Here is a 57,671-nt window from a genome sequence, read left to right on the forward strand (position 1 = left end):
ACCCGAGCTACTGGTTATTTATATGGGTGGGTGGACCAAAAAAGCACTGAATTCTGACGAACCCGTAAGCATAGTTGACGGAAGCGAAGCAGGCTTATTAGCTGTTATTGAGTATTATCAAAAAAATGAGAATATCATTGATAAAAACAGGAAAGTAAAGAAGCTTATTAGACTAAAAAAGAAAGATAAGCTGCGTCAATTTGTTTTAGATAATGCTTAGTCTTTTTCAGGTTGTTAGAAATGAATGATAGACCTCAAATTAACCTGTCATTATCACCATTTGATAAGTGGATTGAAGTTTTAGGTTGGTTAGCATTACTGGTAATTTGGGTTTTTTCTATTTACCAGTATTTCTCTTTACCTGACGAAATTCCTATTCATTTCAGTTTTAGCGGAGAGCCAGATAATTTTGGATCGAAAGGATTTATATTGTCTTTGCCGGTAATTGCTTCAATTCTTTTCCTCGGTCTCACAGCTCTCAATAATTATCCGCATCTGTTCAATTACCCATCTGAGATTACAGAAGAAAATGCTGAGATTCAGTACACATTAGCAACCCGGCTCATAAGAATGCTCAAGTTTTCAATTGTGGTTATTTTTTTAATTCTGGCAGTTAAAGTAAGGGCATCAGTTGATGGTTTTACATTGTTAGGACCATTTTTAATGCCGGTTATTTTGGGGTTGATTTTTATTCCCATTGGCTACTTCCTGGTGAAGCTGTTGAAGAGTCAATGATTATTGGTCAGAGCCTGAATCTAGCTGAATTGGGGTAAAGAGGCAGGTGAGGATCTGACCAAAAAATTTAACCGAATAGAGTTTCCAAATAATTCCCAGCAACATAAGCGAGAACCGCTGCACTAGCACCCAGCAGTAGTGTTTCAAAAATACTGCGCAAGCGATTAGTTTCGTTGACATAACTCTTTAACCACCCGATAGCAATAAAGGCAACTCCAGTTAAAACAGATGAGATTAAAAACAAATCACTTTCAACCGGATTTATATAATCTAATAGGTAAACTGCGAGCGGAATAAACCCTACAATATTGAAGGAAACAAATGTCATGACAGCCATAGCTATTGCTGATTTTGACGGTTTTATCAACTCCAGCTCTTCTTTCATCATAATATCGACCCAGCGGTCTTTATCTGCCGTGATGTGATCCACGATTTGCTTGAGTAAGTCACCTTTGAAGCCCTTTTCTCGGTAAATTTCTTCTACTTCTTCACGTTCTTTGTGAGGTATATGGTCTACTTCCCAATACTCGATTTGTTTGTGCTTTTCGTAAGTTTCTTTTTCAGATTTATTGCTGAGGTAACTACCAACTGACATTGAAAAACCATCAGCAATGAGGTTGGCAAACCCTAAAATGATTACTACTGAGCTATCGAGTCCGGCACCTGAAGCACCGGCTACCACAGCAAATGTTGTTACAGAGCCGTCAATACCACCGTACACAAACTCGCCCAGGTAATCCTGAAACCTGGTGAGTAGTCCGCTCTGTCCGTGAAGAGATTGTTCAGAATGTTGCATCAAATCGTAAGGTTAGTTCTTTTTCGAAATGTTATTACTACTCAACATAGAGTCCAGTTTTTCGCCTCCCTTTATACCAAAGTCCAGCGTTCTGATAGGGAATGGGATCGTAATATCGTTTTCGTTGTATGTCTTTTTAAGATTCTTAATGCCATCACTAATGGCTCTGAAGTAATCGGGTTGTCTACCGTAATTGACCCAATAACGGACCACAAAATTAATTGAACTATCACCAAAAGCGGTGTAGAAAAATTCAACTTTCTTATCTTCTTTCAAATACGGAATAGCTTCAATTGCTTTGGTACTTAGGTCTTCAACCTTTTCCAGATCGTCACCATATGAAATCCCAACTTCCAAATCGATCCTGCGCTCGCCATTAATCGTAAACTGTGTGTAAGGGTTCTGAAAGATGAGTCTATTCGGTAAAACAATATCTTGCCCCTGTGGAGAAGTGACAGTAGTAGAGCGCAAACCTATGCGTTTTACTGTTCCGAAATAACTATTGGTTTCAACGATATCACCAATATTGATTGGGCTTTTTACGGCCATTGCAACACCTGATATGAAATTTGCTGCTGCATCCTGAAAGGCGAAACCGAGAGCCAATCCAATAACTCCAACGCCTGCTAAAACAGAAGTAACCGTTTTGTCGAGTTTTAAAACACTCAAAGCTACCATAATACCCGTCAACATTATTGCAAAACCGGTTAAAGACAGGATTAGCCTGATAACTGAGTCGTTGCTCATCGAACGATGTAGCACTTTACCCAACACCATCCTAATCAACTTCGACAAAAAGTAGAAAATGAGGAGAACCAATATAGCAATGATAAAATTGGGTAGCATTGTAATTGCAGTCTCCAGCCAGTTTTCAACTTTATTGATAACAATGGAAGAAGCGTTGGTTATTTTGTCAAACATATTTTTCAATTTATCACTTTTGAATGCTTAAAAGTAAAAATACCTCTTTAACTTTAGGCGCAAATGGAAAAGAAACGTAACGATTTAGCCAAAATCAGAACCAATTTAGCCAATTCGCGCACTTTGTTGAGCTACGTGCGAACAGGTTTAGCAATGTTTGGTGTGGCAGCTTTCTTATTCAAGTTCTATGTCAATGATATTGTTCAAATATTATCAGGAGTAGTTGCTATCGTTGCGATAGCAATCTTTATTTTGGGTTGGATGCAGTACAAAAAAGCTCAGAAAAAAATTGATTATTGACCATGGAGCTAATTCTACTCGCCATTATAATCCTGGCAGCTCTCATTCTGTTTGTCACCAATTTAGTATCGGTTGATCTCACAGCCATTATCGTCATGGTCGCCCTCATGCTCACGGGCATACTGACTCCAGAGCAGGCACTGTCAGGATTTAGCAATACAGCTACAATTACCATTTTGGCGTTGCTCATTATCTCAGAGAGTTTGAAGAATACCGGGGCGGTTGAGGAACTGGGTAATAAAATGCTCATGATTACGGGTCAGAACCGAATCCTCACACCCATCGTCATCATGCTCATTGCAGCGGTAACCTCTGCATTTATCAACAACACAGCAGTTGTGGCTGTCTTCATTCCTATCGTGTACCGCATTTCTCAATCGACCGGAATAAAAGTCTCAGCATTATTGATTCCACTTTCTTTTGCTTCAATGGTGGGAGGAACGTCAACCATGATAGGAACATCCACGAACCTTCTCATCAATTCGCTCGCCAAAGAAAACGGATTAGCCGGTTTTCAGCTCTTTGATCCTGCGTTATTAGGCGTTATTTTACTGGCGGTTGCAATTGTTTACCTGTTGTTTGCCAGTATGAAAATGCTCAACAAAGGAAAGAGTAAAGATCCGTATGATAATCAGGTTGATGATAAACGCTACGTCACTGAAATTGAAATTTATGAAGAATCTGAACTGGTTGGCCAATCACTCGATGAAATCGGGTTGTTTTCACCGTCTGATGTAGAGTTGCTGCGTATCAATAGAACAGGTGGCGTTCTGATAAAACCTGATTTCGATACCAAACTCAAAGCGGGGGATGTATTGATCTTGCGGACAAATGTTAGTCAGATCGCTAAGCTCAATGCCGATGAAAAAGTGCAAATAAGGACGAATAAATACTCGCGCAGACTCAACCAGGAAGATGAAGAAACCGAGTTGTTTGAAGTGTTAGTATCGGCAAACTCTGAGTTGATCGATGAACGAATCTCTGATGTGGAATTCTTCCGCTATGACGCATCTCCAATTGCTGTAAAATCCAAAAAGCGGTTGACACCAACACGATTGTCTGAACACAAAATCGACTACGGAGATATATTGCTCATGACAGGTAAAAGTCACGAGCAGGATGAGAAGAAACGCAACGCGTGGATCACCCTTCAACGATTTTCACGCAATGAGCTAATCAGTCAACTCCCGCGCAGAGATAAAATGCTCATGAGCTCACTGATCACTGTTGGAGCCGTTTTACTGGCGGTTCTGAATATCTTGCCCATTATCATCAGTGCCTGGCTGGGAGTAGCGTTGCTTATTTTGACAAGATGTATCACGCTCGAAAAGGCTTACACAAATGTGGAGTGGAAAGTGATTTTCCTCCTGGCCGGAATCATTCCGCTGGGTATTGCTATTCAGGAAACCGGAGCCGATCAATTAATAGCGAGCGGAATCATAGATTTGGTTGGAAATGCTTCACCTCAAATGGTGATTTCTGTCGTTTTCATCGCTACTGTCTTGTTAACCGGAATTATCTCCAATCAGGCTACAGCAGTATTACTTGTGCCTATTGCTTTGCAATTATCCGGTGAGTTGAATATACCGCCACAGGCTTTATTGATGACCATTCTGTTTGGGGCCAGTACCAGTTTTTACACGCCCGTAGGCTACCAAACCAATGCCATGATTCTGGGTCCGGGGAACTACTCGTTTAAGGATTTCTTATTCGTAGGTGGAATCTTGTGCCTGCTCTTTTGGGGACTCGTCACCTGGCTGATTCCTGCTTTTTATTTGTAGTTCATTGATTCCACCTTAAAAACTACCTTTGCACGCAATCAAAAATTGCAGGATGTACAAGGCGCTGATCAGACCCATTTTCTTTCTCTTTCCGCCCGAAAAGGCTCATCACCTCACGACTTCGCTGTTTACGGCTCTGACCAAAATTCCCGGTATCAAACAGCTCATTCGGAGTATGTTTACCATTCAGGATAAAAGACTTGAGCGCGATATTCTTGGGCTCAAATTTCCCAATCCTGTTGGACTGGCAGCCGGTTTTGACAAAGAGGCAAAGCTCTATAACTCTTTCAAGCACATCGGTTTTGGTTTTATTGAAGTTGGGACTATAACTCCTAAAGGTCAGCCCGGGAATCCTAAACCGCGCATGTTTCGACTCCCACAGGATGGCGGACTCATCAACCGAATGGGGTTCAACAACGAGGGCGTTGCGGAGGCTGTGAAAAATCTCAAAAAGCGAAAAGGCGATTTGATAATTGGCGGAAACATCGGCAAGAACAAGGTCACGCCTAATGAAAATGCGAAGGACGATTATCTCAAGTGTTTTGAGGCGCTGTACCCACATGTGGATTATTTTGTGGTGAATGTGAGTTCTCCCAACACGCCCAATTTGCGCGCTTTACAAGACAAAGAGCCGTTGATGGATTTGCTGAAAACCATCAGGCAGGCCAACGACCACAAGCAGGTTGCGAAGCCGGTATTTTTGAAAATCGCACCGGATCTGACCGAGAGTCAACTTTTGGATATCGTGGAAATCGCGGAGAGTGGAGTAGTGGACGGACTAATTGCTACAAATACAACGATTGAACGCAAAAATTTACGGTCAGAGCCAAACCGAGTAGCTGAAGCTGGTGGATTGAGCGGAAAACCTGTACGCGAACGATCTACCGAGGTTATCCGCTTTTTGCGATCGAAACTGCCCAAGCCGTTTCCGATTATTGGAGTTGGCGGTATTACAGATGAGGAATCGGCATGGGAAAAAATTGAAGCCGGTGCTGATTTGATTCAGGTTTATACCGGGCTGATCTACGAAGGACCGGCTCTGATCAAAAGGATCAATAAGTACATCCTCAAAAGGCAGGGGTAGCGGCATTTTTATAAATTCGCTCTCGAAACCGAAACGAACCTTTATGAAAATAATTGAATGTCCGCGCGATGCCATGCAAGGCATTGAGACTTTCATTGAAACAGATACAAAAATCGCTTACCTCGATCAATTGCTCAAAGTTGGTTTTGATACAATTGACATCGGCAGTTTTGTTTCTCCCAAAGCAATACCGCAACTGCGCGATACCAAAGAGGTATTGAGCAAGCTCAACTTTACCGATTCTCCATCAAAATTACTCACGATTGTGGGGAATGAGCGTGGAGCTAATGATGCTGTTGAGTTTGATGAGGTTACTTATTTGGGGTTTCCCTTCTCGATATCTGAAACTTTTCAAAAACGCAATATCAACAGTACGGTTGAAGAATCATTTGACCGTGCAAAGCGCATCCAGGAAATAGCTTCGCGCAACAATAAGCAGTTGGTTGTTTATATTTCAATGGCATTCGGAAACCCGTATGACGATCCGTGGGATAAAGACGTTGTCCTTGAATGGTGCCAGCGCATTGTGGAGGAGCTGGGTGTGGATGTTATTTCATTGTCAGACACGATTGGTGTGGCTCAACCTCAAACACTGGATTACCTTTTCTCGCATTTGATTCCGCAAGTTTCAGAGGCAGAAATAGGCGCTCATTTGCATACCACTCCAGATACGTGGAAAGAAAAAATAGAATCGGCTTACAATGCAGGCTGCAGGAGGTTTGACGGAGCTATTCGCGGTTTTGGTGGTTGCCCCATGGCAACTGATAAACTAACAGGTAATATGCCCACTGAAAACCTCATTTGGTTCATGCAGGAACACCTGATCGATCACGGATTGGATTTGGAAGAATTCGGCAAAGCTGAAAACATGGCGACTGGGGTTTTTCCTGGTTGATTGTCAGTATAAAGAAGTTGTAAATGATTATATTACTTTTCATTTCAAAACAAAACCAAAGGATTTAGCAATTGAAAGAGGGGACATAATTCTTGAAAGTTACGGAGGCTTTATCTAACTGGTTTACATTGTAACCATACTTCTGATCTTATCTTGAGGAAAAAAACTGAAATTTAAAATTGCTGTTCAAAAGTGGTTTATAGCTGTTGATAGGTGTATTTCCATGGATTGATAAGATTATGACTTTAAAACTTTACTGGTAAAAGCCTTCTGCATCAATAATAAAATAAGTGTTTGACAGGTAAATATTAACAACATTAGTAAAAACCGACATTAAAAAGTGGTATAATCCGCCATTAGAAAGCGAAAAACCCGACAGATAATTTTATGAGTTTTGACAGGAAATCAAACCTCATACAATACTATGTCGATTAAAAACCTTTTGCTTCCCCTGTTTATTTTTTTGGCCAGTCACATTTATAGCCAGAATATTTCAGGTCTACAGTATTCACTATCCAACCATCATCCAGATGTCATTTCCGATTCTGGCAGCTATAGTTGGACAGATTCCGCTTATGTACTACTTCACTTCGAAGCTTTCGTAGTTGATACCACCAATCATTTTTTAGTAAAAGATAAACCAGCAACAAATACAAGCTGGTTAAACAGTTATTACTTCCAATATGGCGACCCTGTTCCGGGAGGAATTTTGAGTTATCGTCAAAACGGGCCAAAAGTGAGTTTAGGCATAGGAGCCCGTTCATTGAGTACCGATATTACAAGTGCAATTTATTTGTTAGCAGCGGATAGCAGTATTCTTGATAGCCTCAGCATAACAATATCAACACCTTAACCCTCATTGTAATGAAATTAAAAGCAGCCCTTCTCCTGTTTATAGGATTGACTAGTTATACCATTACAAAAAGCCAGAGTTACTCTGTGAACTGGTACTCCAATACAGGAGGCTATTACGATTCAGGAGAACAACGCGTATACCGGACCACCGAAGAAGATCCACACATCAGCTACGGTCGTAACCTATTCGATGTAAGCCAGACAGGAGAGTTAGAATACTGCATTTCAGGTAGAGGCGCCTTTACCCTTGGATTGACCCCCAGGACCAACATCTGCTATAACTCAAGCTGCTTGCAATACGCCATTTACTATAACCCTAATACCAGCTTATTAGAAGTTAAAGAAAATGGCAGTAATGTCTTTAGCAGTAGCACACTTGAACTAGAATGCCTGAAATTTGATAATACAAATGACACCCTTACAATACTGGCAGACGACTCCGTATTACATGAGACCCCCATAACTACCACCGACCTGTTTCCCACCGTTATGCTCGAAGAAGTCGAGAACTACCTGACCAGTGTCTCCACCAGCTACCCATCCGAATCCCCCGTTTACCCCGTTATTTTCGACACCGTAGCGGGTATGCACTACGAAATCAACCACAGTAAATTCATCGTCTTCGATATGGATAGTAGCGGCTATGCCAGAAGCCGTGATAAGTGGGAAACTCAAGAGACCTTCAACTTTCAACACCTCGATAGCACCCTAGAATACAGCTATCACATACTCGAACTATCCAAAGCTAACCAGGACACCCTGAAAACCCACGAGATACATCTGAATATAGATAAAGTATATCAATATATTGATGATGATTTAAGCGACAGTGCCAACCTTTCAGTAGGAGAAGAATACAACATCATCACCAATACCGAAGGCAATAAAATAGAAATCTACAGAGATGGAAGCCTACTGTTCAGCGCAAACAGCGATAACAGCGGTGTCGAGAAAGAATTCAGATTATTATACCACGTATACGATAAAGGCAACACCCTGGAAACCGCCTCCATCAACACTAGTATAACCCCCTCCTATGAGCCAGACTTTTCCAGTACCAGCAACTGCACATTCGATAAATGGAGAAACCAGCTATGCGTAAACACAAACTATACAAACAACCAAACAGGCGCTTACTCCTCCCATTCTCTTCCCCAGGGAGAAGACGGCTTTGTGACCTATACAATAGAAAACACCCAAAGCGCAGTTGCCTTTGGATTATCGACTACAGATGAGAGCCAGGCCCCCGGAACAATCGAATACAGCTTTTATCTTGACCAGGGCACCGGAGAAGTACAAGAGTCAGGAAGTAAACTCGTAGAATTCTCCTATACTACAGGCGATCAACTCGAGCTAATAATCAATAGTACAGGCGATCTTTATTTTTATAAAAACGGTTACCAATTAAGAAGAGTAACACCAGAGGGAGGAATCAATAACCCCCTATACCTCGATGTAAGCCTGAACAACGCCCAATCCTGTTTAACCGGACTAAAATGTTCCTTCGCTCCCGAAGTGAGCATCGAAACACGATATTATTCACCCTGGGCTCATGACAAGCAAGCCCACCTGAAAATCGGATTAAAACACCACACAGCAGAAGATCTGGTAATGACCTGGCGCGACTCACTGTTCATCAATCAACAAGAATACGATTCCCTGTATTACTATTATGAATCCTACCTGACCGATATAGAAGATGACACCTCCGCCAACCCCTATGAAAACCTCAGTTACGGAGAATACCTGGCGCTTCACAAAAACGAAATCAAACGTCCCCTACCAGGAGTTAGAACCATTACCATAAAAGACACCAACCTGAATACACTTAGCGAATTTGATGTCCCCATCACCACCAAAGCCGTAGCCGATAGCCTTTCAGGAGGCACCTTCAGCAACAACACCTTTGAAAAGACAGCCAGTTCCGGATGGACAGACGGAGTCATGAGCCTTGGCAACCTCGTATTTTCAGAAGACTCAACCGCACTTAAAGGCGGATTATCCTTCAAGATCGATACTGGCACCACCGAAGGAGTAGTCGGGCTGAGCGATCCAAGTGCCAGTATAGAAAGCTCCACCAATGGCATCGAGTTCGGAGTACATTTTGCTGATGGATCCATACAAGTCATCAAAAACGAAGCAATCCAGGAAGCCAGCTATTCTTATAACAGCAACGAACCCATAGCCATCTACCGCGATGGAGGCAAACTGCGACTCTACAAATCAGGCGAAGAGTTAGACAACATGAATGAAGCCTCCTCCTCAGCAACCTACCGGATCGATCTAAAACTAAAAGATCCCGAAGACAAAATCATAGATATCGATCCCGTAACACCATATTGGCCCGTAATATCCAAAGATCCCAACAATGAATACTGCGGCACCTATGGCGAGATGATTGATTTGTCCATAACCGATTCAGAAGGAGGAGGAAGCACAATTGATCCACCGATACAATACAGTTCTATTTCGTATCAATGGTGGGACAATGATAATGCTACTTATATTGCAGGGCAAACCCAACCCACAATAAGCGGATTATCACCAGGTAGCTATAATTTAGACATATGCTTCAATTTCGCCTCAGGAGGCGGTTCTTGCATCCCCGGAATCCCATATTACGTGGGCTATAAAGCCGAATGGTATGACCTGATCAATGCTCAGGTATTAAGTCCGTACACTAACTCCATTCAAAATAACAGTTCGGGAAACTCATCAGCCAAAACCACCAACATGCTCCCCGCAAACCTTAATGGTTGGTACGCCTTTAAAATAACGACAGACGACTGGTCAACAACAAAAAGCCAAGAAAATAACGTTTGGCGATATCACCCCTATCTGAGAGGAGGGAGGCATTTTGATAAAAAGCTATCCTTACCAGTGTGTTATCCTTACCCGTTACCAACATTGCTACCATTCCACTATAAATTAGGGTTAAAAGATGGCAGTAATAATAATAGAGCCTATGTATTTGTGCAACCGTTATTGACCGGAGAAGCACTTGTTCAATTACATAATAACCAGTCAAGCTCTATGGATCAAATACTGGTTGAAGGCGAGCAATGGATTCGTGTTAAAGTAGATAATACAGCAAACACGCTAGATTACGAGATAAACGGAGAAGACTTAACTCCCAATATTAACCTAACATCCTTTATCTTTTCAGATCCTTCATCGCTTTACTTTGAAATGTCTGGCAACATGGGAAGTCGGAAAACAGGTCCAAAGAGAGTCATTACTTCTTTTTCCTGTCCAAATCCCGTTTACCAAAAACTCACCAGAGAACTCGATGGACAATACTACCATACAATGGCCAAAAACCTGTTTTTCTACACCGACAGGCATTACAATGACGGCCAGCTCAACTACAACCTTTACAAAGATGAAAACGGGCAGCAGACCATTGTACCCGTTACTCCAACAGTAGAAAACCTGGGCGATAACCGTTACCAGTTAATTGCAAAGAACATAGACGAAGGTTACTACTGGTTAGAAGTAACCAATGAAAAAGGCGAAAAGAAATACCTGAGATTTTACAATAAATACTAATCCATATGCTTCAAAGAATCAGACGCTCATACGTGATCAAGACCATCTCAATACTAATGGTCATCATATTTGTTGACAGCATTGTTCACCCCACCATTTTGTTGGGTCAAAGCAGCAATCCCGATTATTACTCCAATCCTGCCGGAGCTTCACAAATGGTAGACCTGTCTACCGGGAACTTTCATTACAGCATCCCACTGCTGGAAGTAGAAGGCTATCCCATAACACTGAACTACAATGCCGGAGTCACCATGGAGCAGGAAGCCTCGTGGGTAGGATTGGGCTGGACCCTGAACCCCGGAGCCATCAACCGACAAATGAGAGGGATTCCCGATGATTTTAAAAAAGAAAAAGTAACAAAGGAATATTATTCAGCACCATCAAAAAACCAAGGAGGAGGATTGACCTTTGGGGTTGAGTTATTGGGAATGGATATGGATAACCTGGTTTCTGGTCTAGGTCTTAATGTAAATGCTGATGGAAGATTGAATTCTTACACTGGTTTAGGATTGTCTGTTGGTTTTGGTCCATCAGTATCTCTAGGTATGAATTCAATTGCTTCATCTGGACTTGGAGCTAACCTGTCAGGAGGACTTAACTTTTCATTAGGTAATCATTCAGGGTTATCTTCTTCATCAAATCTTGCTTTTGGTTTAAAAGTAGGTTCGGCTGAAAATGATAGTGAAACCAATACTTCTTATGGTAAACTTGGATTTGGTAGAGGGTATAGTTATAACTCTGTAAGTAATCAAAGATTAACCCACACATCAATGTCTTTGGATTTTGGGAAGGATAATGTTCCAACTTCATATGATAAAAATGAGAATATTGATGAGACAGGATCAATGAGTATATTCGGACTGAGTTCAACGATCTCTAAACCATTGATTAATACATTTTCACTACCTCCGAAAATTTCTTTTTCAACCTATACTAAATCTTTTGATATTCAGATAAAAGGAGGCGGAGAAACACCTATAGTTCCTACTTTAATATATGGAGGTGTTCGCTATAATGAAATGGAACAAACTCTTGTAAGGACAAAGAATGAGCTGGATGCTTACGGATACCTGTATATGCAAGATCGAGAAAAGAACAAGTTGGATAAGATGAAAACCATCACAGATTTTAATCGCTATGGAGAAGGCAGAATTCATAGAGAAATGAAAAGTTTACCATTTTCTTATCTAACTCATGATTTATTTACCTTATCTGGTGCAACAGTTGGTGGTTCTTTCAGGGCTAAGCGATCTGACTACGGAACTGTAGGGGACAATACTGTATCAACTAATGGGATGGGTAATGATTTTGGAGCTGAAGTAGGAGTAGTAGGTGTAGCTGAAGTAGGAACAAATTATTCAGGTTCTATGAAGTCTGGGTATTACGGAGAATGGCATAATGAAGTAACAGAAAGCTTAAATTACAGAGCCAATAAGTCTGGAGATCCTCTATATCAGCCATACTATTTTAAAATGCTGGGTGAGTTGACACCGAGCGATGAAAGTTTTGCTGAAAAAACAGGTGGGGATAAACCGGTTCTAGTACCTATTTCAAGGAAAGGAGATAACGCTTTTATGAGTCAAAAACTCGATATCGAGGTAGAAAAAAAATTATTAGGACGTGATGTTAGTATAACCAACTTTTTTGATAATTATCGCGATGATCGAGAGCATCGAAACCATCAAATTTCAATGCTGAATGCACAGGATGCTAAACATAGTAGTGTATTTCCAGAAATTAGAAATTACAATTCATTTGACTATACGGGAGGATCATATCCAAATACTGCAATAGACAGGGTAAGTCATGCTGAAGGCAAAAAGCATCATATTTCTGCCTTTAATGTTACTAATACCCAGGGAGAAAAGTACCATTATGGGGTCCCCGTTTATACCCGAAAGGTTGTGAGTAAATCATTTAATGTATCAGGGAATATAAAAGATCTAACAGAAAACAGGGTGAAATACTCCGGATCTGATGATACATACAATAATTCAAATGGGATTGATAATTATTACAACTCCCGAACAACACCGGCATACGCTTCAAGCTTTTTGTTGTCAGGATATTTCTCTTCAGATTATCAGGATGTCACTCAAAATGGCCCTACACCAGATGATTTGGGTAAATATATAAAATTCAATTACACACGGACCAGTACAGATTTTATTTCCAGAACTCCACATATAAGAGGGAATAGTGATAATAATGATGCAGGTTACGATCCGGGATTTTTAATGAATCCGAATGATGACAAAGGAGCATACTCTTATGAAGAAAAAGAGCTGTGGTATATGCATAGCATGGAGTCAAAGAATTATGTCGTGGAGTTTAAATTAAACGATGAAGACAGAGAAGATGGTTATGGTGTAGTGAATGAAGATGGTCAACTTGAATCAAGCCCTTCAAAAAGATATCTCAAAGAAATAAACTTGTATTCAAGACAGGATAAATTAAATAATGGGAGTACTGCAAAACCACTGAAAACAATTGTTTTCAAGTACAACTATGATCTCTGTCCCAATTATGTTGGTTCAAACGGAAAGTTGACATTAGAAAAGCTTTTTATTTATGATCATACGAGCAAAAAAGGAAAAGAACATCCTTACGAGTTTTACTACGACAACAATGAAAACTATAGTCCGCAGAATCAGGATAGATGGGGATACTTTAAAGAGCAACCAGCACTTACCAGTGATGATATAAACAGCAGTCAACAAAGAAATGATCCCTTATCAAATGCTGAATATCCTTACACTCCTCAAAATAAATCTGAAGCTGATAGGGGAGCTAAAGCCTGGAATCTAAGTCGTATTAAAACACCACAGGGAAGTGAAATAGAAGTGGAGTATGAAAGTGATTCTTATGGATACGTGCAGGATGTTGAGGCTATGAAAATGTACAAAGTTAATGGATTGGTTTATGCTGGAAATCAACTTCGTTCTAAACTTTACGAAGATATTAATACACCTTCTTACGCTGTTGAAGTAGACATAAGCTCTGATCCTGTTTCTTCATCTGTTTCGGATCCTGAGCAATATTTTATCGATCGTTTTTTGAAGTCTGAAAAACACGGTACAACCCGTACAAAATATTTATCCTATAATTTTTTAGTTAAAGCCGGAAATGGAGGTGATCAATGGGAGAGAGTGATGGGGTATATGCCCATAATAACAGATAAAGTGAAGCTGACTGATTTAAATGGAAATGGCGAATATGAAACTGTCCTACTCGGAATAAAGAATCAAAAGACCAATGAAGGTGATTATGGTCCTTTTGGCAAATTAATCAAAAAGGATAAAAGCTTTAAAGCAAACCCTATAAGTGAAATGGCCTGGCAAAATAATAATGACTATTTATCAGGGGAAATAATTCCAGGGAATAAGCCGATTGCGTCTGGTTTTGAGGCTATAGTAATGGCGCTTGAAGGCATGAGGGTTCAGTACCAGATTGCTCAAAATGGGTTTTACAGGTTCTCTGCAGATAAAGGAATGGCAAGATATATTAAGCCTGAAAAGAGCTTTGTGAGGATGCATGTTCCAGATAAAGTTAAGTATGGCGGAGGTCATCGTGTAAAGAGTATTACAGTAACCGATAATTGGGATGAGTTTTCAGATACTTACGGAACTGAATACACTTATACAACCACAGATAATATTGGCGATACAATTTCATCAGGTGTAGCTTCTAATGAACCTTTCAAAGGATTAGATGAAAATGCAATTAAATATGCAAATGATCCCATTAGTGTGTTAGGTCTTAGTAACTATGGAGCAGGTCATAAACTGATGAATGAAATGCCGTTTGCCGGACCTATTTTGCCACCGCCTGGTATTGTGTATTCAAAAGTTACATCACGATCTATTGATAAAGCAGGTGTAACGATTAATCGCACCGGTTATCAGGAGGACTGTTTTTATACCGCCAAAGACTTCCCTTTTAAGTTAAAGAAAACTGCAATTGATGTAGAATCTCCTGATCCTTCCAGATTGTTTTTACTCTTTTATAAATCATCAAAGTCAATTTTAGGTGCAACTCAGGGGTTTAGTGTTGAATTAAACGACATGCATGGAAAGACAAAATCTCATGTTCTATTTGATGAGAATGGGAAAAAAGTTGAAGAAACCTATTATCACTATAAGGGCAAAGGAAATGAAATTATCAACAAGGTTAATGGAATTGATAATGAAGGAACGTTACATACCGACTACGAACTAGGGGTTGAAAGAGATTTTGTTATTGACTCAAAACGCTTTTATTCAGCTATGCAAATTCAGAATATGGAAGTTGGAGTAAATTTTCCTGCTATGCCTCTTCCTCCTGGGTTTTATGTAGCTCCTGCTATTCCTCTGCTAACAGTTAGTCAAGATATACAGGAAATGATGTCTATTACGACTAATAAAATAACCCAGAAGTACGGTGTTTTAGATAGAATAGTAAGACGTTCCCAGGGAGCTAAAGTCGAGACTAAAAACCTTTTGAGAGACTATTCTACAGGCCGTGTGCTTGTGAGCAGTGAGACAAACCATCTAGATAATTCAAGTCCAATTTATACATATAGATTTCCTGCAAAGTGGAAATACGAGGCTTTGAGTGAGTCTTACGAAAATGAGAGTTTGGTTTTAAATCAGTTGAGCGGAATATTAGACAGTAACTCAGAAATTGAATCTGCTTATACTGATATGTTTCACGATGGAGATGTTCTATTGAGAAAAGAAGTTGAAAGCGATGGCACTTTAACTTTTGAAAAAGTTTGGGTAATAGAGGAACGTGATGTAAACGGCTCTTATACCGGTATTAAACAACTTATTGATGATAATGGACTCATAGTAGATGAAGTTGGCACTGCAGCTTATAGCTATCGTGTTATTGAATCAGGTAGAAAGAACAATTTATCGAGTGATGTTCAGGTAATCAGAAAAGTAGAAAGCACTACTGCTGATCCTTCAGCGATTTATTCCAGCAGTACTGCTAATGATGTCTTAAATGTGTCAGCTGTATCGCTTAATGACAGGGGGAAGTATCCTATGAGCATTTTGCATGCTGAATGTTATCAGTGTTCACCTGGTGTAGATCCTTTTGAGCAGCAGGTAGTAAATTTCACAACTGATTTGAATCCTTTTCTTTATGGGTTTATCAATAACTGGCATGTCGACAGCAATTATGTTGCGGATGTTTCCAAAGACTATGGTTCTTCTACAGGACAAAATCTAGCAGACCCTGATTTGAAGAATGATGGTACCTTTACAATTGACCCAATTTATCGTTTTAGTGGTAGTTCAGTACAAGTGAATGTGAGTGACGACTGGAAGTCAACCTTAAAAAACATGAATTACACTTCAATTTCGGGAACAGTTGAGAATAAGAATATTCTCGATAACTTTTCGAGTACTCTGTTTGATAAGTATTCTCAAAAACCAGTTGCATCAGTTATGAATGGAGAGCTGGAAGAAATATTATTTGAGGATTTTGAAGACTTTGAAACTAACGATTATGATTTACCTGTATCCTATGAAAATTCACATAGAACTATCCCTGTTTTTTGGGATTTGATATTCGTTTCTGATGAGGATGGTCACACTGGTGAGCTTTCTATGGATGTAAAATCTCAGGGTGATTACACGATGTTCATACCGATTGTTGAAAGAGAAAATCAAGATTTCAACAAGTACAGAAAGGATGTAAATATTCCATATAGACCAGATTGCTATGATGCTTATCCCGGAATGTCATTTGTTCCAAAATTAGGTACGCAAAAATTCACTCTTTCATTTTGGATCAAAAAGAAAAACAATGATAATGAGGATTTCGAGTATCCTACTGAACTAGTTCGTTTTGATACCCTGTGTACTGAAAGACAAAATTTACGGATAAGTAGTGATTTTATCAATGAAACGAATGTTATAGATGGCTGGAAACAAGTTAACTATACTTTTTCTATGCTTTCATCTGATAAAGCAGAGGATGCTTTATTGAAAATTTCAATTGACAATTCAGGTTCATCGACTGATGAATACCTTATTGATGATATTCGAATACATCCTTACGAGGCGAATATGAATGCACGTGTATATGACAGGTATCTCAACAGGCCTGTTGCAGAACTTGATGAGAATAATTTTGCCATTTTCTACAACTATAATTCGAAAGGGCAGGTCTCGGTAATAAAACGGGAAACTGAAAATGGAATCCAAACTGTTTCAGAAAGAAATAGTTCACTTGAACGCTAACCTGATCGAATAATGAAGTTTTCACCTAACTCATACACTATGTTGAACGACAAGCTTTTTTACAAGTCCAGAATATTGTTGATCTGTGTATTTACACTGTTATCTGTAAGCAAATCATTTGCGGGTATTGAAGAGGCTAATAGCCGTATATACCCCGATTCAATGCAGGTTTTTTCTACCCACGTTGAGGATAGCAAGCTGATGTACTTTAAATCTACTACAAACTGGGAAGACACTTTTTATGACAAAGAAGTAATCGGTAGAGTTGAGTTGGGAATTGATCATAGTTTATTGCGTGCCCATCATTCTTATGCAGAAACATTTGCAGAGTTAGAAGTGAAATATGAAACATGGGATGGAACTTCATTTGTTTCTCATACTATTACATCCCAGGAGTTGTTTGTCTCTTACGATCCTGTAGCTGGCACGAGTTATGATGATCGTGACGTACTGATCATTCCGGGAGCTTATTCAATTGATGTTACTTTAACAGATAGTACAAACATTGAAGATTATATTTACCTGGATGCCAGTGTGGAAGCTGAAAGATATGAGGCGTATGACATTGATTTTATTCCAGCTTCTTCTAATATGAATCACAACAAACTGGGTGATAAACTCTATTTATCATGGCCTTTTATAAAGGGAGCTGAAGCTTATGATGTAGAATGGGCTTATGTCGATACAGTAAACAATACTGCTATTATTCAGCATGACTATGATTTTGAAGAATACTCAACGAGAATAAGAGTTGAACAGAACCGCGCTCAAATACCACTTATTTACGACCCTGGGTATCTTTTAATGCGTTACAGGCCCGTTTATTACGATTCAAACTCTTTGAAAATAAACGTTGAAGGTAAATGGACCACTGATGTTGTTTCAGGATCTGACAATGCATCAGGAGGTCTCAATGATTTTATCACTAATATGGGGCCTAATGCTTATTATATCATTGAGGACTGGTTTGAGGCTTCAAAAAACTGGAGCGCTAATATCGTTTATGCTGATGATGGTTATCAGGGCCAGCAAATCAGCTACATGGATGGATTGTCAAGGGAGAGGCAATCTTTGAGTTCACTCAATACAGAGAACAAAGTGATGGCTAGCTCCCAGCTTTTTGATGCTGCGGGGAGACCGGCTATTCAGATATTACCTGCTCCTGTTGATCAACAAAAATTCAGCTTTATCGAAGACCTTAATATATCAACAACTGGTCAGCATTACAATTATGAGGATTTTGATAAAGATAATTTTTACGATACAGCTCAATGCCAGTACGGATATAATCTCATGAGTAGTTCGCTCAGTAATGGTGCTGCAAATTATTATTCTACTGATAATCCAGATAAAGAAGGAATGCAGGCTTTTGTGCCTGATGCACAGGGTGCACCATTCCTGATCAAACGGTACATGCCTGACAGAACGGGAAGATTGAGTGAATATGGAGGTGGTTTTGGCGAAGAGTTTCAACCCCTTGAAATGGGAGCTGTTGAGATAAAATACGGAATGGTTACCAATAGTGATCTCGGCTTGTACTTTAACAGTAATGATCACGGTGATCAACAGTACTACAGGAGTAACCATGTTTTCGATCAAAATAATCAGCGCTCTTACCTGATGAAAGATTACAAAGGAAGAGTTATTGCCAGTATGCCCGGTGGAGAGGTTCCCGAATCTTTATTACCGGTTGACGGATCGGTTGCACCAGCTTCACTGGAAGCTGATCTCATAAGCCTGAATCAGGAACAGGATGGGGCTTTAGTTGTGCAGTTTCAAAAGTATTTGCCGGGTAATGAGAATTTTATCCTGAGGTACGATGCAGATGTTCCCCAATTCAGGGGCTGTGATCAAAATGTATGTTTTGATTGTGTTTATGAGGTTGATGTAAAAGTTACCTATGAAGATTCATGTGTATCGGGTATTGAGCACACTAAGCTCCACGACAATGCAACTATTGGCCAGTTTTCACCGGTTGATAACTGCTCAAATGATACGCTGTATGAATTTGGGGTTACCGGAGCAAGTCCACCGGATACAACTTTTTCGCTCCCTTACGGGGCAATGGTTACCATTACAAAAACCCTCAGACCAAGTGAAAAAGCGCTCGAACAATATGTTGATTACTACATGCAAAACAGCTTGTGTGTTCCGCAGTTTGAGGATCATTTTATCGATGTGCTGGGAGATGTGGCGAGCGAGGCAGATACCTGCTACACAGATCCTTGCTATGTTGAATGTTATGAAGAATACGGCTCAAAAGAAGAGTATGTAAACCAGGCAATTAGTGATGCTGCTTCTATTGAGGTGATAATTACTTATGATACTGTATATGAACAAGGAGGAACTTCTGGTGAATATGAAGTTTTTGCAGATACAACTTACAACATCACCTACCCTTCAACATTTGATACAGCATCTGTTAGAAGTGAATATGATGCGCTTATACAGGAGTGTGCCGATTTCTGTCTTAATGGAATAGAGTTGCAGGACTCGCGTTGTGAAGCTGTTAAAGATGATCTGATCAGGAGCTTTAGACCGGGAGGAACTTATGCAATGTTTTCGTTTGACAGTGTCAACAATGTAATTGTGGCACAGGGAGACTCATCAATTCTTAGTTCCATAAATAATTTTGGAGTAACATACAGAAACAGGGAAATAAAATATGAGAAAAGTGACGGCACACTTTATTTGCCAGGTGATCTTTCTCCACATGAAATGTCTGTTGGAGATTTTGTGACATCTTTTCAGCCTCAGTGGGCTGAAGCGATCTTCGAGTTTGTGCGAAGTGAGAATGAACTCCCAAATGAAGCAGAATGTATCCTCACAGCTTGTGAAAACTATGCTGATGTTTTTGAATACGATCGATACCTGCGTTCTATTCATACCTACGAGCAAGCAACATTAGCCCGTTACGCTCCTTCAACTGATGGCAGTTTTCTCAATCCGGCTGATGTCTCTTTTCCTTTCGATGAGTTTGTAAGACCTACAAACCATGCTTCTCACATGGTTCATGATCCTTTACTACAGGAATCTTATGGTTCTGATTTACAAGGCTTTGTTGAAGAGTGGAGATCTGGTGAAGGAACGCTTTATGAATTTGCTGCCGAATACGGTGATCCCAATTATCAAATTGGGGATAATATGGGAGATGATACCTGTGTAATGGATCAGGAATGGATGATCTTTAAGGCGCGCTATTTGGCTTTCAGGGATAGCCTGATTGATGCTGAAATACTGGGTAGTTGCCAAACAATGACTAATATTCCTGCTTATTACGGTGGTATTTATATCTATCAGACCCTGGATAATCCGCAGCTGGCTGACGATTTAAGTGATATTGACACTGATCCTGACAGTGCCTGGGACGACATGAAATCCAGTTGTGAGTCAAATTGCAGTGCTCTTGCCGATGAATGGGTAAATAAAATAGAACAGTGTACCCAAAACCAAACAGTTATTGACAATATGCGTGCTGACCTCATCGCGCTTTGCAGTGCAGGATGTTCTCCTGAAAACGCTTTCGGTACCAAGTCCCTGCCCAACTCACCTCATGATGTAGAGGTCGATGGTAGTGTCGTGTACACTGTGCCTACAAGTATTCAAATAAATACCGGGATAAGTACTCCTACAGTGTCTTCTTTCAAAGAGATTTTCGAAGAATACGCAGATGACTACAGCTCGCTCGAATCAGGTACGGCTGTGTGTAATCCTTATATGTTTACTTCTGTGGATAAGTTTCGTGAAGAGATACCGTTCTCAAAACTCGATACATGTGCCTGTAACACTGTCCTCGATATTGAAAGTGATTTTAATCATTTGAACAATGTGGATTCATTACCGGATGGTGTCACGACCGGGCGCCAGTATTTTGCTCATGTTACAGGCGTGAGCTTACCAAGCTATAACCCCATTGTGTGCAATTGCCAGGCTGCCGAAGCAGACGCTGATCCCGCAGGCTACCTCGCAAACCTTGAAATTCCGTTTACCAGCCAGTTTGTTTGTAAAGACAATTGTGTTACGTGTGACGAGATAACCACCCATTACAGTACATTCCTCACGGAAGTTGGCTTTTCACAACCTATCCCGGATACGGCTCTGACCGATGTTTATGCTGTATTTGGCAGTTACCTTGAAGATGAAACAAGCATGAATGTTGATCCCGGTGAGGCTACAGCTTTCATGCAACAATGCGAGCAATTTCAAAACGATTCAAAGTTAGGCACGAACGGGCTTAGTCCCCAGGCTGGTGATATGCTGACTCTAATTGAAGCGTTATACGACAAGCAGGGATTGAATGATAATTCAGGGACACCACTTTCAATACCGCTCTACTGGGATTTTTACTGGAGTACTCTGTACCCGTATGGTTTTGATACATTGTTTAATGTGGATGCTTCGATCAGCGGGAGCAATGTTTCTTCGCTTTTGATTGAACTGGACGGTACAACACAGTACCCTTATGATAAAGAAATAAGTTTCAGTTCCATGTCACCTGCTGACGTTACACTCGATAGTATCCTGTTATTCCAGAATATTTATGCTGATATCAGTAGCCTGAGCATTGGAAATGTCAATGACTTTGTCATTACGGGGATTACCGTTGGGGGACGTGCGTTTGAGTGGAAGGGAACCTGCTCATACGACTTGCTCAAGAAAATTGTGAGTGATGGTAGTGGAGGCTATGACCTCAAAATATGCAGTGACAGGTATAATTTTGAACCGCAAGATCCGTGTACAAAAAACATTTTATCAGTAGCTTTTGAAACAGCGGTGAATACCTATACCCAGGACCTGGATTCCATTGAAACAGCTTTCAGGAATAGCTACCGCGACAGTTGTGCTGCTGTTAATGAAAACTTTGTACTGAAATACGGGACAACGGAACATTCACCCACGCTTTATTACTACGGCCTTGACGGCAACCTGGTACAAACCGTTCCGCCAGAAGGTGTGGACAAAGGAATAACCAGCAACAACCACACCCAGCGCAGCGTGTACCAGTACAACAGCATCAATAAACTCGTGTCTTCACAGAGTCCTGATGGCGGTACCTCGCATTTTTATTACAACGATAAGTTGCAACTGGTACTGAGCCAAAACGAAAAACAAGCCAATACCCAAAACCCATCAGGTAGTGGAATAGCTTACAGTTATACTACTTATGATGACTACGGACGAGTAAAGGAAGTAGGGCAGTTGTATGCCACACTTTCACAGGGAACTGTTTTTGAGGATCTCTCAGAGAGCGATCAAAAAGCTTTCTTGTCAGACCCCGGGTTCCCGGAAAATATCACCACCCAAAACGGTATCGATTGGACAGTATACGGTAAAGTAGAAGTAACCCGCACCTATTATAGCGAGCCTTTACAGGGATTGACAACTGATATTTTTGATGGTCAGAACCGTTTCCTCAGGGGGCGTATCAGCACCATAACGTACGAAGAAGATTTCAACGAATACCCGTATATCTATGATTATGCCCTTCATTTCCGTTACGACATGCACGGCAATGTAAAAGAACTGGTTACTGAAGACACCTACCTGGAGGAAATGGACCAGGATTTCAAACGCCTCACTTACGAGTACAACCTGCTCAGCGGCAACGTGAAAAAAGTAACCTATCAAAAAGGTCAGCCAGATCAATGGTTTCACAAATACGAGTACGATGCTGATAACCGCCTTGAGCGCGTTTACACCAGTACCGATAATGAATACTGGGAAGAAGATGCCCACTACGAATACTACGAACACGGTCCGCTCGGGCGCCAGGAACTGGGTGAGCTCAAAGTACAGGGACTCGATTACGTGTACAACCTGCAGGGCTGGCTCAAGAGCCTCAACAGCAATACGCTCGACAAAACCCGCGACCCCGGTAAAGACGGAGAAGAAGGAAGTGACTACATGAGTTCACAGCCCGATATTCATGCCCGCTTTGCCCGCGATGTATTCGGTTTCTCACTCGGTTATTACGATGACGACTATGCAGCCATTGATGCCTCTAAAGACAACTTCATAGCTGATGAAAGCAGCCAGAGCAGCAACCTGTACAACCTGTATAATGGCAACATTTCCCATGCTGTTACGGCATTGCTCGATCAAAACCACGAGCCGCTCGATGTTCACCTGAAGCGTTACCGTTACGACCAGTTAAACCGCCTCAAATCACAAACGGTTTACACCTCAGCTAACGTGATAGCCAATAACAACTGGACCAGCGCCTCCACGAACGGAGATTACGATGTCAGCCTAACCTATGATGAAAACGGCAACATCATGACCCTCGACCGCCACGGTTATGGTAGCAACCAGGATATGGATGATTTGGTTTATAGCTACAACAGTGGAACCAACCAACTGGATCACGTGACAGAAAATGCATCCAGCACACCTTTTGATGATTACGAAGGTTCCTCCAGCGGTAACTACCAGTACAACGAAATAGGCCAGCTCATCAGCGATGATGAGGCTGAAATAGCTGATATCGAGTGGAACGTGTACGGAAAAGTAAAATCGATTACCCGCACAAGCGGCAGTACACAACCCGATTTAGCTTTCCGTTACGATCCTTTTGGTAACCGCATCATGAAAGTTGAAAAGACAAAAGACGGCAGCGGAAACCTCGAAGATGAAACAGAATGGATTTATACTCATTACCGCACAGATGCCAGTGGAAACACCATGGCCGTGTACGAAACCAAAACACAAAATACCGATTATTTGAGTCATTCCGTAAAAGAACGCTATCTTTATGGTTCCAACCGACTGGGAGTAGAGAAAGAAGAACAGCGGATGCGGTATAGCGATATAGGAACATACAACGGACTGGGAGATTACAGCCTTGACAACATCAGGCACTACAGCACCGGTAGTGAATACCTGGTTACCTTCTCAGGCGGTACTATCACCACTTCACCCAACGTAGAGTTCCATTTCAGTATCAAAAATGGTTCTGATTATACAACCGTAGGCTGCAATACAACCGGCAGTATAGCGTCACTGACGAGTTGCGTGGCCGGTCAAATACTCAACCCGCTAGATACCATCAGGATAAGCGATACCTCCTTTGTGGTAACCGCCACCGAATTCTTCATGCCCACAGATGCTCAAATAAGCTATGACAAAGTCAACGATTTAAAGATTACCATAGAAGAAGTAGACTCACCACTGCGCAAGCAATACGCCTATCACCGTTACGGGAAGAGTCGCTACGAGCTCAGCAATCATTTGGGCAATGTGCAAAGTGTGATCAACAACCGCTACCTGTTTGATGATGATAAAACTTATTACCAGGACTTTTCAACAGACATTTGGAGTTATCCTAACTCATGGCAGGCAAATGGAGTGAGTGTGAATACCAGTTATGGTTACATGGGAGTAAACGGAACAGGAAGTGTAGAACGCCCACTGAGCGTAACAGCTGGCACAGGATATGAATTGAGGTTTGATCTCATCAATGCTGCAGATTCCATTACCGTAAAAGTTACTGAGGGAGGACAGGAAATAGCGAGTAAAACATTTTTCAATGGCTCGTCACAACGCATGAGCTTTACACCAACAGGTAGTGGAGTAACATTAGAATGGCACACAAATATAAATCAAAGCTTCAGGCTGGATGACATCATTGTTGCTGAAAGGCTTGAAAGCCTGGTAGCCGATATCATCAGCTACAAAGATTATTACCCTGGCGGGATGATCATGCCAGGGCGTAACACGAATCCTTCAATCTTTGGATATGGATATAATGGTATGAGAGAAGTTGATGAAATATCAGGAACAGGTAATCATTATACAACCTTTTATAGAGAATATGATCCAAGAATTAATCAATGGTGGTCAGTTGACCCAGAAGCAATATCAATGCCTTGGCAAAGTCCTTATGTACCAATGAGTAGAAACCCTATATCTCGTATTGATCCTTTAGGTGATAGGGATGATTGGGTAGAGAAGACAGATGAAAATGGGAATACGAAAATAGTATGGGATGATAAGGTTACTAGTGCTGATGATAAAGATTTAAAAGAAGGTGATAAGTATTTAGGTAAAGAAGGTTATGCAATAGATGAAAAGACAGGAGAAGCGGTTCATTACATGAAAGATGGTACAAAAGAAGTCTTTACACAACAACTCCCTGAAGCAACAGTAAAACCAGATATAGTATATGCAACTAAGAATCCTTCTATGAGTTCTAATAACAGAACAGGTTATATATATAATAGTGCAGACTTGAGGATAAGAAGAATAGCTCTTTCTAGCTCAAACCCAATTGCTAGAGCTATTTTATCACAAGAAAGAAGAGGTAACTATCAAATATTAAATGCTGATGATTATTGGAAAGAATATGGACATACTTTGGGCAACATGTTATTGATGGATAAATATATTGGGATGGCAGATATGTTAACAGGTGGAGGAATAAATCAAATACGTTCTCCAAAATCTTTTAATATTCCATCTCAGATTTCTTCACCTAAACCAAAATTATCTACTCCGAAAAACTTTTCGGAATATTTGAAGACTCAGAAAGGAAAAGACGTAGGTAAATATCATGGTAGGGGAAATTGGATGAAGCAAAAAGCAAAAGAATATAAGCAACTCAAGAATAGCCAATAGATATAACAATAAAAAAGAAGAATTATGAGATTAAATTCAGATTTTGTAAAATGGGGTATTATTTCTATAGTAATAATGCTATTTTCTGTGCCATCATTTTCACAAGACAATGAAGATAGTTTAAAATCGGATTATGAAGAAATAAATCCTTATGGAAAAAAAGTAAGTGGATTTACTATTGTTGATAGTTGGCCAATGTATCCAGGTGGGATTAATGGTTTAAATCAATATATTTCTATCAATTTAAAATATCCCTTAGAAGCAAAAAATCAAGGTTTAGAGGGGAAGGTTCTTGTCAGCTTTATTGTTAATACAGAAGGAGAAGTTACTCAAGTAAAGATAAAAAAAAGCGATCATCCTGTTTTTAACGAAGAAGCAAAAAGGGTTATTGAAAATATGGGAAAGTGGAAACCTGCAATTCAAAAGGGTAAACCTGTTAAAGTAAAATATGAACAAGAAGTGAGATTTATATTATAATAATTAATCATCATATCTAGGTTTTGCATATGTTCGTTTAATAAATAAATTTTCCATTGGTTTTTTTTTGTTAAACTTTATTAATAAACTATCACCGACAGAGTATTTAGAGGTGTAGCTGCGTTCCATTTGATCAGATTCAAAATCACCTTCATAATAAATGCCGTTTACTTCAAACTTATAAAATACATGAGGTTTGTAAAATCCTCTACCCCAATGCTCCTTTTTAATATCTATGACAATTGCTAATGTATATTCAGGATTTTTAATTTTATGTTTTTTTTCACTACATCCTATTATGATGAAGCTTAATAACAATACTGCAGTAATGATATTTTTCTTTTTCATCTTTACCTTAAATTTTGTTTCAATTTTTCAATAAGAGATTAACCATTTAAAATGAGGATCAATCTTAATGATTTCTTTTTATTAATAAAAGGGTAATGTCTCAAACATGTTGGTAGTCTTATTTTTATCCTTTAAATTTCAGGTTATCAAGTAGTAAAAGAACATGTTTGAAATAAATTCAAATATATCTATACCTCACTCAGCAACTTTTAACCGCTAAAACCACCTTAAAATGGCTTCTTCCTGTACCTCGTGTATCAAATGTGTTGGTGATGAACTAAAGCTTTGTTAATCACAATAAATACGGAGAGTTTTGTCGGTTCTGACCGTTAATTTTTTTATCTTTATGGTTCCAACCGACTTGGAGTAGAGAAAGAAGAACAGCGGATGCGGTATAGTGATATAGGAACATACAACGGACTGGGAGATTACAGCCTTGACAACATCAGGCACTACAGCACCGGTAGTGAATACCTGGTTACCTTCTCAGGCGGTACCATCACCACTTCACCCAACGTAGAGTTCCATTTCAGTATCAAAAATGGTTCTGATTATACAACCGTAGGCTGCAATACAACCGGCAGTATAGCGTCACTGGCGAGTTGCGTGGCCGGTCAAATACTCAACCCGCTTGATACCATCAGGATAAGCGATACCTCTTTTGTGGTAACCGCCACCGAATTCTTCATGCCCACAGATGCTCAAATAAGCTATGACAAAGTCAACGACCTAAAAATCACCATAGAAGAAGTAGACTCACCACTGCGCAAGCAATACGCTTATCACCGTTACGGGAAGAGTCGTTACGAGCTCAGCAACCATTTGGGCAACGTGCAAAGTGTTGTGAGCAACCGTAAAGTATCTACTCAGGACAACAGATTGTGCTTAAATGGCCTCAACGAGTCAGCCTCTTCAACGTATTTTGCAGCCGGGTTGAGCAATGAATTAACCATGGCAGGTTGGATAAAAACCACAGACGATTCCCCCGGTACATCCTATGCGATAACCTATTATGACGTCAATACATACGAGAAAGGCATGGTACTGGGAATTTACCACGGCAATGCCCGTGCAGCAGGCCGAAACGGAACAGGAAGCTTGTACGGCCTGGTAGGTACTACAGACATAACCGATAACCAGTGGCACCACCTTGCCGTAACCACAGATGGCACCAACTGGAGCCTGTATGTAGATGGTGTAAAAGAAGATTCACTGGTAAGCCCGTCAGGTAACTTTACCAGCAGTAGTATGTACGAGCCATTCACAATAGGGAAAACCCAATATGATGGAGGCTACTTCAACGGATGTGTTAAAGAAGTGAGCTTTTGGAATGCAGTACGACCAGATACAACAATAGCCAATGACTATTCAAGGAATAGAGAGTTCAGCGGATCAGAGAAAAACCTGATAGGATACTGGAAAGTAAATGAAACTACCGGTACCACGATAACGGACTACTCATCGGGGAATCATGATTTAACCGTTTCCACCTCTACAGGCTGGTCAACCACTACACAGGAATACTTAGCAGCTGATATTATCAGTTTCACCGACTATTACCCTTACGGAAGCCGAACACCGGGTAGAAACTGGAATTCAAATGTTTACCGCTACGGGTTCAATGGTATGGAAGGCGACCCCGAAATGAAAGGCACCGGAAACCATTACACGACTTTCTTCAGGCAGTATGATCCAAGACTTGGTAGGTGGTTCTCTACTGATCCTGTTATGCAAGCATGGATGTCTCCATACATGGCAATGGATGGTAATCCTATTTTGTATGCTGACCCAAGAGGTGATGAAATCAGATGGGGAAGTGTTAAGAGATGGGCAAGAACTCATATTAAAGCACTTTTTAATAAGGATTACAGGAAAAAATTAAAAGCTTTTAAAGCACATTGGAATGAAAAATATAAGAATACAAAAAAAGATAAATTTATTTTAGATTTTGACCCAAATCTTGGAGAAGGAGCTATTGATTTTAAAATGGCACAACTAGAAACATGGGAGATCACAAGAGTAAAGTTAAAGATAAACATAGGTTTTATATCAAAAGAAACTTTAAACACGAACCCCCTCTTCATAGAGTGCCAATAAAAAAACCAGACCACATAGAAAATGAATTCAAACTAGAAATAGCTAGAGATCCAATACCTATCCCTGATGATGAGATGGATCATCATCACCACCATCGTCATGTAACTATTAGTATATCAGCGTCCTATAAATCTAGCTCAAGTGATTATAAACGTCCAGAAAGAGCAAACGATGAAATTAAAGATGCTGCTGATAGAATTATAAGTAATTCTTTAAGTTCTGTTTTTATTACAATCTCAACTAATATGTCTGAAGATCAGCTTGGTACTCCGATAGGGAGAAATGTGACGCTAAATAATCTTCTTTGGAATAGGGGTCGAAGGCTTAGACAGCAACTTATAAATGAAGGAGTGCCTCCTAGTTCCTTTGATGAGAGTAACTGGTTAAGATTTGAATTTGATTCTTCACCAGGTTTGAATATAAGTGGTGAGTAAAAAAATATGGTATTATGAGAAAAGTATTTGTATTATTTATTGTTATAGTTATAGTATCTTCTTGTAATCTAAAAAGTAAGAGCTACTATATAATAGAATATAATGATAAAATTGATTCTTTTTACACAAAAATAAATGATATACCTCTTTGTGAAATTGCGCCTACTCTAACAGAAAAATATGAAGGAATAGAAAGCTTGACCAAAAAAGATTTAAAAAGGATTAGAAGAAGTTTAAAAAGATGTGATTGTAAAACAGGTTTCATATATGGATTATATGACAGTTATAGTGAAAAGAGGATCATAGCAGGTTGTGACTCTATAAATCCAACAAGGTATGGTATAAGATTAGAAAATTTTAAATTAATTGAATAAGTTGGTAATTTATCAAACATGTTGGTAGCCTCATTTTACTTTTTTAAAGTGCAGATTACCAAGTAGTAAAAGGACGTGTTTGAAATAAATTCGGTAATGTATCAAACATGTTGGTGGCCTTGTTTTATTCCTTTAAGGTGCAGATTATCAAGTAGTAAAAGAACGTGTTTGAAATAAATTCAAATATATCTATACCTCACTCAGCAACTTTTAACCGCTAAAATCACCTTAAAATGGCTTTACCCTGTACCTCATGTATCAAATGTGTTGGTGGAGAACTAAAGCTTTGAAAATCAAAATAAATACGGAGAATTTTGTCGGTTCTGACCGTTAATTTTTATACCTTTTTGGAGACCAACGCCTCGGAATGGAAAAACAGCCGGACTCCGTAAATATCGCAACAGTGTACAACTACAATGGGCTCGAAGACTACGAGTTGAACCATTTGACCCGTTATGCCAAAGGCTCTGAGTTTATGATCTCCCTCTCGGGCAGTACCCTCTCATCCACACCCGGTATCAAATTCCACTATACCGATATCGACAGCGTTGAGCACATCACACAAGCCTGCACCACAACAGGAACGATACCGAGTGTAGCGGCAGACCTGTTCAACCTGATCAACATAGAACCCGAACTCGATGTAGAATGGGTGAGTGGTAGCAGTACTTCCTTTATCGTATCAGGCAATAAAGGCAATGCCATTTTGCCGATTGCCGCCAAGGTTAGCTACAACAAATTTGAAGACCTCACCATCACCATTACCGCACTGGAAGAGACCGAGCAGATCAGCCAACACTTCCATCACTACGGCAACAGCCAGTACGAGTTGCCCAACCACTTAGGCAACGTACAAAGTGTCGTGAGCAATCGCTACCTGTTTGCCAACGAAACCATCCACGAAGAAGACTTCTCGACCGACTTCTGGGGCGGAATGACCATCTGGGGATCGAGCGGCCTCAGCGTCAACACCAACAATGGTGATTTAACCGCATCAGGAAGCAACGGGTATGTAACCCTGTCATTAAACACGACCCCTTCAATAGGCCACGAGTTGCGCTTTGACCTGGCCGATGCCAGCAGCTCCATTACTGTACGCATACGGAATACGACAACCAACAATATTATCAGTTCAGAGACCTTCACCAATGGCACCGATCACAAGTACCAGTTCACCCCTAACGGAGATATCCAGATAGAGTGGTACACCTCACCGAACCAAACCTTCAGTATTGACAATGTTGAAGTGATCGAGAGAGGGGATGAGATACTGGCTGATGTGAGGACTTATCAAGATTTTTACCCTTTTGGAATGTTGAGCAGAAAATACAATTCTCCTGATTACTCCAGAGGGTTTAATGGACAAATCAAAACCGATGAAATAGCAGGTGAAGGAAATCATAATACGGCAAGGTATTGGGAATACGATACGAGGTTAGGGAGAAGGTGGAATATTGATCCTAAACCTAATCCTTCTATTGGTGGGTATGCAACATTTGCAAATAATCCTATTTTATTCAGTGATCCATTAGGAGATACATTAAGATTTGGATGGTTTGCGAGAACTTTTCGAAAAGGAAAAATTGAGGAGTATATGAAAAAGTTAAATGCAGATGTAAGAAAACATACAAACCTAAACCTGATAGAAAAAAACGGGTATATAACCTACAGTAGACGTGAAGGCAATACTCCCACATCATCTTCAAAGCCTGTTGCTTCAGCTTTAGCAAAAGGTTTAATGATGAAAGCAATTAATTCTAGAGACAATATAAAGGTTAAATTTTCTAGTAATGGGAATCGTTTCATGAAATCAAGCAATTATGCGGATAAGTCAGGTCATAGAAATGGGACTTTGTTCATTGATATGGATCAAACTTTAGAGTTACAAAGAAATTTTATTTCAAATTCAGTTACATCTGAAACTATTGGTTTTGCTTTTACTATGTACCATGAGCTTGATCATATTTATTCAGATTCTTGGGATCCAGGCTCTACTTCGTTGAGCTATGATCCAAATATTCATCTAGGAGGTACATTTGATCCTATGGGAATTGCTAGAAATAGTTTAGATTTAGCATTTGCAAATGCTTCACGACCAGGCTTGACTGTTTCCAATATTAATTCGATTAGGCAAGAATTAACAAATAGCTTAGGCCAGAATTATGGACAAAGAAGGATTTATTCTCATATTGGTTTAGAGAGAAGAACATACATATTTTTTAATAATGCTAAGACTTTTGGAGGTGGACATGGAGGCACAACCTTTATCGATTAATTTGAGAAGTATGAAAAATGAACTTATTGTAATCTTTTTGTTTATTATATCGATTCCTAGTTATTCATTATCTCAAGAGAGTAACAATTGGTTTAAGGACTCTTTATTCTTACCTCAAATAGGTGAACAGTATAAAAGCAAAAAAATATGCACTAAAAAGGTTAAAGAAATAAGAGAATTTAAAAAAGACAGGTATCATAAAGTTTGTAGTAAATTCATCATTGAGAATAAGCGATATAGAGGAAGTAGTAATATAGATTCTTTGATAGGATATATTGAGTTAAAGTATGATACTTTGATTCATCATTCTTCTAATCTAAAAGAACTTTCTTTTAGTGGAATAAAAAACGATAGTATCATATATGACAAAAAATCTGAATACTATAATTTAACTTTAAAAAGAAATACCAATACATTAAATTGCATTATTCTGTATAGTACTAATTGTATTTATGTTAGCTCTAAATATTTCACTTTTTCAATTATAGGAGGCAAGTATGATCCCGCTCCAAGTCAGGTATTTAATAATATACTTAACCCTGAAGAAAGAGAAAGTATAATAGACGTTGAAATAAAAGGAGTTGGAGCCTTATATGAAGAAAGATGGATTCTCCCTCCTCAACATTAAGAGGTAATGTCTCAAACATGTTGGTAGCCCTGTTTTACTTTTTTAAAGTGCAGATTATCAAGTAGTAAAAGAACATTTTTGAGATAAATCAAATATATCCATACCTCACTCAACAACTTTTAACCGCTAAAACCACCTTAAAATGGCTTCTTCCTACACCTTGTGTATCAAATATGTTGGTAACACGAGCATACCCAACAGCTTTAGCCAGACATCGGTTCTGACCGAAACAAAACTTTACAACCTACAAGGCTGGCTCAAGAGTATGAACAGCAACACCGGCAACACAACCCGCGATCCCGGTAAAGACGGAGAAACGGGAACCGGTTACCTCGCCAACCAGCCCGATGTACACGCCCGTTTTGCCCAGGACGTATTCGGGTTCTCACTCGGCTATTACGAAAACGACTATGCCGCCATCGACCCGTCAAAAGACAACTTCATAGCCGATCAGTCTCCGCTGAACAGCAACATCAACCACCTGTTCAACGGCAACATCTCCACCAGTGTCACCGCCCTTTTGGATCACGATCAGAACCGCCTGGAGATCCAACTCAAAAACTACAAATACGACCAAATCAACCGCCTCAAATCACAAACCGTTTACACAGCCGATGACAACATCCAGGAAACCAACGCCTGGTCCTCCGGAGTCAGCTCAAACGGGACCTACGACACCTGGTACAGCTATGACCTGAACGGCAACATCGACTCGCTGAGCCGCAACGGGAACCAAACCGGCAACCTCGGCATGGACCACCTGAAATACCACTACAACAGCGGAACCAACCAGCTCGACCAGGTAACCGATGATGTAGCCAGCTCCACCTATTCAAACGACTTCAACGGCAGCGAGCCCGGTAACTTCCAGTACGATGACATCGGCCGTTTGATCAGCGATGACAGCGCCCAAATAGCCGAGATCGAGTGGACCATCAACAACAAAGTAAAGTCCATTACCCGCACCTCGGGCAGTACATTAGATGATTTAGAATTCCGTTACGATCCCAACGGCAACCGCATCGTGAAAATCGTAAAACCAAGAGACAACAACGGAGACCCCGAACCCGCTACAGAGTGGCGCTATACCCACTACAGGCGCGATGCCAGCGGACAGGTCATGGCCACCTATGAGACCACCGTTGACGGTGATCAACTTGCACATGTAGCCAAAGAACATTACCTTTATTGTGACCAACGCCTCGGTATGGAAAAACAAACCGACTCCGTCAATATCGCAACAGTCTATAACTACAACGGATTGGATGATTACCAGTTGAACCACCTGACCCGTTATGCCAAAGGCTCTGAGTTTATGATCAGCCTCTCGGGGAGTTCACTCTCATCCACACCCGGCATCAAATTCCATTACACCGATATCGACAGCGTTGAGCACATCACACAAGCCTGCACCACAACCGGAAACCTGGCCAACGTGACCTCAGCCTTGCGCTCAATAATAAGTGCAGAACCGGATTTGGATGTAATTTGGGTAAGCAACACCTCCTTTAAAGTAACCGCCAACAGAGCAAACGCCACCTTACCCATAGCCGCCAAAGTAAGCTACAATAAATTTGAAGACCTCACCATCACCATTACCGCACTGGAAGAGACCGAGCAAATCAGCCAACACTTCCATCACTACGGCAACAGCCAGTACGAGTTGACCAACCACTTAGGCAACGTACAAAGTGTGGTGAGCAACCGCTACCTTTTTGCCAATGAAACCATCCACGAAGAAGACTTCTCGACCGACTTCTGGGGCGGGATGACCATCTGGGGATCGAGCGGTCTCAGCGTCAACACCAACAATGGTGATTTAACCGCATCAGGAAGCAACGGGTATGTAACCCTGTCATTAAACACCACCCCATCAGTAGGTCACGAGTTGCGCTTTGACCTGGCCGATGCCAGCAGCTCCATCACCGTGCGCATACGAAACACCACAACCAACAATATTATCAGCTCAGAAATCTTCACCAACGGCACTGATCACAAGTACCAGTTCACCCCTAACGGAGATATCCAGATAGAGTGGTACACTTCACCGAACCAAACCTTCAGCATTGACAATGTTGAAGTGATCGAGAGAGGTGATGAGATTCTTGCTGATGTGCGGACGTACCAGGATTATTATCCTTTTGGAATGTTGAGCAGAAAATACAATTCTCCTGATTACTCCAGAGGTTTTAATGGACAAATCAAAACCGATGAAATAGCAGGTGAAGGAAATCACAATACCGCAAGGTATTGGGAATATGATACGAGGTTAGGGAGAAGGTGGAATCGTGACCCTATCTTTAAAGAATGGGAAAGTGAGTATGTAACATTTAATAATAATCCGATTCTCAAAATTGATCATAATGGCGACAATGCTGGTGAATATGAAAAAGTAGTAAATGAAGATGGAACGGTGAAAACAACCAAGGTAAGTGATCTTGGAGATGATAAAGGTGTAGATTTCACACATATTACTGGTGGAGAACATGATGGACAAACTTATATTGAAAGTCAAGAAACAGGTGTTGGAGTTTATATGTCATCTTCAAAAAATATTAAAGATTTTATACATAGGCCAGAAGGCATTGATTGGGAAAATATTTATGAAGAGTTTAAAAAGGGAACAGGACCAGAGAATAGTTTGATTACAACACCAGCAATGCTTCAAGAAATAATGGAGTCTCCCCAATTTGCAGATGCATTTAAGCATTATTTAGATAAAGGAGCGCCAAAGAAATTAGCTTATGAGTCTTCATTTGGAATTCCAGGAGCTCTTAAGTCGGGTAAGAATATGACTGCTCAGATGATAGGAAAGGCAAATTATAGTTTTTATAATACTGGAGATAAGTTAGTGATTACTATTATGGATAGCAAATCGGTATCCTCTTATTATTGGATAGCTAAACTTGTACCATCTGAATGGGTAAATAAAAATAGGAGCAATGATTCTAATGAAAATATTCCTGAGAGTACTACTAGACAAACTTATATAATGATTTTTGATATTAAACAAGATGAATAGAATGGGCACAGTTAAGAATGTTTTATTAATTGGAGGGTTCGTGATTATTGCAATAATCTTAATACTTGTATATAATAATATTACAGGAACCTATGTAAGATATAAAAGTGAGAATACGACTGATTCATTAATTTTAAAAAAGGATAACAAATACATTAGAAAAATATATGATTTAAAAAATGATAAATTAATTTTTCATAATGTAGGTAAGTGGGAAGTTGAGGAAGATAGAATTGTATTTTATGATTTTTTTATTAATGAAGACAGAAAATACAATCATGATTTTGACTTTAATAGTGGTCTCACTATTGCTTCTTTTCCAATTAAAAATAGATGGGGTAGATATGTTTTTGATTACGATCAAGAAAAATCCTATTACAAATACAAAGAGGTATATTGGTAAGTAAATACCTTAAATGTGTTAGTATGCAAAAGCAGCAGATTGAAAATAAGTGTACTAATGCAGTAGGTCACGAATTGCGGTAATGTCTCAAACATGTTGGTAACCTTGTTTCACTCCTTTAAAGTGCAGCTTATCAAGTAGTAAAAGAACATGTTTGAAACAAATTCAAATATATCTATACCTCACCCAACAACTTTTAACCGCTAAAACTACCTTAAAATGGCTTCTTCCTGTTACCTCGTGTATCAAATGTGTTGGTAAAACTGCAGAGGTTATCCGGTATGGAAAAACAAGATATGGAAAGCAGCGTTACCAGTGCAAAAAATGTAAGAGTACATTTATTGAAGATTACTCTTACCATGCTTACATGGCTGATGTCAATAGCCGTATTACAATTTATGTGAAAGAAGGTTTGGGAATACGGAGCATTAGCAGGATAATAGGTATCTCTACCAATACAGTGATGAGTAGAATAAAGTCAGTAGCTTCTGATATCAAGTCACCTATGATAGGATTTGGAAAAGAATATGAAGTAGACGAACTCTGCTCTTTTATCGGTTCTAAAAAGAGAAAAATATGGATCGTTATAGCACTTAGCAAAGATACAAGACAGGTGTTAGCTTTCAATGTAGGGAATCGAACTAAAGTGACGATAAAAAAAGTAATAGATACTCTGCTACTCGCAAAGAGTAAAAGGATTCACACTGATAGACTCAGGTTATATAACTCAACTGTACCGAATAGAATTCTCAGTGTCTGCCAATATGGGACAAATCATGTTTAACGATTAAATTTATCTTTACGTACACATTTGAAAAGGCTGAACAGGAGAACAATTTGTTTTTCGCGAAGTAAAGTAATGTTGACAGCGAGCCTTAAGATTTACTTTTGGGGATAATCTAGATGTTTGAAATATTCAATTATTCGTTTTGATATGTTTGAGCTGCTCAATTCTCTGCAATGCTTAAAGTCCACTCAATAAAAGATCAATTCCAGTAGCTCAACACAGCAATTCAATAAGTCACTATTTGTTGCAAGTCTTTTTGATCATAGCTTGTACCAAAATTAACCAAGCCGGTATTTATCGGCCTTAAAAACTATAAACTTATGGATTACACGATTAATTTTTCATTTAAAAGGCTTTTAGCCTCTACATTACTTGTACTGGTGTTCGCTTGTGTACCGGTATTGACAAATGGTCAGTGGAAAGACACTTATCATGATCAAATTGGAAGTTTTGATCACAACCATTACAGCAACGAATTATGGAAACCTGGCTCTACTACAGTACTGGCGGGAACTATGTTTAATACCGATCAAGATTCAGATGAGACGGATCTTATTCATGTATTGGAAATGGATCACGGCAGCGGTATTGTCTGGGAAAACACTTATAATTTTGGAGAGAACCAGCGTTGTTTTGATGTTTGTACCGTTTCAGAAGAACTTGTTGCAATTACAGGAACAGCTAATAATAAATTGTTCGTTTCACTTATCCAGTCAGGAGGAACAGTCCTAAATACTGCTTTTTACGATGTAGAAGAAGGCCTGGGTTCTGTAGGATTGAGTATTGTTTATGCTGAGGATAGAGAAGCTTTGTTCGTAGGAGGTTATGCAGCAGAAAATATTCTCGATGATTCTATGAATGAGTCTATAGGCGTACTAATGTCACTTGATCTTTCACTAAATGTAAATTGGTCAGAAGAATTAAACTTTGGAAATGAAGTTGTGATGGTGAATGATCTAACTAAAATTAGGGATTTCGGTGTTTATGTGACAGGTAAAGTCACACAGCCAAATAACACAGAAGGAGTGTTGAGTACTTTGTATGACTATTCCGGAAACAGGATATGGAATAAGAGTTTTATGACTAAAAAGTATATTTATGATATTTATGATAATATAGTTGATTCCGTACTTTTACGTGCAGCAGGTGCCAATGCTGTTTATGATGAACAGACAGACGAACTCTTTGTATTGTTCAATTATGAAGACATTCACACTTTTGGAGTTAATAGACTGGTAGGGGTTTCATCTCCAACTCCGGTTACAGCATATACAAATGCGAATCTACTGTTAAATGGATTGGATTTGGGGAATTATGCAGGGTTTGACATTGAGATTGACCCCAATGATGATAATTTGTTAGTAGCGGGAATGGGTTTTCACCAAAGACCGGGAGGTACAGGAGCACCAACGGCTAATTCACCAACCTTCTTAGCTAAAGTTGATCGTGGAAACTCTTCTGTTCACTGGTTGAAATTCATTGAAACGGATAATATTGATTATCGCACTCATGATCACGATATCTTCCAGGCTTTTTACACAACTCACCCTTATATCAATCACCCCGATTTATTGACGATAATCAATGGCGGGCAAAACTTTCAAATAATTGGTTATGAAAGTAATTTAAGCAACCAGGCGTATGGGCTTACAGTCATGAGTACTGATCAAAATGGAGATGTTCCTGGTTTTATGAACTGTGCACAGGTTACAGGTAATGATCCATATGGTGTAGTAACTGAATCACTTGATTATGAAAATGCTGAGCTTATTCCGTTTATGAATGAAAGTGTTATAGATAGGCAGGAAATAAACCATCAGCCAGACTCGAGATGTGCTTCAGATTGTGACTTTACTATAGATGGTATTAATAGTGAATATGTAGATTGTTACGGATATGACTTTACACCATTAGTTTCATTTCCTACAAACGGTAATGTAATCTCATATGAATGGAATTGGGGTGATGGATCTACAACAAATACCTCTACTGTTCCAACTTATCATAACTTTAACACAGATTCATGTGAGTACGAAGTATGCGTTACTGTTACTTTCGTTTCTACTACGGGGGACACCTGCACAGATACATATTGTCAAACATTCCCAATGTTAGTTTTTCAAGGTTGCGGTCCTTGTGGATCATCTAATAAGAAAGCAACGGAAGGAGTTACCGGCACTGAAGAATTATTTGACATGGAATGGAATGTTTATCCCAATCCGGCAAAAGATCAGTTGACGGTTGAATTTGAACAGGAAGTTACTAATGGTGTGTTGACTATATTTAATACAGCAGGACAGGAAGTTAAACGAGTTTCTGTTGCAGGTAACATGAAGGCAAGTCTAGATATTTCTGACCTTCCACATGGTTTTTATACTCTTGAACTTACCGGGAATGGTAATACAAAAAGAGAAAAGATCATTGTTCAATAGTTTATTATTCAAAAATTTAACACTTATAAAATCGGTCTGGGTGAAACATCCGGACCGATTTTGTTTTATTATATTGCCACATTGAGGGATTATCCCCGCAGATATTTAAAACTATAATATGATTCGGGTAATTGTTTTGTTGTTCCTGACAGGCTCATTTATTTTCAATGAGGCAGTCGGACAACAGGAAATGATAAAGCCACTCCCTCACCTTGTTCAGGCAACTGAATTTCTCTTGTACCCTCCTAAGGTAGAGAGCTGGGATATAGAAGTAGACAGTAATAATTATACCTATTTTGCCGGACGCTCAGGCGTATATCGATTTAATGGTTACGAACTTGAACTATTGAAGAGTTCCGGAGAGCTTGAAAAAGCCCCTGTTTCAGGATTGTTTAAAGATCCAAAGGGACGAATTTGGATATCCACTGTTCACAATAAACTTGGATACATAGAGAAAAATCATTTTGTTCCATACAGGTTCAATGATAAGCTCGACTCAATAAATACTCAAGGAATAAGAACAAATTGGCACTTTGACCAAAAGGGAAAACTTCATGTAGGGATCAATAGAAAAGGATATTACACTGTTTCGTCAGGTGGGAAAGTGGAAAAAATATTAGGTCAGGAGTCTGGGATACATGGTATTGTTTATACCTTTTTGCCGGATGGCAATCCCTTTATTTTTTCAATTACTCAAAAAGCAGGGAGAAATAAGAATTTGAATATGGATTTGCACTTCATGGAACAGAGTGGTGAGATCCGTTATCTTTCCCGGTTAAAAACAAACCATCCCATACATTTGCCTGTAATCGTTAAAAATCAAGATGGCTCGGTAACCTTGTCATCGGGGCAAAAAGATATTGTAAGATGCTATTTTGATTCAGTTGTATCTCAGACCAGTTTATCCAGTAATATCATCCAGTTGTTCAGGGATAATGATTATAATTTGTGGGCAGGCACAGCAGATAAAGGCGTTTACTTAATCAAAAACCTGAACTGTTCTCCCGGAGAGCAGCTATTAGATGGTACAGCATCTGCAGTTGTCGCCCAGGATCATAATGGTGGACTTTGGGTGAAATCTTCAGGAGCGTTCTTCTATTATCTTCCAAGACTTAGCAAGAAATCGTTTTCAAAAAGAGCAGGTCAGTTGAATTTTGATAATGCGATGAGGTTCACAATAGGTGGTTCCCGTGTGTTCTGTCTTAACAATGGTTCTGATATAGCTGTTTTTGAGAAAGGGTCTATGTCCAGCCTCCCATATCCTCAAAATAAATCTATAAAAGGGTTGGGAGTAAATACTGAAGTTCCCGGGATTATTTATTACGATACAGTTAATTCTCTTTTGTGGGCTGGATACAGAGGAGGAATATGTAGCTGGAACGGGGAAAGATGGAAACACTACCGATTATCCGAAAAAGTAGATAAAGAGCAGGCTATTATAGCTTTTGGGGTGAAAAGTGACGGGACCCTGATGTTTGCCTGTAGAAATGCTTTGTTTTTTTTAAGTTCTGCTGGAAAAATTAAAAAGATTGACGCACCATCAATCGCTGGAAACCGTATTACCAGTTTGGCTGTTGAGCCCAGCGGAAATGTTTGGGTTGGTACCATAAGAGGCGTTTTTCGCCTGGATAATGAAAGTTACCACAAAATTGAAAACCCTGTTAAAAATATAGACTCCCTGAATGGTTTTGTACGGTATTTAAAATCTGCAAATGGAAGAATATGGATTAACACCGGAAGGCATCTACTTTATTCAGTACACGGATCTGAAGTAAAACAGATAACTTATAACAGCGGAGAACCAGTTCGGATATTAGAAATTGAGTCTTCTAAAGACGGAGATCTGTGGGGACGAACTGCTCACCAAAATCCCAAAATAGCTCATATTTCAATTAGAAAAGGAGAAGTAGACGTTGAGTTACTTGAATTTGATGTTTTTGGTGACCTTACATCAGAGTTCATTACAGGTACAATTTCTGTCATTGACCAAACGATGTTTTTGGGTATGAAGTCTAAGATCTACATTTCAAATATATCAGAACTTCGAAAAAGAGAACCGCTTCCTGATGTGAAAATATCAGAGTTTTTCGTAAATAATAAACAGTTTCAGCGTTCTGGTTTCTCTAGTCTTTCTCATGAGGAGAACGCAATACAGTTGAAATTTGAACCGATTTCCTACAGGAGAAATAAGCTTGAATTCAGGTATCGTTTGAAGGGTTTAGATACCGTATGGCAGGAAATAGAGCACCAGAATATACAGTACACTAACCTTTCCCCTGGAGAATATAATTTCCAGGTTCAGGCAAGGGTTAAAGGCGAAGAATGGGGAGAAACAGACAAGCTTGCATTTTTTATCCAAACTCCCTATTGGCAAGCATTTTGGTTTCGTTTTTTGGTAGTGCTGATCTTTATATCGTTTATCGGATTTATGTTTTACCTCAGGAATCGCTCAAAACACAGAAGAAACACACTTGTCATAGAAAAGTTAAATGCAGAGCAAAAAGCTTTGAGAGCTCAGATGAATCCTCATTTTATTTACAATGCATTGAGCTCTATTCAGGAGTTGATTTTTTTAGATAATAAATATGAAGCCCTAACCAACATTGCTTTGTTTGCCAAGCTCATGCGTAAGATACTCTATCATTCAACAAAGGAGCTCATCACATTGGATGAAGAAGTTGAAGCACTAGACTTGTACCTCAAATTGGAGGGACTTCGCTTTGAAGGAACATTTGATTATACTGTAACCATTTGTAGAAAACTACGTCCTAAAAAGCAGATGATACCTCCAGGATTAATTCAGCCCTTTATAGAAAATGCGATAAAGCATGGATTGTTAAATAAAAAGGAGAGAGGAGGGACACTTTCTGTTATTTTTAACCTTGATAACGACAGGTTGATATGTAAGATTGAAGATAACGGGGTAGGAAGAAAACGATCTACTGAGTTAAAAGCCAAACGCAATGCTGAACATCGTTCATTTGGCACACAATCAGTGTTGGACCGTATAAACCTATTAAATATTTCGAGAAATAATAAAATAAAGCTCGAAATTGAGGATCTTTACACTTATTACGGGGATCCTGGGGGAACACGAGTAATACTAATTATACCTTAACCATGAATACAAAAATACCACTTGCAATCATTGAGGATGAACCTAAAACACGAAACTTACTCAAAGCCATAATTAACGAAAGATTCAAAGACTTTCAATTTGTTGGTGAAGCCAATGCTGTAAAAACAGGATTAGAGTTGATAACCGAAAATAAGCCTGATGTGGTCTTATTAGATGTTGAGATGGGAGACGGTAATGCATTCGATTTACTGTCCCAGTTAAACTCCTTCAATCCTCATATCATTTTTGTGACCGCTTATGATCACTATGCGATTGAGGCACTGAGGAGCGGTGCAGTTGATTATATCGAAAAGCCGATAGATCCTAAAAAGTTGAGTGATGGGCTGTCTCGTGTTCAAAAGCTGATTGAAAAAAAAGAAAAAGCAAACTATTCAGGTTTGTTGAGATCAGTTGACATGAAGCTGCAAGCCAGGATTGCTGTGCCAACAAGAACAGGTATGGCTTACCTTGAAACACAGGAAATAGTTTGCATAAAAGCAGATAGCGCTTATTCAGAAATTTATTTTGAAAATGAAAGGAAGCCTCTTGTTATTTCCCGCACTCTGAAAGATATTCAACACGTACTTGAGAAATTTGGATTTGTGCGACCTCACAGATCCTATCTCGTCAATACTTCAAAAATTAGAGCCCTCAACAGAACAGATGGTGGGAATGTTGTGCTTACTAATGACTTTGTCGTTCCTTTTTCCAGGCAGTACAAGCTAAAAGCATTAGAACTCATCAAATCCAGAACAACATTTTTGTAAGTCGTGTAAAATAAGTACTACGAAGCTGAACAATGAAATACATCGAAGGAGAAGTTTTTGAAGGAACCGACTTTTCAAACCAGTTTTTGGAAAAAGCGGAGTACGAATTCTGCACGTTTACAAACTGCAATTTTTCACATACTGATTTGTCCGGTTCAAAATTTATCGAGTGTTCTTTTACGGATTGCAACTTCAGTAATGCCGTTTTGAAGAACGCTTCTTTTCAGGATCTCACTTTTTCTAAATGCAAGATGTTGGGACTCCACTTTGAGGATTGCAACAAGTTTGGTTTTGCCGCTGACTTAGAAAATTGCCAGTTGGACCACTCCTCGTTTTTTAAAATGAATCTCAGTCAGAGCACCTTTAGAAACTGCCGACTCCACGGGTCCGACTTCACCGAAGCTGAGCTGACAAAGACGGTTCTGACCAACAGCGATTTACTCAATGCCGTTTTCGATCACACGAATCTGGAACTGGCCGATTTGAGAGAATCTGTTAACTATTCCATCGATCCGGAACAAAATAAGCTCAATGGAGCTGTCTTCTCGTTGTCGCAGGTCGGTGGTTTGCTCGAAAAGTATCAAATTAAAATTGAGCAGGGTTAGTGTTCAACACTTACAATGAGCTTAATTATGTATCTTAGACGATTATTAACTCACACGTTTTTCCAATGTTAAAAATATTGATCCCCCTGTTTTGCCTGTGTTTTCAGTTATTACAGGCTCAACCAACTTTTCTTGATATTAAAAACCTGCAGAACAACCTGGCAAAAATCAACGACACACTTTACGCTTCAAAGTATGAAGTGAATAACGGAGAGTACAACGCATTTCTCAAAAGCCTTGAGGAAAGCGGAAAAGAAGAAGATTACGCAACGGCAGCAATCGAAAGTAGTCAATGGACGAAATACGCTAAAGAGTACGTTGATACATACCATTTATCGAAGGATTACAATTCTTATCCCGTTGTGAACATCAGTTACGAGGGTGCAGTACTTTACTGTAAATGGCTCACAGAGCAGTACAATTCTAGCAAAAAGCGAAAATTTGAAAAAGTAATTTTCAGGTTGCCCACAGAGAAAGAGTGGGAAGTAGCCGCAAGGGCCGGCCATCCCGATGCCATTTACCCCTGGAACGGATCTGAAATACGAAATAAGAAAGGGCAGTTTCTCTGTAATTTCACCAATACCGCGAAAAAGGCAGATCTTGCAAAATCGACAGATAATGGAGACATTCTTGCCCCGTCAAACTCTTATTGGCCCAATGATTTAGGGATCTACAACATGAGCGGGAACGTAGCCGAAATGCTCAGTGAAAAAGGCCGTACAAAAGGTGGCTCATGGTCAGATCCAAAAGAGTACGTCAAAATCGACAGTCCAGATCCTTACAAAGGTTTTGACACCACAATGCCCACAATCGGTTTCCGGTACTTTATGGAAGTGGTGGAGAGGTAATAAAGTTAATTAATAACAGAGTAGCTTTTAAGCTCTGTTATTACGGCTATTTATCGTGTGTTTTTTCTTTGAATAGATTTCTTCAAGCCTGCGTGTAAACTTTTCCAGTTCTTCAGTGACCGTTTTGATATAGCCGGAATATTCATTGAGCTTATCGAAAGATAATTTGTGTTCAGACTCTATAAGTTCTGAAAGCCCCAGCAAAGTCGTGACAGGTCTGCGGAGTACGTGAGAAATATCAAAAGCTATTTGCTCAAGGGTTTCCTCATATTCAAGGTGTTGAGTGATATCAGTAAACGAGCCATATATAATTGTATCACCATTTTCAGTTCTCATCGGATATCCATGTATAGCGTGCCAGTCATAACCCGAGTCACGTTTTACACGGTATTCATGATAAACATTTTTTTCTTCCTTAACTGAAAGCACTAGTGCCTCCCGTAACCCTTCAACATCTTCAGGATGCATGAGCGAGAAGCCAATGCTTGCGTCTTCGAGCCAATCTTCTAAATTACTTTCGGGATGTAGTTTTTTCATACCTTCGCTCAAAAAAGAGAACTTCAGATCTCCCGATTTGGAAACAATCATCTCAAAAATCCCAATGGGAAGGTTTTCAGTCAATTTGACTAATCGGTCAGTATTGAAATCAACCGTTTTAGTGAGGTTTTTAATCTGTTTTCGAGACTCTATTTTATCCATTGCTTTTTTGGCTAAAATTTTAAGAGCCCGTTCCTGATCTCTGGAAAACTCTCTGGGTTTCCTGTCAATAATACACAACGTACCCAGTACATTATTTCTTTTAGTCACCAGTGGAACACCTGCATAAAAACGGATGTTAGGGTTTTCAAATACCAGTTTGTTCTCAATAAAGTGATCGTCTTTTAGGGCATCGTTTACGACCAGGATTTCATCAGGTTTATGCAAAGTGTGCCGACAAAAGGAGTCTTCGATTTTTGTTTCGTTTATATCCAGTCCTTTGTTTGATTTAAACCACTGCCTTTTATCATCCAATATGGTGATTAAAGAGATAGGAGCATCGCAAATAATTGAGGCGAGTTCAGTGATTTCATCTAATTCTTTTTCTGATGGAGTATCTAAAAGCTCATAAGAATAAACATCTTCAAGTCTACTATTCATTTCCCCTGTTTTGACTTTTAAGGGCGCAAATATAATGATGATTGAAACTGAATTAGAAGAAAAAGAGATGGAGTTTCATTGTTATTCACTTCTTGTAAACAACAATAGATCCTACAACGTGATCATGGATGGTTTTCCGTTTTTTGTTTACTGACATCATGATCAATGATATCAATCCTAAAAGTGCTTTCGCCATAAACCTCACTATTGCCAGGGGGAACAAAATGTTTTTGCTAGGGTTCTTTTCTCTTTTGACACGTATTCCGATGGCTCTATGGCCCAAAGTTCCCCCAAAAGTAGTAGTGAAGAAAGGATCGTAAAGAAAAAAGATCAGGAAGAATGCGATCATCTTGGCGTAATCCGGGACATATTCAAAAGTTGAGAATACAGCAGTGACGATTACCATGAAAATCATTATCACGACCGAATCCATCACCAATGCTTTTACCCGGTCTGCAATACCGGCATATTTTACTTCATTCATAGTTTAGGGTTTTGCGAACGGGCAATTTAATAAATTCGCATAACTTGAATTAGCTGCAAGTTAACTCCAGAAATACCTCGTGAGCCGGGTGAATTTGTCTTGTGATGGGAGGGGACGGTTTTTCATTTATTGGATTTCTAAGTGGGTTATTAGTTATAAGAGTTAATCACTCTCAATTTCATAGTTTAAGTAGTCCATATTCTCATATCTCTTGAGGAGAAATTTATCATCTTTTATTCTTTTAATTGGAAAGGACATACTGTCTTCTGCCGAAAGGTACCTTGTCCTAACTGTTGATGCTAAACCGACCTCCAATTTAAGATTCTTATTGATGGGGATAGGGATTATTAATTTTTTATAACCTACCATTGAAATAGTCAGTTGATTTGCCTTTTCGATTTTCAAATTGGCTGTCCCAAGTGAATCTGTAGATGCTTCATTGATTTGTGAGTTATTTAAGCTGTCATATAAAACAACTTTGGCAAATTGAATTTTAGAAGAATCCAAAATGTCAAATAAGGTGACTTTTATTGATGCTTCTTGATTATCAGTTAAGTCATATTGTTTTATTCCTACACGACCATCTGTTTTGGATAGAGTGTCTGGGTTTAAAAAGTTAAGGTTCAAATTCCCGTTTTGAATAGTATATATTCCAGAACCTTCAGTTGCCCCTGTGCAATGTAACATCACGTACTCAAAAGTTCCGTTTTGATTAAATTTGATACAGTCAGATTCATACCAGGGATTATCATCCGCCCTGCAATACTTACCATCAAGTCTTGTTTGAGCGTTGGTGAGAACTGTACTTAGAATAAATATGAAAACGAACCAGTATTTCATTAAAAATGGTTTAAGCGAGGGAAGTTACTTTTTTCTCAGTCTTGATTCAAGTTTTACAGGAGTTTTACTTGTATAATCTAAGCTTAGGTCTGTTGGATCGCAATGCTTTGCGATCGTACAAACAGGTAAGATTCTATCGTACGGGAAGGCTGGGACTTTCTATCTCGCGAGCAGGGTGAGTTTGTCTTGTGATTGGAGGGAGAGGTTTTTCAATGGTTATCAAATGGTTTTGAGATGTTAGGACTAATGAGCAATATTTTTATAATTGATGTAGTCCATGTAGTCATATCTCTTGAGAAGGAGTTTTTCTTCATCTATTTTTTTTATTGGGAAAGACATGCTGTCTTCTTCCGAAAGGTATTCAACCCAATCACGAGCCAAATACACAGTCAATTCAATGTTTTTATTGTTAGGTATGGGTGTTTTAAGTTTCTTATAACCAATATAGTAAACTATCAATTGATTAGCTTCACCAGTTTTTAGATTTACAGTACCATTAAGTGTATCAGTAGTTGCTTTATTGATTTGAGTATTATTTGAACTATCTTGAAGATCTATATGAACAAATCCGATTTCTATAGAATCTATTATGTCGATCACTGTTACTTTAATTGAAGCATCCTCATTTTCAGCCAGGTCATATTGCTTCATTTCTATTTTACTTGTTTTATTAGGAATACTATCGAGAAGATAAAAGTTGAGCTCTAGCATTCCATTTTCAATTATATATTTTCCTCGTCCTTTATCAGTTCCTGTGCAATGTGATCTTTCATATTTGAAGGTACCATTTGGATTAAATTTAATGCAGTCAGTTGAGTATCGAAATCCATTATCATTTCTGCAATACTCACCATCAAGCCTTGTTTGAGCGTTGGCGAGAACAGCACTTAGAATAAATATTAAAATGAACCAGAACTTCATTAATAATGGTTTAAGCAGTGAAGTTACTTTTTTCTCAGTATCCATTCAAGTTTTACTAGTTGGATCGCAAAATATTGCTTTGTATGATCGCAAATTATTACGATCGTACCAATAAGCAAGAATATTCTATCTGGCTGAAAGATTTTAAGATTTTATCACTGCTTATCCCGCTTCATCTGGAAATAGAGCGCGGGTAGGAAGATGAACAGCAGCAGCGGATGCATGAGCAACCTGCGGATGTAGAATAACATCATGAGTTGCTCGGTTTGGGTGAGGAGCAGAATGGTAAGGGCGGTGATGAGGAGTAAAAACAGTGCTCCGTAGAGGATGGCCGCCACGCGCAGGTATTTCTTGCTCCACAGGAAAACGTAAATAATGCCCAGCGAAATAAGCGTGTTGATCACAAAACGAAACGTAAGGCTGAGCAGGTATTGACCCACAGCGAGTTCGGGGAGCAGTTGCCCTTTGAAGTCGGTGTGGAAAAAGCGGTTGAGCGGATCGTAGAAGAGCGTCTCTTCCCCGGCTCTGACCATTACCAGCAGCAAAAAGCCGATTACCACGCCTATGCCTCTTATTACCGTTCCCTTCATCGCGCAACGTATTTTACCCACAGGAACCACAGTAACATCGTGATGCCGTAGATCATGCCCGGGAAAAAGTAGTCGTGCATGGGTTTTGAATATTCGGGGTAGTAGAGAGCCGCAAAACCCAATATCCCGATGCGGGCGATGTTGGTCCAGTGAATGACGAGCAACCCAAACGGCACAAACCACACGTAGTGGATCCATTTGGCTTTAAACGCCACGATGAACGCTAAAAAGAGAATCATCACGCTAATGGCGTTGCAGCCTTCAATGATGTACTGGAAGGTGTGTCCCACGAATTTCATATCTGCTCGCGGATAGCCTTCTTTTAAATCGTAAGTAATTTTGGGCTCGAATAATTGCATTCCTTTCGTAGCCTGCTCTGTGACCACGCAGGATGCGGGATCGAGCTCAGTAGGGTAGAGATCCAGGTACCACGCGTAAACGACTGATAAAATGCCGTACACCGCGAGGAACTTCACGATAAACAGTATCGTTGATTTGTATTGCCTGAAAAACTCTTTCATACGAAAAGCGAATATAGAATTGATTTTTTAAATCTGATCGCAAATCCTTTTTGGTCAGAACCAGCTCTCAAAACTACGAACCTTACCCCGGTTTTACCGTTTAAAGAATTTTAAAAATTTCTTAGTATTTCTGCCACAGTTTAAATATCTTGCTAAAGCATGATAACAGATATATCGCCATATGTGATTTACGAGCTCGGCATGTTGAAAGGGGAACATGTGAGATTGTGCCGATACCGCTTCAATGGATCGGGTTACAATGAGGGCTATGTGCTCGTGGGAGAGAACAGCAGTTTCTTCATCCGCTGCAAAGCCAACGTGGTGGAAGACAAGCACGATATTCACTTTTTGGTGATCAAAGCCTTTCAAAACATCGAACTGGACGATTCTTTCAGCTATGACACCCAGTTTGAAGGCACGTTAAACGGTATTCAGATCCTCAAGAGCACCACCAAGGGGATGATCGTACAGCGAAAAGTGGTGCAGGACATCATTACAGAAAACGCATTACTTGCGGATTTTGAAGGCGATAAACGCCTGTTGATTTATCCCCATTCCAAGTTGTATTCTGACACCTCTATCTCAGCCAATACTGATGAAATTCTTGACTTAATCAGCGCCCGCAGGTTCCAAACCAGCCGCATCGCTAAACAGGATGTGAACTTGCTTTTAACGCAGGGTTGATTTTTTAGTAGGTTTAATTTTAGCGAACCATTAAGAAATGAAGAAGCATTAAGGAGGTGTAATTTTTAAATGCATAAACTGAGACGAGAAACCAACTTAGCTTTTACACGAAAACATAACTACGAGTTTTCATGGTCTCGGGAACTGACGTGTAGAATTTCAGCGGTTAAGTAAGCCTTGACTTTTAAGTCCTTTTGTGTCAAGACAAAAGGACAACCTAAATTATTCATTAGTTGCAATCATCAATCTTTTTTCTTGATAAAAAAGATAAAAAACCGAGCCGAAAGGCGAGCTCATGAGCACATAAATAAATGGATCGGTTACGAATAAATCAAGTCTCATCAGAGGCGATTTTTCTCCGTGTTCACTCCGAAAACCTTAGTCGGATTACGTGCTCCGCGCTTTGTTCCTCGCTGAATTGGCTGAGTCGAGATGTTAGGGAGTTAGGAGGTAAAGGTTGAAGTTTTTCATTTCAATCGCCTCTTAATATCCATTCTCTGATGTAGGATTCTAACAACTTCAATCACTTCATCATCGGACTTGCGGTAAAATATAAGATGAGATTTGATATTCGTTACACGATAGTTTTTGCGTGTCTGCTCAACAGATTTACCGATTAAAGGATTATCAGCAATGAATTCAATCTCTCCAATTATTAAGCTGTAATATCTGTCAGCTTGCTGTTTAGACCACTTGTGTAAAGTATAAACCCAAATATCGTTTAAGTCATCAATTGCCTGCTTACTTATTCGATATTTGCCTTTACTCATGAATGTTTGCGATGTAGGTTGGTCAGATTTTCTTCAGAATCAAAATCCTCAACAAATCCGCTTTTCTCTCCGGCTTCAAGTGCCTTGATCAGCTCTCGTTCCTTTTTCTCTTCACTTTCAAGCAATCGCAATGCTGCGCGAATGACTTCGCTGATAGAACTATATCGTCCTGATTTTACTTCCTCTTTAATAAAATCTTCAAAATGATTTCCGAGTGAAATTGATGTGTCTTTTGCCATTTTGAAATAGTTTATATCAAATATACCAGATAGTGATAATGCATCCAAATTGATTGCAACGATCAAAGCAATTTTTTTTGAGTAATGTTTAACGTTGAGGTCGAGGTTTAGAGGATTCTAATAATGTTCGGTTAGTGATATAAATTCAGGTCACAGAGCTCACAACAACTTTGCGCCTTAGTGCCCTTGTGGCTATAAATCAAAAGAGCAAAACACTCTGTGTAACACTGAGAACTACACCGTGATACTCTGTGGTATAAAAAAATGAGCTCCAGATCAAGAAAAGAAATTTTTCAGAATTCCATTTGATTAGAACGATGAATATAACTTAGCAGGAATCCCCTGGACCTCGGCTTCAACACTCGATCTCAATAATATTTCAGAAAAGACGAGTTTAAGAAATCATCAGAAAAAACATCAATACCTCGCTCGACTGTAAGGAGAGCCTATTTCCTAATTTCAAGAACCCACTTAATGAACCTTAATTTCTTCATGGTTTAAAAAAGTGAACTTTTGCGATTGTCAGAAGAAACATCAATATTTCGCTCGACTGAAAGGAGAGCATATCTCTTATTCCGTCCTGAACGAAGTGAGGGACATATATCCAAAATCACTTCAAACTGGCCGTAATCCGCGTTTCTTCGATCAGGTCAATACCCATTTCGCTCAATTCGTGCGTGATCTTGTCATACACCTCGTAGCTCTCATTCTTGCGGGCGCTTTCGCGCACCTCGATGAGCATCTTCAAAATAGCACGAGCCGATTTCGATTCACGGAGCGAATCCTTTTGCTCTTTGAGCGCCTTGATCATCAGGTCTTCAAAATGCGCCATTACTTGTTGGGCATTAAATCGTGTTTGATATAATCCAAAAACTCCTGCTTCGTTTCCTGTTCGTTGAACTTACCGGAATATTCAGCAGTGATCGTAGTCGTATTTTCGTTTCTGATTCCGCGAGTCGTTACACAAAGGTGTTTCGCTTCAATCACAACCGCCACATCGTCAGATTTGAGCACCTGCTTCAGTTCATTCAAAATCTGGAGCGCCAACCGTTCCTGAACCTGTGGTCTGCGCGAGTAGTACTCCACAATGCGGTTGATTTTTGACAACCCGATCACGTTTCCGCTCGAGATATACGCAACATGAGCATTCCCGATGATGGGCATAAAGTGGTGCTCACAGGCCGAGTTTACCGTGATATTCTTCTCCACGAGCATGCGGCTGTAATCGTACTTGTTGTCAAATGTAGCAGCGCGCGGCTTTTGTTCAGGCTTCAATCCGTTGAAGAGATCCTTCACATAGAGTTTAGCAACGCGGTGAGGTGTTCCCTGCAAGCTGTCATCCGTTAAATCGAGGCCCAGCGTTTCCATGATCTTTCCGAAATACTCCTCAATTCGCTCAATTTTCTGCTCATCACTCAAATCAAAAGCATCTTTTCTCATAGGAGTATCAATGCTCGACATCATGTGTGTATCGCCAACTTCCTCGGCTGTCAGTATCTTGTTTTCTTCTTTGCTCATCTTAACTAATTAAAACGGGTTGCCCCAGAAACGTGCGGCAAAAGTAAATGTTTAAATCGAGGTTAAAAGAATGATTTCTAATTGTCTTTTTTTCGGTCAGATCCAAAAGCCACGAAGTACAGAGCTGCAGGGGCTAAGAAGTTGCTGGCCCGTTCCACGAAATCGAGCCATTCGCCACCGCTCAGCGGACGCATAAGTGCTGTGGCAAAAGCCCAGATGGCTGCGTAGATCAATACCGCTTTTACGGGTTTCACCAACGTGACGAGTGCCACAATCCAGTCAATCACCCCAATTGTTTTCATCACTGCCGGAACCATATCGAGCGGAATACCAACTGTCGTGAGGAAAACGATCCATTGCGGTTTTACCAAAAACGCAAAAGTGCCGTGGCCCACAAACGTTCCAAAAACGGCAATTTGCAGAATGAGCTTAATCGTGCGCGTGTTCATCAGGAAACTATTGCAGCGTAAACGAATCGAATTCTTCCAGCGTATCGGGATTGACTACGCGTACCTCAATTTTATCGCCCTCCACATCAAATAAAACCAGCGCATTTTGAGTGGTAAATCCTTCAGTGAAATTTTGCCAGGGCGTTTCTTCCTTCGCGTAGTAAGGCGCCCCGGCCGCACCGTTGTTGATCTGCATAATCTCGCGACTCAGTTCAGTCTTTTTGAGTTTCCAGTTTTCCGGGTAGCGAGGCGTTTCATCGTTGATCGTAGTTCGGCAGTAATTGTGCTCGTCACCGGTGAGTATCGCGCGCACTTTTGAACTTTCATTCACCAGCAAATCGAGATACTCATCGCGTCTTTCGATAATGCCCTTATCAACCGGTTTTCCCGCAATCACCGGCCTGTGCTCGTTGTTCCCGTGATACCACATGTCGTCCTTTACGTGTCCGCCATTTGGAAAAGCCGGAGTGTGCTGCGTGATAAAAACGTGATCGATGTTGTCATTTTGCTCGTACTTTCTGAGCGTTTTCTTCAACCAGGCGAGCTGATTGTCCATGATGTAAGCGTGCAGGTTTCCGCCACTTGCCGGAAAGTTCTTTAGTCCCGGAGCGTACCAGTAATCGCTGTTCAGTACGACAACGCCCACATTGGCATAGCTGTAATGAAAAACCGTTTCGCTGTAACCCGGGAAATTCGTTTCACTTTTATCCGGGTCGTGGTCAGAGCCGTCTTCGTTAGCCGGCCCATTGATCGGGTTGGAGAAATTCTGTGCAAAAACAGCCTCTCCCGATTCGGTAGCGTATGGAAAGCGGTCCACACCAAAGCGATCTCCATCCTCATTGCGGAATACGCGCATCAGCGATTCGTGATTCCCCATTGTGGGTCTGATCAGGAAGTGGTGCCAAAAAGGCTCAACTGCTCTTCGCCAATTCGCGTATTGCAGGTTCATCTCACCCGGACTCGTGAGGTAGCCGTTGATCAGATCACCAGAAAACTGTAAAAAGCCAACGCGTTCCTGGTGGGCCAGGGCAGCCATCTTTTTCATGATGTAGGCATTAGCCCCGTAAATCTTGCGTTCTCCACCGCCTCGTCCGTGCCTACTGTCGCTGGCATAGGCAAATGTGAAAGCCTCGCGCGATCCGTCTTCTGGCGCGGTTCTGACCGAGAATGTGTATTCCTGCCTGTCATCCAGCCTGATAGAGTAATTGTAAGTTGTATTGGGTTCTAGTCCGTCAATCGTGAGTTCGTGACTTGTTCTCGGCTCTTCAAATTCGTAGAGTTGCCCGTTCACTTTTGCATTGCTCTTGAATCCTTTGCTCGTTTTGTAAAAGATGGAAAAGGAGTAGGGTTTTACATCTGTGATGTACGGCCCTTCAAGTAAGGTATTGGCAATTTTAAACGGACCTGTTCCTGAGAAGGTCACTTTCCCGTCATAGAGGATCGTTCCTTCATCGTTCACCACCCGGTACCCAATCGTTCCGAATCCTTTTTCCTGCCAGTCGATCATGTCGTACTTTCCGCTGAGGTCGGCCATTTCGATTTGGGCTTTACCTTTCTCGATCTCCACCGGTTTTTTGAAGTAAACGGGGAGCGGATGTTTGGTATCGGGATAGGGGATAAAGCCATAGTAGAGCGTTCCGTTCAGATCCGGCATTTCGAAGTCGAACGCGATGCCTTCTTCATTTCCTTCAGGACTCGTTTCAAACTGCTGCAGGTTAGCGAATTCGCTGTATTCTTCGGTGAAGGTATCGCCTTCGTGGACAAAGATGTAACCGTTATCCGTTTTTTTGATGTTGGGGTGCAGGGGGAGCGCGTTTTGAGCCGAGCACGAACTGAAAAACAATGCTGCGGCTGCCGATAGAACAATTGCGGTTCTGACCATTTCGATTAGTACTTTTTGAGGTCGATTTCGAATTTTCCGTTTGTGATGTTTACAGAATCTCTATTTTGGTTGTAAAGCATCCCAGAAAAAGTTCCGATGATTACATCTTTACTGTTGTGACTGTTGATGGTGAGCGAGAATTCGGTTGAGTCCAAAATGTTGTGTGTGTAAACAGCGTTTTTGGTATCGTAGTAAATGAAGTCTACACGTTGCACATCTTTACTCGAAGGATAAAAAGTGTGAGGATAGTTGAGTGCATCGAGGTTTGTTTTGTGAAGAGTTGCAAAAAAACCTTCCGGATTTTGGTTTGCAACAAAACGTTGAAACTGTACTAAACTGTCTTCAGGAGCATAGGAATTGAAAATAATATCCTGCAGGATCACCTTGTAATCAGCATTGACCTCTCTACCGTTTACATCAGCTTTCATGTAGGCTTCATCAGCTAATGGTTGTTGATCTTCTTCGTCTTTGTCGCATGCTGCAAACATCAAAAGCGCAGCAATCATCAATGTAAAATATTTCATAGTTGAGATTTTCCTCAAAAGTAGCAAATATTGAAAAGTGGTTTTGCTTAAAAGTAAAGTGAGGGTTATGAAAAAGAAAAGCCGATCATTTTGATCGGCTTTCCAAAAACTCTCAAATTTATTCTTTCACTTACTGAATGAAAACTTCTTTGTAAGTAATACTCTCATTTGTGGTTTTACCTTTGGCTTTGATGATAAGTACTTGTGAGTTGCTCAATTCATTTCGTACTTTTCTTTTTACCTTCATTCTTATGTCTTTTTTAGTGCTCAACTCAGCAGTTGTAAAGTTCAGCACATTCCTTCCCATAAGGTCATATACCTTTACTTCATACTGATCACTTTTATCAACTTGATTGATGAGCGCATTTGAAGTTGTGGGGTCTTTTTTGAAAGGTGTCCCTTGGATACCACAACCGTAGGGTATTATTTGTTCAGGATAAGCAACTACCGTATCCAGCTCTAATCTATCTAACTCACCATGGTCATCTTTTAAATAGTAAAATTGATCATCTCCCAATTCAACATTTTTAACAGGTGTTTCGCTTTGAATAAGTGATACATTGTTTGGGCATGAGGCAGGATTATCAAAGTTGTAAATATTGAGACCATCTTTACCTGTGGGACTCACATTATTCCTGTAGCCAAAAAGATATCGATTATCGTTTAATGGATCATCATCAATAATGAAATCAGCAAAATCAAAATTATCGGAATAACTGACATTAACATTTATAAGTTTATCTGATTGAGAACTTGTGAGTGATCCCCAACTGGGCATGTAAGGAACACTATGTATAATTGGTTCATCTGCGTTGCTTCCGGCAGAACAGTTTCTTGTAATACCCGCTATTTGGATACCGTCTGGATAGTTTCGTATAGCAGTAGGTTCAATTTGACAAGGATCGTAATGTAAATCTATTGCTTTGGCTGAATTAATATTAAAATCTGCACCTAACAGTGTATACCTGGAATCTATTCCTTCAAAGCCTACGTAAACAGTGTTGTTCGATTCATCGATACTCGTATGGAAGTTTTCAATTGGGTGCGATTTATCTGCAGCTAAATACAACGTTTGAGAACTAACAATAGGAACCAATGATGGACTACTGGCATCCATTTCCATTATGTTAATGTAATATTCTGGATTAGTACCGGCATTTTGGAGATCTGACGAAATCATAAACAAGTTTCCAGTATTGTTATTGAATTCTATTGACTCTAAACGTGGTACTGAATTTGAAGAATAATACGTATAAGTCATTTCTTCAACTGGCCCAAGTTGAGCTCCACCAACATCAATTCTATCAACCTGAATACCTCTTACCTGAGGACCACATTGTTGAGGGTTAACGTTTGTGTTTCGTATGGTGTACCCAACAAATATATCACCACCGGGTTGTTTTCTAAAACAGAGATCTTCAAATTTTGCACACCCATCGTAACTAGGGTAAACTTCTCTATATGAAGTAGGAACTTGGAATGGAAGAGGGTCTGTTAAATCAATTTCAAGCACTCCATAACTGTAAAAATCCAAGGGGTAGACTGCCTGGTTATCAAGCCAAAGGCCGATTAATACATATAGGTAATCTCCTTCAACAAGCATTTGTTTTACTTCAATATGAGTATCAAAATCGGGATTTCCGGTATTAACATCAATTGGCCCTATTCTGTCAAATGTGGAGCTACTTTTTTCTGTTTTAATTAACGAAAACTTCCCCAAATTTTGCCCTGTTGTATTATCTCTAATTGACCCGGGAGTGATAAAATAGTCAACTGATGTTACAGGGTGGGTCCATTGAACGCAAATATAATCTTCAATTGTATAGGATACCTGATTATTTCCAAATTCTTCCCCTGCTGGATTTGGAGCAAATTGATAATTGTTCCATGGCTGTGAATGTAGGTTGAACGAGATAGTAAAAAATAAAAATACTAATGCAGAATTTAATTTTTTCATAGTACTTGGTTTTGGTTATTTCACCAAATGTAATAAAATTATTTAATAATCAAATAGTTAAAATGAATCTTAATTGGTGTAAACAGTTAGGGTGTCTTTATTTTTTTTATATTTGATATATAAATGAAGATCAATAATTGTAAAATATTATTAATAATTATTTTCAGTGCTTCTCTTTTACTAAAGGTGCTTGAAGTGAAATCCCAATCAGCAACAAATGGTGGTCAAGCCAATCATTGGCCTATTGAAATTGCTTGGACTGGCGCTAGTAATTATAAATGGCTTAACTTTAATAACAATACCATTTCACCTTACCCGATAACTAATACAAATAGTTCTAGTCACGATCCATCTCGTATAAATGCAATTTCAGATTTAAGCGGTGATTTAATGTTTTATTACCATTCACCCTACCTGTATGATTCCACTCATCAAATTATGCAAAACGGTACTCTGCGTCCCTTTTCTAACAACGGCAATATAGATGTAGTTGAGTCGATAATTATTCCTAAACCCTGTTCTCCAAATTCATATTATCTCTTTGAGGTCATCGATACAGGAGTTGTCACCCCTCCATTCCAGTTAACTGATCACACTAGCCTGTATTATTCTGAAATTGATATGTCTTTGAATAACGGGAAGGGTGGAGTTGTACCGGGACAGAAAAATATTCTTGTTGACTCTAGTAATTTAGTCAATTCTTTAAGTGCTACAAAACACGCAAACAATAATGATTACTGGTTAATGTCTTCAGTAAAGGATACAAATATTTATCGCGCCT

At 39.7% G+C, this 57,671-nt stretch carries 42 protein-coding genes and 1 pseudogene (2 of these 43 cut by a window edge); 26 read left to right on the forward strand and 17 right to left on the reverse strand.

The window, feature by feature from the left end:
• Together F3059_RS05895 and F3059_RS05900 are read left to right on the forward strand one after the other, a co-directional pair.
• A protein-coding gene (locus tag F3059_RS05895; protein WP_151167204.1) for a hypothetical protein crosses the window boundary here: on the forward strand, positions 1–220 show its final stretch. 281 nt of this gene lie to the left of the window's left edge; only the last 220 of its 501 coding nucleotides appear in the window; its start codon lies off the left edge, out of view; the stop codon is at positions 218–220.
• 20 nt (positions 221–240) lie between these two features.
• Positions 241–735 carry a DUF1648 domain-containing protein gene (locus F3059_RS05900; RefSeq protein WP_151167205.1) on the forward strand — a complete coding sequence of 165 codons (495 nt, stop codon included), beginning with the start codon at positions 241–243 and terminating at the stop codon, positions 733–735.
• A gap of 67 nt (positions 736–802) precedes the next feature.
• On the opposite strand, the gene F3059_RS05905 is transcribed toward F3059_RS05900, so the two are convergent.
• Together F3059_RS05905 and F3059_RS05910 are read right to left on the reverse strand one after the other, a co-directional pair.
• Positions 803–1,531 carry a VIT1/CCC1 transporter family protein gene (locus F3059_RS05905; RefSeq protein ID WP_151167206.1) on the reverse strand — a complete coding sequence of 243 codons (729 nt, stop codon included), beginning with the start codon at positions 1,529–1,531 and terminating at the stop codon, positions 803–805.
• 12 nt (positions 1,532–1,543) lie between these two features.
• Positions 1,544–2,452, reverse strand: a complete 909-nt coding sequence (locus tag F3059_RS05910) for a mechanosensitive ion channel family protein (RefSeq protein ID WP_223274555.1) — start codon at positions 2,450–2,452, stop codon at positions 1,544–1,546.
• Between the two features lie 63 nt (positions 2,453–2,515).
• Between F3059_RS05910 and F3059_RS05915 the strand changes: the two genes are divergently transcribed.
• From F3059_RS05915 to F3059_RS05955, 9 genes are all read left to right on the forward strand, one after another.
• On the forward strand, positions 2,516–2,752 hold the full coding sequence (locus F3059_RS05915; protein WP_151167207.1) for a DUF202 domain-containing protein: 237 nt from the start codon (positions 2,516–2,518) through the stop codon (positions 2,750–2,752).
• 2 nt (positions 2,753–2,754) lie between these two features.
• Positions 2,755–4,533 carry an SLC13 family permease gene (locus F3059_RS05920; protein ID WP_151167208.1) on the forward strand — a complete coding sequence of 593 codons (1,779 nt, stop codon included), beginning with the start codon at positions 2,755–2,757 and terminating at the stop codon, positions 4,531–4,533.
• Between the two features lie 52 nt (positions 4,534–4,585).
• Entirely contained in the window at positions 4,586–5,617 is a 1,032-nt protein-coding gene (locus F3059_RS05925; RefSeq protein WP_151167209.1) for a quinone-dependent dihydroorotate dehydrogenase, read from the forward strand.
• 43 nt (positions 5,618–5,660) lie between these two features.
• Positions 5,661–6,512, forward strand: coding sequence for a hydroxymethylglutaryl-CoA lyase (locus F3059_RS05930; protein WP_151167210.1), 852 nt, complete (start codon positions 5,661–5,663; stop codon positions 6,510–6,512).
• Between the two features lie 394 nt (positions 6,513–6,906).
• The gene (locus F3059_RS05935) at positions 6,907–7,365 is read left to right on the forward strand and encodes a hypothetical protein (protein ID WP_151167211.1); all 459 of its coding nucleotides are present in this window, start codon (positions 6,907–6,909) and stop codon (positions 7,363–7,365) included.
• An 11-nt stretch (positions 7,366–7,376) separates the two neighbouring features.
• Complete coding sequence (locus F3059_RS05940; RefSeq protein WP_151167212.1) at positions 7,377–10,916, forward strand: hypothetical protein; 3,540 nt, start codon at positions 7,377–7,379, stop codon at positions 10,914–10,916.
• Between the two features lie 56 nt (positions 10,917–10,972).
• Positions 10,973–17,146: a hypothetical protein gene (locus tag F3059_RS05945; protein ID WP_170265068.1), complete on the forward strand. Its 6,174-nt coding sequence runs from the start codon at positions 10,973–10,975 to the stop codon at positions 17,144–17,146.
• 39 nt (positions 17,147–17,185) lie between these two features.
• Positions 17,186–25,759, forward strand: a complete 8,574-nt coding sequence (locus tag F3059_RS05950; RefSeq protein ID WP_151167214.1) for an RHS repeat protein — start codon at positions 17,186–17,188, stop codon at positions 25,757–25,759.
• Positions 25,760–25,783: 24 nt separating this feature from the next.
• On the forward strand, positions 25,784–26,236 hold the full coding sequence (locus F3059_RS05955) for an energy transducer TonB (protein ID WP_151167215.1): 453 nt from the start codon (positions 25,784–25,786) through the stop codon (positions 26,234–26,236).
• A 3-nt stretch (positions 26,237–26,239) separates the two neighbouring features.
• Here F3059_RS05955 and F3059_RS05960 read toward each other — a convergent pair whose 3' ends face one another.
• Positions 26,240–26,584 (reverse strand): hypothetical protein, encoded by a 345-nt coding sequence (locus F3059_RS05960; RefSeq protein WP_151167216.1) that lies wholly within the window; start codon positions 26,582–26,584, stop codon positions 26,240–26,242.
• Between the two features lie 387 nt (positions 26,585–26,971).
• On the opposite strand from F3059_RS05960, the gene F3059_RS05965 reads away from it, so the two are divergent.
• From F3059_RS05965 to F3059_RS06025, 13 genes and pseudogenes are all read left to right on the forward strand, one after another.
• On the forward strand, positions 26,972–28,681 hold the full coding sequence (locus F3059_RS05965; protein ID WP_151167217.1) for a LamG-like jellyroll fold domain-containing protein: 1,710 nt from the start codon (positions 26,972–26,974) through the stop codon (positions 28,679–28,681).
• A complete protein-coding gene (locus F3059_RS05970; RefSeq protein WP_151167218.1) occupies positions 28,672–29,115 on the forward strand; it encodes a hypothetical protein in 444 nt (147 codons plus the stop codon). Before F3059_RS05965 ends, F3059_RS05970 begins: the two co-directional genes overlap by 10 nt.
• 14 nt (positions 29,116–29,129) lie before the next feature.
• On the forward strand, positions 29,130–29,489 hold the full coding sequence (locus tag F3059_RS05975) for a hypothetical protein (RefSeq protein WP_151167219.1): 360 nt from the start codon (positions 29,130–29,132) through the stop codon (positions 29,487–29,489).
• 367 nt (positions 29,490–29,856) lie between these two features.
• Positions 29,857–31,764: an RHS repeat-associated core domain-containing protein gene (locus tag F3059_RS05980; protein WP_151167220.1), complete on the forward strand. Its 1,908-nt coding sequence runs from the start codon at positions 29,857–29,859 to the stop codon at positions 31,762–31,764.
• 10 nt (positions 31,765–31,774) lie between these two features.
• Positions 31,775–32,392: a hypothetical protein gene (locus F3059_RS05985; protein ID WP_151167221.1), complete on the forward strand. Its 618-nt coding sequence runs from the start codon at positions 31,775–31,777 to the stop codon at positions 32,390–32,392.
• Positions 32,393–32,534: 142 nt separating this feature from the next.
• Positions 32,535–35,414 carry an RHS repeat-associated core domain-containing protein gene (locus F3059_RS05990; RefSeq protein WP_151167222.1) on the forward strand — a complete coding sequence of 960 codons (2,880 nt, stop codon included), beginning with the start codon at positions 32,535–32,537 and terminating at the stop codon, positions 35,412–35,414.
• Position 35,415: 1 nt separating this feature from the next.
• Positions 35,416–35,817: a hypothetical protein gene (locus F3059_RS05995; protein WP_151167223.1), complete on the forward strand. Its 402-nt coding sequence runs from the start codon at positions 35,416–35,418 to the stop codon at positions 35,815–35,817.
• Between the two features lie 244 nt (positions 35,818–36,061).
• A pseudogene (locus F3059_RS06000) lies at positions 36,062–36,715 on the forward strand (IS1 family transposase).
• A gap of 209 nt (positions 36,716–36,924) precedes the next feature.
• Entirely contained in the window at positions 36,925–39,036 is a 2,112-nt protein-coding gene (locus F3059_RS06005; protein ID WP_151167224.1) for a T9SS type A sorting domain-containing protein, read from the forward strand.
• A gap of 388 nt (positions 39,037–39,424) precedes the next feature.
• Positions 39,425–42,154: a sensor histidine kinase gene (locus tag F3059_RS06010; RefSeq protein ID WP_170265070.1), complete on the forward strand. Its 2,730-nt coding sequence runs from the start codon at positions 39,425–39,427 to the stop codon at positions 42,152–42,154.
• 2 nt (positions 42,155–42,156) lie between these two features.
• A complete protein-coding gene (locus F3059_RS06015) occupies positions 42,157–42,921 on the forward strand; it encodes a LytR/AlgR family response regulator transcription factor (protein ID WP_151167226.1) in 765 nt (254 codons plus the stop codon).
• Between the two features lie 32 nt (positions 42,922–42,953).
• On the forward strand, positions 42,954–43,526 hold the full coding sequence (locus tag F3059_RS06020) for a pentapeptide repeat-containing protein (protein WP_151167227.1): 573 nt from the start codon (positions 42,954–42,956) through the stop codon (positions 43,524–43,526).
• A 65-nt stretch (positions 43,527–43,591) separates the two neighbouring features.
• The gene (locus F3059_RS06025; RefSeq protein ID WP_151167228.1) at positions 43,592–44,374 is read left to right on the forward strand and encodes a formylglycine-generating enzyme family protein; all 783 of its coding nucleotides are present in this window, start codon (positions 43,592–43,594) and stop codon (positions 44,372–44,374) included.
• A 27-nt stretch (positions 44,375–44,401) separates the two neighbouring features.
• Here the strand turns inward: F3059_RS06025 and F3059_RS06030 are convergent, their stop codons facing one another.
• The 6 genes from F3059_RS06030 to xrtF all read right to left on the reverse strand — a co-directional run bounded on the left by F3059_RS06030 (position 44,402) and on the right by xrtF (position 48,867).
• On the reverse strand, positions 44,402–45,511 hold the full coding sequence (locus F3059_RS06030) for a GAF domain-containing protein (protein WP_151167229.1): 1,110 nt from the start codon (positions 45,509–45,511) through the stop codon (positions 44,402–44,404).
• 85 nt (positions 45,512–45,596) lie between these two features.
• The gene (locus F3059_RS06035) at positions 45,597–45,995 is read right to left on the reverse strand and encodes an RDD family protein (RefSeq protein WP_151167230.1); all 399 of its coding nucleotides are present in this window, start codon (positions 45,993–45,995) and stop codon (positions 45,597–45,599) included.
• 162 nt (positions 45,996–46,157) lie between these two features.
• Positions 46,158–46,835: a hypothetical protein gene (locus tag F3059_RS06040; protein WP_151167231.1), complete on the reverse strand. Its 678-nt coding sequence runs from the start codon at positions 46,833–46,835 to the stop codon at positions 46,158–46,160.
• Positions 46,836–47,078: 243 nt separating this feature from the next.
• The gene (locus F3059_RS06045) at positions 47,079–47,801 is read right to left on the reverse strand and encodes a hypothetical protein (protein ID WP_151167232.1); all 723 of its coding nucleotides are present in this window, start codon (positions 47,799–47,801) and stop codon (positions 47,079–47,081) included.
• Positions 47,802–47,911: 110 nt separating this feature from the next.
• Entirely contained in the window at positions 47,912–48,346 is a 435-nt protein-coding gene (locus F3059_RS06050; protein ID WP_151167233.1) for an exosortase F system-associated membrane protein, read from the reverse strand.
• A complete protein-coding gene (gene xrtF, locus F3059_RS06055) occupies positions 48,343–48,867 on the reverse strand; it encodes an exosortase family protein XrtF (protein ID WP_151167234.1) in 525 nt (174 codons plus the stop codon). Before xrtF ends, F3059_RS06050 begins: the two co-directional genes overlap by 4 nt.
• A gap of 219 nt (positions 48,868–49,086) precedes the next feature.
• Between xrtF and F3059_RS06060 the strand changes: the two genes are divergently transcribed.
• Positions 49,087–49,551, forward strand: a complete 465-nt coding sequence (locus F3059_RS06060; RefSeq protein ID WP_151167235.1) for a hypothetical protein — start codon at positions 49,087–49,089, stop codon at positions 49,549–49,551.
• 467 nt (positions 49,552–50,018) lie between these two features.
• On the opposite strand, the gene F3059_RS06065 is transcribed toward F3059_RS06060, so the two are convergent.
• From F3059_RS06065 to F3059_RS06100, 8 genes are all read right to left on the reverse strand, one after another.
• Positions 50,019–50,321: a type II toxin-antitoxin system RelE/ParE family toxin gene (locus tag F3059_RS06065; protein WP_151167236.1), complete on the reverse strand. Its 303-nt coding sequence runs from the start codon at positions 50,319–50,321 to the stop codon at positions 50,019–50,021.
• Positions 50,318–50,560 carry a type II toxin-antitoxin system ParD family antitoxin gene (locus F3059_RS06070; RefSeq protein ID WP_151167237.1) on the reverse strand — a complete coding sequence of 81 codons (243 nt, stop codon included), beginning with the start codon at positions 50,558–50,560 and terminating at the stop codon, positions 50,318–50,320. The genes F3059_RS06065 and F3059_RS06070 overlap by 4 nt, the downstream gene beginning before the upstream one ends.
• Positions 50,561–51,170: 610 nt before the next feature.
• Entirely contained in the window at positions 51,171–51,392 is a 222-nt protein-coding gene (locus F3059_RS06075) for a hypothetical protein (RefSeq protein WP_151167238.1), read from the reverse strand.
• Positions 51,392–52,078, reverse strand: a complete 687-nt coding sequence (gene folE / locus F3059_RS06080; protein WP_151167239.1) for a GTP cyclohydrolase I FolE — start codon at positions 52,076–52,078, stop codon at positions 51,392–51,394. The genes F3059_RS06075 and folE overlap by 1 nt, the downstream gene beginning before the upstream one ends.
• Before the next feature lie 77 nt (positions 52,079–52,155).
• Entirely contained in the window at positions 52,156–52,527 is a 372-nt protein-coding gene (locus F3059_RS06085; protein WP_151167240.1) for a hypothetical protein, read from the reverse strand.
• 7 nt (positions 52,528–52,534) lie between these two features.
• Positions 52,535–54,409, reverse strand: coding sequence for a purple acid phosphatase family protein (locus tag F3059_RS06090; protein ID WP_151167241.1), 1,875 nt, complete (start codon positions 54,407–54,409; stop codon positions 52,535–52,537).
• A 5-nt stretch (positions 54,410–54,414) separates the two neighbouring features.
• Positions 54,415–54,933, reverse strand: coding sequence for a hypothetical protein (locus F3059_RS06095; RefSeq protein WP_151167242.1), 519 nt, complete (start codon positions 54,931–54,933; stop codon positions 54,415–54,417).
• Between the two features lie 130 nt (positions 54,934–55,063).
• Positions 55,064–56,890 carry a hypothetical protein gene (locus tag F3059_RS06100; RefSeq protein ID WP_151167243.1) on the reverse strand — a complete coding sequence of 609 codons (1,827 nt, stop codon included), beginning with the start codon at positions 56,888–56,890 and terminating at the stop codon, positions 55,064–55,066.
• A gap of 438 nt (positions 56,891–57,328) precedes the next feature.
• Between F3059_RS06100 and F3059_RS06105 the strand changes: the two genes are divergently transcribed.
• A protein-coding gene (locus F3059_RS06105; protein WP_170265071.1) for a T9SS type B sorting domain-containing protein crosses the window boundary here: on the forward strand, positions 57,329–57,671 show its beginning. 2,909 nt of this gene lie beyond the right edge of the window; 343 of the gene's 3,252 nt are visible here — the first part of the coding sequence; the start codon lies at positions 57,329–57,331; the stop codon falls past the right edge of the window.

This window comes from Salibacter halophilus (assembly GCF_008806325.1).
Taxonomy (GTDB): domain Bacteria; phylum Bacteroidota; class Bacteroidia; order Flavobacteriales_G; family Salibacteraceae; genus Salibacter; species Salibacter halophilus.

Excerpts from the sequence above, each read along its gene's own strand:
- F3059_RS05900 (WP_151167205.1), top strand. The coding sequence starts at position 241 with ATGAATGATAGACCTCAAATTAACCTGTCATTATCACCATTTGATAAG.
- F3059_RS05905 (WP_151167206.1), bottom strand. The coding sequence starts at position 1,531 with ATGCAACATTCTGAACAATCTCTTCACGGACAGAGCGGACTACTCACC.
- F3059_RS05910 (WP_223274555.1), bottom strand. The coding sequence starts at position 2,452 with ATGTTTGACAAAATAACCAACGCTTCTTCCATTGTTATCAATAAAGTT.
- F3059_RS05915 (WP_151167207.1), top strand. The coding sequence starts at position 2,516 with ATGGAAAAGAAACGTAACGATTTAGCCAAAATCAGAACCAATTTAGCC.
- F3059_RS05920 (WP_151167208.1), top strand. The coding sequence starts at position 2,755 with ATGGAGCTAATTCTACTCGCCATTATAATCCTGGCAGCTCTCATTCTG.
- F3059_RS05925 (WP_151167209.1), top strand. The coding sequence starts at position 4,586 with ATGTACAAGGCGCTGATCAGACCCATTTTCTTTCTCTTTCCGCCCGAA.
- F3059_RS05930 (WP_151167210.1), top strand. The coding sequence starts at position 5,661 with ATGAAAATAATTGAATGTCCGCGCGATGCCATGCAAGGCATTGAGACT.
- F3059_RS05940 (WP_151167212.1), top strand. The coding sequence starts at position 7,377 with ATGAAATTAAAAGCAGCCCTTCTCCTGTTTATAGGATTGACTAGTTAT.
- F3059_RS05945 (WP_170265068.1), top strand. The coding sequence starts at position 10,973 with ATGGTCATCATATTTGTTGACAGCATTGTTCACCCCACCATTTTGTTG.
- F3059_RS05950 (WP_151167214.1), top strand. The coding sequence starts at position 17,186 with ATGTTGAACGACAAGCTTTTTTACAAGTCCAGAATATTGTTGATCTGT.
- F3059_RS05955 (WP_151167215.1), top strand. The coding sequence starts at position 25,784 with ATGAGATTAAATTCAGATTTTGTAAAATGGGGTATTATTTCTATAGTA.
- F3059_RS05960 (WP_151167216.1), bottom strand. The coding sequence starts at position 26,584 with ATGAAAAAGAAAAATATCATTACTGCAGTATTGTTATTAAGCTTCATC.
- F3059_RS05965 (WP_151167217.1), top strand. The coding sequence starts at position 26,972 with ATGCGGTATAGTGATATAGGAACATACAACGGACTGGGAGATTACAGC.
- F3059_RS05975 (WP_151167219.1), top strand. The coding sequence starts at position 29,130 with ATGAGAAAAGTATTTGTATTATTTATTGTTATAGTTATAGTATCTTCT.
- F3059_RS05980 (WP_151167220.1), top strand. The coding sequence starts at position 29,857 with ATGGAAAAACAGCCGGACTCCGTAAATATCGCAACAGTGTACAACTAC.
- F3059_RS05985 (WP_151167221.1), top strand. The coding sequence starts at position 31,775 with ATGAAAAATGAACTTATTGTAATCTTTTTGTTTATTATATCGATTCCT.
- F3059_RS05990 (WP_151167222.1), top strand. The coding sequence starts at position 32,535 with ATGGCTTCTTCCTACACCTTGTGTATCAAATATGTTGGTAACACGAGC.
- F3059_RS05995 (WP_151167223.1), top strand. The coding sequence starts at position 35,416 with ATGGGCACAGTTAAGAATGTTTTATTAATTGGAGGGTTCGTGATTATT.
- F3059_RS06005 (WP_151167224.1), top strand. The coding sequence starts at position 36,925 with ATGGATTACACGATTAATTTTTCATTTAAAAGGCTTTTAGCCTCTACA.
- F3059_RS06015 (WP_151167226.1), top strand. The coding sequence starts at position 42,157 with ATGAATACAAAAATACCACTTGCAATCATTGAGGATGAACCTAAAACA.
- F3059_RS06020 (WP_151167227.1), top strand. The coding sequence starts at position 42,954 with ATGAAATACATCGAAGGAGAAGTTTTTGAAGGAACCGACTTTTCAAAC.
- F3059_RS06025 (WP_151167228.1), top strand. The coding sequence starts at position 43,592 with ATGTTAAAAATATTGATCCCCCTGTTTTGCCTGTGTTTTCAGTTATTA.
- F3059_RS06030 (WP_151167229.1), bottom strand. The coding sequence starts at position 45,511 with ATGAATAGTAGACTTGAAGATGTTTATTCTTATGAGCTTTTAGATACT.
- F3059_RS06035 (WP_151167230.1), bottom strand. The coding sequence starts at position 45,995 with ATGAATGAAGTAAAATATGCCGGTATTGCAGACCGGGTAAAAGCATTG.
- F3059_RS06040 (WP_151167231.1), bottom strand. The coding sequence starts at position 46,835 with ATGAAATACTGGTTCGTTTTCATATTTATTCTAAGTACAGTTCTCACC.
- F3059_RS06045 (WP_151167232.1), bottom strand. The coding sequence starts at position 47,801 with ATGGATACTGAGAAAAAAGTAACTTCACTGCTTAAACCATTATTAATG.
- F3059_RS06050 (WP_151167233.1), bottom strand. The coding sequence starts at position 48,346 with ATGAAGGGAACGGTAATAAGAGGCATAGGCGTGGTAATCGGCTTTTTG.
- xrtF (WP_151167234.1), bottom strand. The coding sequence starts at position 48,867 with ATGAAAGAGTTTTTCAGGCAATACAAATCAACGATACTGTTTATCGTG.
- F3059_RS06065 (WP_151167236.1), bottom strand. The coding sequence starts at position 50,321 with ATGAGTAAAGGCAAATATCGAATAAGTAAGCAGGCAATTGATGACTTA.
- F3059_RS06070 (WP_151167237.1), bottom strand. The coding sequence starts at position 50,560 with ATGGCAAAAGACACATCAATTTCACTCGGAAATCATTTTGAAGATTTT.
- F3059_RS06075 (WP_151167238.1), bottom strand. The coding sequence starts at position 51,392 with ATGGCGCATTTTGAAGACCTGATGATCAAGGCGCTCAAAGAGCAAAAG.
- folE (WP_151167239.1), bottom strand. The coding sequence starts at position 52,078 with ATGAGCAAAGAAGAAAACAAGATACTGACAGCCGAGGAAGTTGGCGAT.
- F3059_RS06085 (WP_151167240.1), bottom strand. The coding sequence starts at position 52,527 with ATGAACACGCGCACGATTAAGCTCATTCTGCAAATTGCCGTTTTTGGA.
- F3059_RS06090 (WP_151167241.1), bottom strand. The coding sequence starts at position 54,409 with ATGGTCAGAACCGCAATTGTTCTATCGGCAGCCGCAGCATTGTTTTTC.
- F3059_RS06095 (WP_151167242.1), bottom strand. The coding sequence starts at position 54,933 with ATGAAATATTTTACATTGATGATTGCTGCGCTTTTGATGTTTGCAGCA.
- F3059_RS06100 (WP_151167243.1), bottom strand. The coding sequence starts at position 56,890 with ATGAAAAAATTAAATTCTGCATTAGTATTTTTATTTTTTACTATCTCG.